Genomic DNA, 42,909 nt, shown 5'->3' on the forward strand with positions numbered 1-42,909 from the left:
TAGGTAAACGCGAAAGAAGTGATGTTTACAATCTGGCAAGCGATCGAATGAGATAAACAAACCGATATAAAAGGAATATGCAAATGGAAATAAATAACAATCAAGCTGGATGTAACCCTAAAAATCTTAAAGTTATTAAAGATGCTAACGGCACTGTTGTAATTATCCAATCCGAGTTGATTTCAGCTATAGGCACGGTTGATCCAAGTAGTTCCAACTCAGGTAAAAAAACTTATCTTAGATTGAATACCATCAGTCCATCTATTTTTAATTTTTATTTATCCCCAGAAGAAATTTTGGCGCAGCTTAGTTCGCAACAAGGCGACTAATTAAAAACCCAGATAAATAACAACTTAATTCTTCGGGAGGGGTATTATGAAGCACGCAGGAATTAATACGGCACGCATCAACGGTGAAATAATACATATCACCGACCTGGACCCTTTAACTCTATGCGACGAATGGTCAAAACTAAAAAAGGAAAATGATGACCTTTATAGCTATAACCGTAAGGTTAATCAGAGCTGGAAAGGCTTCATTCTGCGTCTGATAGGTATTCATCTGACTGATAAAAATCGGATAACTATTGATGATAGTTATTCAAGGAAGGTGAATCATGATAGATAATAATTTTTTAATTTATGCATCTATTTGTATAGGTGTAGGTATAATTTCCTATTATCTGTTTATAAAAAACGGCTAAGAGGACTCGCTATGTCGTTACGCCACTCAAAACTAAAGCTTAAAATGCTGGTTCCCGCGCTGGTGTTTGCCGTGCTATTTGGTATCAGTGCCGGGGTGATGATTCTCATGTTTCAGGATACGCAGTGTGAAAAACCGCACAGAGAAGGTTCGTTACCCGCGCTGCTTTGTCCCTCTCCTTCAGATAGTTCGTCACTTCGATGATAAATGCCGCTTCAGCGGCCTTTTTTTCACCTCTCGTTTAATTCCCCGCGCCGGCCTGGACACAACCATCATTCTGACCAGTTCCGCTGGCTGGTCGTGATCTGTCCTGATATTATTGAGTGAAGAAAACAGGAGGCTGGGATGACTACAATTTTTATCACATTTATTGCCTTATTCGGCGGCATAATTCTTAGTTATAAAATCCATTCTCAGAAAAAACGCCGCTATTAATACAATAATCAAAAAAATGAAAAGTGGTAATTGTTTAAATAACAATGAAGATATTCACTGGCAAAAGGTTCGCAATAAGTTCATGAAGAATCAATACAAGAAGTTTCACAACATGGCTACTAAGCAAGGATGCGCTGAAAGTTATGAAACTATAGTTCGCAGAAAAAATTGCTCTGAACCCTACGACTACGAAATGGCTTATGAGGAAACGCTTTCAAACAAAAAGGGCCACTGAAGCTGTGCCTGCAGTTTTCCCTGCTCACCTGGACATCCCGGTTATTCTGTCCAGTTCTACTGGTAGCCTGAGAGCTGGCCTGGTAATATGAAAATAAAAGCCACGAGAGAGGATTATTTATGCAGGGTGAAGTGTACTCATATCAGATGATTACCGACGTTACTGAACGAACCCTCAATAAGTACGTTGCCGAGGCTATTGCCTGTCCTGAAAAGACCAAAATGCTACACACGGCTTTTAATGCCGCATTTTGGTTATGGTTTGAATTGACAAGAGAGTCTAAGGATTCTAACAGAGATGCAGACGGAACCCGATTTATGGATCTGATTCTGATGTTTTCTGAACAATAGGCCGCGCCAGCGGCCTTTTTTATGCACCTCATTTAATTCCCCGCGCGGTTAGACATTCAGGTGATTCTGTCCAGCTCACTTACTTGATGCGACTTCACCTCAGGATGTCTTTGCAACGAACAATAACTGCTTTTTGCATTGGACATTCCGGCATTATCGGAAAAAGTGTCCAGAAAATATGTACGATGGTCGTATTTATTTTTGTTGATCCATAACAGAAACCGTGAATCTTCCCGGAAGCTAATTCCGGGTGGATGAAGGGTTGGACAAACCCGTATGGGTGCGTCAGCGAATCAGTATGCCGTCTGCAGTATCAACGTCCAGGCATCAGACTCTTCAGCATGCTTACCGCCTCATTTTCAGGCATCTGGAACTGTACTCTGTGGCGCGCCGCAACATCGAGCGCAAACACCTTGGTATACACCTCCGTCGAGCTGATGCTCTTATGTCCCATCAGGCTCTGCAGCACTTTGAGCGGAATCCCGGCGTACAGCATGTGCATCGCGTAACTGTGGCGGAAAGTATGCGGCGTTACCGATACCGTAAACGTCACTCCATCGGCAGCAGCTGCATTTACCGCTTCGCTTATCCACGTCCTGACCGTGCGGTCAGTGATTTCCCAGATACGTGCCTTCTCCGTTCTGCCGCTGCGTTTATTTTTTCTCTCAAGCGGAATTTTCAGCGTGGCCACCATCATCTCCAGCTGGCTGACGTACTGGTTGTCCGATAGCGGCACCAGTCGATGAGGCTGACTTCCGGTCGGAATACGCCCTGCTGTTCTGGCCGCTTTTTCCGCACGCTGCTTGAGAGTTGCCAGCTGTATGAACGGGTAGGGTGGGACCAGCGAAAAATCGCTGCGGGTAAGTGCCAGCGCTTCATTAATGCGCGCTCCGGTGTTCCACAGCGTAGCCAGCAGCATTTTACGGTGCAGATCGGGCACATAGTGAAGCAGGGCACTCACCTCCGGTGCCAGCAGATATTTCGGCAGTTCGTCCTGAACCATCGCCATCTGACGCAGAGCCAGTGCGGTCGGGTAATCGATGGCCACCGGCAGCTGTGCGGCAGAAAACGAAACGCCCGGGCTTGGTACTGCCGGCATCATTGTTTGTTGTCCTTAGTGGACAGGTATTGTTCTTGGGGATGTTGGGCCTTCAGGCTCTCGGGCAGGTCATTTTTCATGGGTTGTCTCACGGCTTTGCTTCAGCTTGGTGTAGAGCCAGCAGGGAATAAAAATGGGGGAGAAAATAATGAAGGATAGGGATTTTATCAGTAAAACGTCCCACTGGCGTTCAGTCAGATACCGGATTTGCTTTGCCTGATATGACTGACCGGATTTAAGTCTATCAATCTCCAGCTTCTGGCTCTCGCACAGACGGTGTAGCTCATCAACGCCCTTATGCAAAGGCACTGCAGAAAGGGGGCAATGGAGGCCTTTAGGGTACTGAAGCTCGCCGACAGATAATGGGAGAGATAGTCTTCCCCCTGGCTTGAATCTGAATCCGATACCGTTCCAGAAACGATCCCGACGAAACATATTTTCCTTGTCATCTTCATCGACAGGAGACGTCCTTATAGGTTTTACGGGTGTATCAGTGGGAAGTGTTTTCGCCCAGGAAATCAGCTGATTCATGATCCAGGAACCAAGCCCGCGTCCCCGCAAATTATAGTCCAGCATAAAATCCGAGTTTGTAAGATCCAGCTCCGTCGTACCATCCCATATATTAACTTTAAACTCCGCTTTATATTCAGGCTCCTGATGCCAGCCTCCTCCGTTCCAGTAAAGGGAAAGAGTACATGTGCGGCCTGCCAGCTTTCTTTTCACGTCAAGACTGCCACTGGCAGGAGAGTAGATTTCCTTCAGGGTTCTGATGACGACCACCCTGCATACTGGCTGATATCGACCACCTGTACGGCTCTCAGGCAGGGTCAGAAGCCAGGCATTACTGGCTTCATCAAATGTCGGTACATCCACCGTATATTCCTTTTAGAGTGATTCCCTTCAGCCCTGGTCCGGCATAAACCGTGCAGGATCGAACGGCCAGCGTTTATCCCCCTGCGAGTACACTTCAATCCATACCAGAGTCCCCCGCTCAAAGTACAGGCAATACCCTTCATTGGCGGTCATGGTAAACGCCCCCTCAAAATTCGTATCCGCATACCCACCGACATCAGACTGCCATTTCAGCAGTCGCCCTTCGGCTGAGATCTCATAAAATTCACACTCACAGTCCAGTGATTTGGTCTGGTATTCAGATTCTGTTTCGCCGTCCGGCATGCGGTAGCGAAAGGTGACCGTGTCAAACATTCCCATGTTTTTGCTTCCTTAGATCGTTGATAAATCCCGCCGTCTGCTCGTATCAACGTTCAGCAACCCGCTCTTCAGCCAGTTTAACAAACCCTTTGTGTTCACTCTGGAGATCTTCAAAGAGGTCCCGGTCATCGATGGCCTCTTTCGCTCTCCGCCGGCGTTCAATCTGCCATACTTCCTTCATTACATACTGTGCGGACAAGTGAGTTCTCGCGAGAGGGGTTTCCGGAAAGCCTGCCATCCGGCGAAGGCGTCTGGCCTGAATGATAGCTTTCAGACCAAGGCCGGCGTACCGGTACCAGCGTTCGCGGAAGTAATCCCTGCGTGAGCCGTAATTGTCACCTTCCCCGATGTTTGCAATAGCCTTGTTTGCTTGCATTTGCAGAACCGGCAATTCCCGGATACGGTACATGAGACGTGTATCGAGAACCCGCCAGTCTCCGCTAACGTCAGAGAAGTTGAGCTCAGGGTAATTGACGATCGGTTCGCGAGTGGGCTGGGGATCGGTATTATCTTCCCCGGAGTCAGAGGCAACATAGGAGCAGGACTCAGCGAAGCGCTCCAGCAGAAAGACCAGCTCGGTAGCGATAAAATGTCGCTCACGATCAATTTTTTCCTGTTTAATTTCGTTCTCTTGGCGAAGACGATCAGCCATTGCTTTCTCTTCTCGTTCTCTGGCGAACTTATGGTTAAGCAAGCTCACGCCTATCGCCACAGATCCGGCCAACACGCCACCGGCAATGGTTGATATCACCGGCATCCATGCAGAAAACCCCTGCACCATTGCTTTAACCTGTTCAGTATCGGTTATGACTTCTGACATGATTGTTCCTTTACTGAGAAATCCCGCCGACCGTCATTTGACCCTGGCAATCAAATTGAACCGCCATTCGTCTTCCATAAATTCCGCATCGTAAGGTGCCGCTGCGCCGGATCGGCAATGGGTGTTTTTCCAGTCACCGGAAAGCAGCCAGCCATTAGGACGTTTTTCCCTGTGAGCCACTGTTCGTCCATCGCGGGTGATGATGTTCGGCAGGTACCATTGACTCTGATCGAGAGGATGAACCTCAAAACAAGTTTTACCTCGTGGAGATGCCATCCACAGTTCTGTATGACCGGCATTTTCCAGCTCAACGAGGACATCATGTAATGGCTTTAGATTGCTCATAACTTTCCTTTTGCTGTAAATATTAAAAAACTAATTATCCAATCCCGTAATCACTCATCACCACCGATAACCCGCCTGACTATCACACACTGTATTTTTCCTGCCGTGATGTTTTCTGAATCTGATAATTAGTAGGATTATAACCACGCCGTTAAATTACCGGAGACCGGTTTCCGGGTGATCCGATTTTCTGCGTATTAACAACTTTTCGGAAGTGTACCACGGTCAGGGAATAAGCGAAGCGGTCTTTTCTGCCGCTGCGCGCCGGGTCACGGGGTAAGGCCGAAACACAACATATAGCGCCATCAGCAGCAGTCTGCACCGCTACATCTTGTGTCTGTGGGCCGCGGCGCGGCGGGGAAGGGGAAGAAGATCCTAAACTGGTATTTTTCGGATCTCCGATAAAAAGAGAGGGCTTAGCATATGGCAGGTATCTGCATATGCCTGGCATCTGTATATGGCTGGCATACGCATATCCTTATCATCTGCATATGCTGAAGATATACATATGCCAGTCATCTGCCTATACTGGGCATATGTACGTAATGCGTATCACGGCCATCAGGCCAGGAGAAAGAACATGAGAACCGTATCCATTTTTAAAAATGGCAATAACCGCGCCATCCGTCTGCCGCGCGATCTGGATTTTGACGGTGTCAGCGAGCTCGAAATCGTGCGCGAGGGTGACAGCATCATCCTGCGTCCGGTCCGCCCGACCTGGAGCTCGTTCTTCCGGGAAGAAAAGGCCGACGCGGACTTTATGACTGAGCGCGAGGATATTGTCAGCGACGAAGGACGCTTTACGCTATGAAACAGCCGCGAACGAAGACCTACATGCTCGACACCAATATCTGCTCATTCATCATGCGCGAGCAGCCGGAAAAAGTGCTGAAACGCCTGGAGCAGGCTGTGCTGCGCAACCACCGGATCGTGGTGTCGGCCATCACCTATGCGGAAATGCGCTTTGGCGCCATTGGCAAGAAGGCTTCACCGCGTCACGCGCAGCTGGTAGACGCGTTCTGCGTAAGGCTCGATGCCATTCTGCCGTGGGATAAAGCCGCGGTGGATGCCACCACAGAAATCAAGGCCGCGCTCGCCGCCGCCGGTACGCCTATCGGGCCAAACGACACGGCCATCGCCGGGCATGCCATTGCAGCCAGCGCGGTGCTGGTGACCAATAATGTGAGAGAGTTTGAGCGGGTACCGGGCCTGAAACTGGAAGACTGGGTAAAATAAGCGAAAAAAGGGAAAGGGCTTTAAGAGATGAGTGAACTGAAAATTGATAATCCGGCTCAGAGGTTGCTGGATTTACTTGAGCAAGGAAACAAATATCAAAGGACTGAAAATTGTCGCAAGGTCTGGCAAAACATATTACAGACTGAAGGTATGGGAGAGGGGCTCCTTCTCACCCGTCTGGGACACGCCATGGCCCTGCCGGGGCGCATTATCCAGGTCAGGGAAGACAATTTTTCCACCCTTCGTGGTAAGTCAGGACACTGGAAAAGCTGTGTTGATTCAGCCTTTATCTCACAAAGCTTAAATGAAACTTGGCATACATTCCGGGATAAGATTGATGATCGAACACTCACAGAACTTGGCATGCTGTCCGATCTATTTGAAACCCGCGGAGCACATGCAGGTATAGCTGCGGATGAAATTGATGCTTTGCTGGAAAGGATAACGCATCTGCGTAATGAAATCCGGGAGAGTGAGCTTTCTGCTGCGATGAAAACCCTGCTACTGAAACAACTGGCGCAGATTCAGGAAGCGCTGGAGTCATACAGTATTTCCGGTGTAGAGCCGGTAATGGACGCTGTTCAGTCCACACTGGGTCTGGCTGTTCTGCATCCCGAATATCGTAATGAGATCAGTAAAGGCACAGGAAGCCCGTTCGGAGAGAAAATTTCTGCTTTGCTGACAGATACTGCCAGTGTTGTCACCATCGCAGGCGCCATGCCCATGATAGCCGGTGCAGTGCATACAGCTCTGACCTATCTGAGCAAATAACCCTCACAGGCACCCGTGTTGAGGGTGCTATTCTGCTCCTGCTGCAATCTTCTTTTGTTCTCCCATCATTTCCCTCCTTTTACCCACTTCCGGCTTCTGGGTTTTCAGATCTCCAGAAAAAAGAAGGGTAAGACGGTGAAATGTTAAGCACCATGATTTACGTAAATCAAAAAGGCAGCAACATCAAAATACTTTCATGTAAAGCAGATTGCTATACAGTTAAATCATAACCTGCACGCTAACGGAAAAGTAAAGTGGCCCAGCTCAATACGCGCGTCAAAGATGAATCCAAAGAAAAGGCAGAGCCGATCCTGGAGGCTGCCGGTCATACTTTCAGTAGCTACATTTCTGGTCTTGTCGATTACATCGCCGAAACCGGGAGTTTGCCGTTCCAGATCCGCTACAAACCGGCGGCGGTCAATCCACAGGAAGTTTTCTCCGAAGCCCTGCAGAGATTTAAAACCGTCTGGGGACGGCTGAAGCATTTCACCCAGTCGGCGCAGCCGGGTCAGTCCCTGCCGGATAAAGCCGTCGCCATGGCCATGAAAGATATCGAGGAAGCCTACGGGTTCTATCGTAACCACGAAGCACTGATCCTGTCAGCCCCGGGGCAGCGCACGGGCTCACCGGCCGGGGGATTCCATCATTACCCGGCAAGCCTCGACGGCGTGAACCGCCTGTCGGAAGTATTGCGACTGGCAGCGGGTAATCTGACGAGTCTGGCCGTTCTGACACCCGAACATCTGCAGATCACCCGGGGTTTTATTGATGAGGCTGCCGGTTATATTAACGCCCTGCAGAAATTTGGTGGCGGGCCCGTATCCGGAAACACCCTGAATCAGATGATCATCCGGGACAGCCGTGAAGCCATTGTCTGTGCCAGAGAGGCGCTGGCGCAGAATGACAAACGGGAAGGTATTCCGCTTTATACCTTTACCATGTGGTTTGAACGCTTCAGAAAACATCTCGCCAGCATCCGGAGCATGCAACTCCGGGTCGGGGCATCGGACTCAACCGCCGCGCTGACGGACCTGTGTGAGCAACTGACAGTGATCGACGTGTACCTGGAGCGGGATGAGGCGCTGCGCCACGGTAAAATTAGCGGTTATACACCGAATGATGAGCTCATCGTGCTGGCTGAAGCGGTGCTGGAAACCTTCAGGACACGTGCCGGAGATCAGCCGGAGTTTATCGCGGGGAGCACCGAATCGCCCGGTAAACCGGTCTCGCGCATACCTGCTGATTAAGTGGCCGCACTGCCGGAAAAAAGAGCCGCAGGAGCGGCTTTTTTCCATGAATGAGAGCAATCTCAGGCCGGAAATATTCAGACCGGAACCGTTGATGATAAATCAGAAATGCACAAGACGGTTAAGTATAAAATAATGGCGTCCCCCCTTATCGGATCTCAGAAAAACAGAACACCAGGATCCACGCTGCCGACACCAGGATAAATATCAACGCGGCAATCCCATCTTTTAACTCCCGGGATCTGTACAATGTCAGCAGTGCGGCGACATTAAGCACCATACTCAGGATGAACCCTGCCGTTACCAGGTCCGGAATGCTCAACAAAATGACGGTGATCATTTCCACGGCAGCGGTGACATAATAAAACTTAGCCGGGTACCCCCACCGCCTGTAGTTATCCCTGATTTTTTCACCCGGAAATGCATTAACAAAAAAACCAATAAGATAGATTGCCGCCATAATATAGGGCAGACAGTCAGTGAATAATTTCATGGAATTTATATCTCATATCCAAATGCTCTTCATTAAATGAATCAGAGTCACGCCTGAGCTGCAACCTATGAATATTTTAAAGATTTCATTTCAACCGGAATTCAGTTGTAAAAGCATACTGAGGTCACCAGGGTACGACACCCTTTCTGCTGTAAAATCCTTCAGTAGGACAATCTTCTCCCATCAGCGCATATTTAACCGCCGCTTCAGCGCCAAGAGAAACCGGCTGGGCATCAGGATGCTGAACATAGCGGGTCGCCGTCAGGCTGGGATCAACCGCATTAACACTGATACCGGAAGATTTTAATTCCCGGGACAAATGAATGGTAAACACATTCAGTGCCGCTTTACTTGCAGCATACACAGGTAAAGCAATATCGTAGAACTGGCTTTCTTCATCCGTCATATTCGTAAGGGAGGCAAGCCCGCTTGATACGTTAACAATGCGCCCATGCCCGTGTGGCGATTTCTTCAACAGAGGAATAAACTGTTGAGTGACATCGATGGTACCAATGATGTTTGTTGCAAATGTCATTTTTACATCACTCATCAGCATATTGCTGACAGGCCCCCGATCTAATGCAACGCCGGCATTATTAACAAGTGCATCAATATAACCGAATTTATCCTTCACTTGTTGTGCCGTAACCTTGACAGTCATCGGTATTGTCACATCCAGCCTGAAGACTGATACCTCATCTGAAACGGCCCGAAGTTCTTTCGCGACGAGATGACCTTTTTTCATGTCCCTCACCCCAAGAATAACGTGGTGATGCTGGGCCAGCAGCTGCCGGGCTATTTCTTTTCCGATGCCATCAGATGCACCGGTAACCAGTATGATTTGTTTGTCTTTCATTTGCATGCTCCTTACACCTTGTCAGTGCAACGTTGATGTTGTCAGTTCAGATCTGCACAGTACGACACGCACATTCCGAACCAGACTCACGGTCGGTAAAATACTAGACTCTCGGTCGGTTTTGTCAAGGTTAAGTTTCGCCGTACCCGGAAATGGCATATGATCCGGCAACATACGTTCGCACCGGGCCTGAATAAACGTGAAGACAGGCCATGCAACACTCCGGTTTTTCATCGATGGTCATAACGGTTCAGGAGGTTACGTTGTCATTCGTTAATAACAACAGGTTCACTGCAGGGGCGCCTGACACAAAAAAACAGGCCCGTGGCAACGAAAGCGCGACCCGATTGCTCAGGGCTGCTGAAACGCTGTTCAGGGAGAAGGGGGTTGAGTCGACGACCGTGAATGACATCATTCAGCTCGCTGGTATCGCTAAAGGAACCTTCTATCACCATTTTCCGTCACGCGCCGCATTACTTATGGCCCTGCGTGAGCATGTTATTGCCAGTTTTAACGCGCAGATCATTGACGCCGTTAATGCTCACCCTGCCCACGCGCTGTGGCCAAGACTCGAAGCCTGGATCCTGGCCTGTGTTGAGGGGTCACTGAAGATGGAGGAGGTTCACGATGTGGTCTTCGGGAATGATCCTTTACGCTGGAACGCCGAAGGCTGGCCGTTTATGGCAGAGCTTATTTCGCTTATTGATACGGGCAAAGCAACCGGAATATTTTCCGCAGAACAGCCCAGAATAACGGCCACATTCATTTTTCGGGGGATTATTGGGGTTATTGATGATTACATTCTTTCCGGTAAACCCGCATATCCCCTGGCTGAAACGTTGTATGATCTGGCCCGCAATTTACTCATAAAAAAATGAGCTCAATATCCTCTTCATGCGGGATAAAGTTGCCCGCAGGAACATTAACGTCAGGCCGGGTACGCAGGCCTGACTGCAGTGGCTGCGTACTCAACCGGGAGCCGGAAGAGTACGCGATAAGGGTATAAACAGGCTCCCGGACTTATTCCGGTACGCATACCTGTACCGGCATGAATATATTATTTAATAAAAACACATTATTCAGCTTTGTCAGATAAAGCTCTGTTGACTGGCTGGCTGTATCAAAAACAGACCGGTTAAACACCTCATCGGGCACGTTATCGGCCGTGCCGCGTGACGTGTTAAAGTGGGCAAGGATCAAACGAGAGTCACCGGGTGATGAATATTCAAAAGTGACCTGTCGCTCCAGGTTAAGCTTTCCTGTTTTTTTTCCCACGAGTGTGCCTTTAAAAAAGAAGCTTCCCTTCGACGATTCGGACAGCGTCAGGACAGAGGAAAGATACACAGCCTGCTCCGGCAGGGCTTTATGTATCATGGACAGACATTTTAAGGATTTTTTCTCGGCTTTATAAAAAACCAGTATGCAGAACGTCATCAGGAGCAGCAGGATTATAATACCGCTCCAGAGGACATGTTTATTTCTCAGTAAGCTGTTCATAGTCAGAGTTACATCCCCGGATCGTCTCTGCGTTGAATGGATCCCTGCCACAGCGGGCAATGAATATCTGCCCGCCTTCACCGGTCTGCATCAGTTCTCTTCCATAGACAAGGTAGAAGGTGTCGGTAACACACGCCTGCTTTTTATGACCGGCAAAGAGACGCACGTATCGCATCATGACCGTACCGGCATAGGCAGAGAAAGGCGCGGTGGAATACACAGGACAACTTTCAATTTTTCCGGCGAAATAAAGCGGCTGGGGCCGGGCATATTGCCTCCAGTCATTCCCCGAGAATGCGGGCAAACGCATCAGTAACGCTCCCGCGACGAGGGCTCCCATGGCGACGAAAGCGACAACGGCTTTTGCCCGTGCAGGGTTTCGTTTTATCGGTGGCGGCGTCGTTTTTTCCGCCGGTATCACCATCACGGGAAAGACAGGATTTCTGTTTTCCAGGCGCTGGACATAAGCACTGTCAAGCAGGAAGCCCGCCCGGGGGATCGTTCTGATAACATCGGCCGGACAGCCAAACTCCTGTAAGACTTTTCTCAGGACCGCAATGTTCTGATTGAGGGAATGCCCTGAGGCCAGCAATCCGTACTGCTCCCAGACCGCATTGAGCAGTACCTCACGACTGTGCACCTGATCGCGATGGGCAATCAGAAAAAGGAGCAATCGGGATGGCAACATTCGAAGTACAACGACGTCGCCCTCACCATCGTTCCCGCGCAGAGATTGATCGAGCGGGCGGAATATCACCCGTTCACCTATAAGAAAATCGTCTTTTTCAATTTCCTGGAACATTTTTCTCCACTACACAGCGGTATGCGGCCGCCATGCGCTGTACATTCTGGTTGATGATTCAGGCGGAGGCAAACAGCTCAGACGGCCTGCACCGAGTACAAGGGACCGTGTTCCACCACTGTGTGATCACTATAGGGGCACTGCAGCTACCTTCGCGCAAATTATCGGATCGTTGGCCGTCCTCTCATGAGGGTAGTATACGGCCAGACGGACGCACGTTGTCTCATCGAAAGTCGGTGGTATTGATCAGGGACATTGCAGTGTCGCAGAAAGGTGGAGCTGCCCGCCCCTGGTTCCGCCTCCATGCCCACGGTGACGCATCTTCACTTGCTCTCCATCCCCAATCAACAGGTTCCATCCCCGGGCTGGTCCCTACGTTCGCTGTCAGTCCCGCGTCACTCTCCCCTCATTCCAGACTCAGTTCCCCGCCCGGGGGGTTAGGCTTCGTTTCTACTCTGTCACCGTACCGGGCTGCCCCTGCCCTTTCGGCCACGAGTTCCCCACCGGGCCTCGCCAGGACTTGCGTTCCTGTCGTAATTGTCGACCGTTCCGCCCGTCGCTACTGCTTTTCTATCATTCCTGGGCGACCCTCTTAACTTCCGCGTTTGGGCGGGCCCTGCGTCCCCCCCCTATGGGCACGTCACGGTCAGCGTCCCCGTCGCGTGGTAAGTACCAGCCGTGGTCGCTCGCTGTGTACTGGCACTCACTCTGTTCACCTGGTCGGTCATGATTGCTGTGGCACCAGTTACCGGAATTCCGTTCACATTGTACTCCACGCTCTCCCCTCCACCGTCGATGGTAATAATGCCCGGCAGTCGGTCCCCAGCCGTCGTTAGGGGCACCGCCTCTGTCTCCTCACCGGCCGCACCCTTGAGATACAGCGCCGGCTCGTATATGACACTACGGCGCGCCATGGTCTGCTGCTGTAGATAGTCCCAGTTGACCTCCACCCATGCGCCGCCGTCTTTCTTCTTCAGCAGTATGAACTTTCCTCCGGGGAGCCCGTGTTTGATCGAATGGTATATAGATACGATGAATGGCTCTTTAGGCACTCCGATCTGCTTCAGGGCCCTGTACCCGTCCGTCTCCCACTGGAATGCATAGCATTTGCCTCCGTATAGAAATTCGCCAACTGGACAACCGCCGGTGGATATCCCCCATTCGGATTGGCGCAGCGCCCCGGATGTTAGGGTCCCGTCGGCGTCCTTGAACCCGATCGAGTATGACCAGTGCGCGTCGCCACCACCTACAAGGGTGGAAGGGAAAATGGTATTCTGTTGGTCTATCCCCGTCCAGCCTTCGCATACTAGCGTCGCCCCCCACCCTGTCAGGGGGATGAATGAGAGGATTGTTAAAATGTTATTGGATATTTTCATAAGGCATCCTGCCCCCTCCGCGATGTGGCGGTGGAGGTCGTTATCCATTAATTACCGGGCAGACATAACATCAGAGTTCTGTCTGCCCATCTCTGCCACCGGGAGACATACGCCTGCACCCGAACCCGGGCCTCTTCGTCTGAAGCCCCCTGTCTTCGGGCCTGCTCATAAAGCCGCAGGCATTGCTCCCGGTGGTTTTCCCGCGCACGTGGCGCTATGGCGGGCCCGTTTGCATCAAACCAGACGCCCAGCCAGTCAAAACCCCGGCCCAGTCGGCCCGTCTGTGTCTTATCCGGGTGACGCTCAAATCCGCTGAGTTCAAAATACTCTGCCAGTTGAGATATCGCCCGTCTGAGCTGCCAGCGCGTGCGGGTAAACAGCAAAAAATCATCCATATACCTGACATAGAAATAGTTCTCCTGGTCAAGACTGCTAAAACAGCCGTCAATGTGACGCAACAGACTGCCGCCAATCAGAGGACTGAGGGCGCAGCTCCGGGGTATCCCGTGCTCAGGGGTATGAAACTCGCCACCGTTTTCCACACTGTAATGAACGTACTGCGACACCAGCGACATCAGCGCCGGCTCCGGTACATACCGTGCCACCTGCGCCATCACCTGACATTTGCGGATGTGGCGGTAGTATCCCCGGATGTCGGTACAGTGAACAAACCGGTAGCCACCGTGGTAATACGCCTCGCTGACCTTCAGAAGACTGGCCTGCATTCCGCCCTGCAGGTGCATACAGGCTTCATGCTGCGGCAGTCGTGACCTGAGCCGCAGCGAGAGCCATTTCAGCACCAGAGCATCCTGTGCACACCATACGGCCCGGCCGTCGTGACCCGACCCAAAGACCTGTAAAGGTGACAGCCGGTACCGGGAGGTCATGACCCGTTGATACAACGTTGCCCGGACGTCAGGCCAAATCCAGCGCAGGTGCCACACATCTGCATTTGGGGGCGCATGACGCCGCTGCTGGCAAAGCCAGCGGAAGGCCCGGTCCCAGATGACATCTGGCTGCAATACCGGGATATCAGTCGTAGGCAAAACGTAACGTCACCGCGGCAGAGAATCCGCCCGCACTTACTTTTCCCGGCTGGGTGGCTACATAGCCAACCCTGAAGCGGTAGGCGCCCACCCCGTCTTCCGGGGTGACGGTCACGGAGGAATTACCGTCCGGCGTCAGAACGTTACCTTCCGCATTCTGCAGACGCAGGGCCACGTTCGCGGCATCCCCCTGATTTTTAAAAGCCGTGGCATCTCCGGTATCATCCGCAGGGCCTGAGGGTACGATTTTCACGCTGCTGACGCCGTTGTCGCAGTGAATATTGACGTCAAAGGTCTGGGGCTTTTTCATTGACTGATCGCTGAATTCCCTCGTTTCGACGTTCTCCAGTGCAACGGTCTGGGTTTCATTGTCAAACGTACAGGTTCTGCTGAGTATCGTGGTGGTGATGGTAAATTGCCCGGTCGGATTGGCGGCCATCGTCTGCGCGGTGGCGGATACCGCGAGCAGGGCGACCGCTGTCCATAAAGCTGGAGTGTTCATTCTGTTTTCTTCCTGTTAAGCAAAGGACTTACTGACAGCTGGCTGTCAGGCGGACAACCGGAGCACTGATATCCGTCTGGCTGAGCGAATACCGTGCCGTGCAGCGCTGCTGGCTTCCCCAGTTCGCGTTGACTACGCCACTGTCCGCCATGCCGGAAAGGAATACCTGTCCCTCATCACCGACGATGCTGCTGCTGTGTCCACTGGTCACCATCGTGCCAAACGGCAGCGGCTTACCGTCATGGTTCAGGGTGAGCAGTACCCGGTGTCCCCGCTGTACACTAAAGTCTGCCCGGACAATCGCACCCTGAGTGGGCACCACCCGGGTGGCTCCGTTTTCCACTTCGGTCTGATCATCCAGAGTACGGGAGTCAATACTCACCCGGTTTTCGCGATAGGAAGAGGCATAAGGTTTAATGGCATAGCCGCGCCAGTCAGTCCGGACACCCGGTTCGTTCTGAATACTGAGTCCGGGAGCGCCGTTGGCGGCGATCAGCATGCTGGTTTCCCCCAGCGGCTGGCCGAGGGTCAACCCGTTGCGGTGCAGAAGCGCCCCGCCAGAGAAGCCATAGTTCACGTTCTGCCAGTCTTTGTTGTAGCTGTAGCCGAGGTTCGCATTACCGTAGGTGCCACGGTAGTTGGCACTGGCGTTGCCTGACATCTGTTGCTGACGGGCATACCCTTGCGACAGGTTCCAGCTCAGCTGATTGTCATCCATGGCGGAGCCACTGAGACCCGCCTGCTGGGCGGTTTCGCCCTGGCTGCTGCGGTTAGCATAGAAGGTGGCATACACCGGGTGACGTGAGGCTTCACCGGAAGAGAACAACCTATCCAGCGGCACAGACAGCGAGAGACTGACCGTGCGGTCTGAATAAGAAGGCGCATTTTCATTTTTCTGGCGCGTATAACCCACATTCAGGGAATAACTCACAGGACCCAGCGTGTTGCTGTACCCGGCCTGAAATGAATCGCTGCTGGACTGTGTGTTCCAGTAAGTCTGGCGATACGCGCCCAGCCAGACTGAGCCGAAATCGCCCAGTGACTGGGAAACGTCGGCCTCCAGTCGGGCCCGTTTACTGTTGTAAAGGTCATAAAAGTCGACGAAGGTATCCCTGACGGGCTCACCATTTTCATCCAGCAGATCAGGGTCGCTAAGTCGCCCGCGCATATTCTTCAGCGCCGTTTCATCCAGGGTATGAAATCCCCGGGTGGAGTAGCGATACCCCGTCAGACGCACGGAAGTGCCGGTGAGGGTAAAGGCGTGCGCGTACAGGAAGCGCAGGGACTGGCCGATATGGCGACTGTCGTCAGCAAGCTGGCTTCTGGCATGGGTGATGTCGGCGGAGAGGGCGCCCAGGCGGCCAAGATTCACCCCGACACCGGACTGGAGTGCCAGGTACCGGGAGGAATACTGGGTTCCCCCGTACAGGGTCACATCATGTGGCAGCCCCCACATCAGGGCTCCCTGAGAAAATACAGGGTCGTCATAGCGATCGCTGCCGCCACGAAAGCGACCGGCAGCCAGACTGTATTTCAGATGCCCCTGGCGCTGCAGGGCAGGGACAGAAGCATAGGGCACAGTGAAAATTCGGGTATAGCCACCGGCTTCTTTTACGCTCACCTGTAGATCGCCGCTGGAATACATCGGATTCAGATCGGTGATTTCGAAAGGTCCGGCAGACACTGCCGTCCGGTAAATGGTATAGCCGTTCTGACGCACGGTCACTTCCGCATTGCCATTGGCAACGCCACGAACCACCGGCGCAAAGCCACGCATCGAATCCGGATACATATTGTCGTCGGTTGCCAGCTGTACGCCGGTAATCCCCACAGAATCAAAGATATTGCTGTCGGTCGTGGTTTCACCCGCAGTCAGACTGCTGCGCAGCGGGATAACCGTTCGTTCCACATACGTGCGCTGATGCTGCCAGGCCTGCTTATGGCCATAGCGACTGTCATAATAGCTCCAGGTCCGGGCATCGCGCAGACGCCATGGACCAACGTTAACGCCCCCGTCCAGGCTGAGAAAGTAGCTGCTGCTGTTGCTGCTTCCGGCAAAACGGTTGCTCCCGCTAAAGCTGTAATTCATCAGTGCGGCATTGATCCCCTCATCCCAGCGCTCCGTCGGGATCTCACCCCTTGCCGCATTTCTGACGGAGGCCTGAGGAATACTCAGGTCCAGACGCAGTTTCTGAACATCGAACGCAGAATATGACCCGGGAATAAAAGTCATGGGGAATACACACTGCCCCTCCTCAAGACCAGCCAGGGCGGGATAAAGCTCGGTTTTTATTCCGGCCAGTTCAGTCATTTTGCGGCTGAGACAGGGCACCAGCGTCGTGTCATCTTTCGTTGTTCCCGCTTTGAGACTACGGGTGTCTGCTGCCTCAAAGCGGATCTTCTCATTGTAAACAAACTGTTGATTGACATAGACGTCTACCTGATACTCACCGGGAACCTGGGAGCCATCAGCACTGAAATGGGAAAGATCAGCCATCCCGCCTCCGTCAGAGGAAACCATCTCCGGCGGGAAATAGAGTTCAGCATACGATGCCGGGATAAATAAACCAGACAGAATAATTGCAAGCGGCGTCTTAATGAGAATATTCATAATAATTTAATTATTTTATCGTAGGCGAAAATAGCTGATCAGAATTAAAGAGTGGTACTGATAGTTTTCGACATGCCACCATAATCATTCATGGTTTCAAATGAAAATGCACCACCTTTTGCCTCCGGGAGTGTAAAAGACTCCTGGCCGAATGGTGGCACCATCGGTGATTCCCGTAACGCTATTCCCGACACTTTCATTTGAACTAATGTGATGTAATAGGGTGTTGGATTATTCACCACAACATTTTTACCCTGACGGGTGAAGGTTAATTTCGAAGGCGCCGCTTCCACCTGCAGGGGAAGATTTTTGGGGCGGTAAAATACTTTAATCCGCGTTGCGGCCGCGAGCAACAATGTATTTTTTCCGTCGGTTTTATTTTTCTCTACGGCCGGAACCGCTTTAGCGGTCAGGTAATATAACGTTTCCCTGTCTTCAGCCAGAGACGGGCCGCTGAACATCAGTCTCAGGGTGTTTTCATTACCCGGATTGCTGACATACAGGGGGGGCGTAAGAATAAAATCATTTGTTTTTTTCCCGCCAGCGTCTTCGATCCAGGACTGAACCAGGTAACGACTCTGGTTGCTGGTATTACGCACGGAAATACTGGTCTGTTTCTGACCTGCCGGATAAACAATTCGCGTCCCGCCCAGTACAATTCCATCAGCATGAACCAGACTGGGGGCAGCAAATAATATCAGGAAGAAACCAGGGATAAGCATTTTTGACAGTGGAAGCATGAATAAGCTCTTCATAAACGAACGGGGTGATACCCGGACACAGCGTGTCCGGGCGGCATTAAATTACTGGTAATTCACGGTAAAGTTAGCCACACCCCCGGCGTCACCGGCTGCAACGGCTTCATCCAGCGCCACATAGCGCGCAGAGAATTTGAAGCTGGTTGCACCTTCTTCAACCAGATCCTGTGTACCTGATGGCTGAGAACCATCCAGTTTCATTGGCTGACCATTTTCCAGGATCTGAATACCGACCTTCGTGGTGTCCACGGCTGTGGTTTTCAGCGCCGTGTCATTCGCCGTATCGCCTTTGAATGTTACCGTTGCGGTCTTGAGAGTTTTAATGCTGCAGTTCTCGAGATCGATATTGATGTCGCCCGCTGATGCGGTGGAACCCGCACCACTGAAAGCGGTTGTCTGAACATCACCCAGGGGAACTGTCTGATCTTTAGACGCGTCAGACAAAGTACAGGTAGGTTCCGAAATAGAGCCTGTGAATTTCACGGTACTGCTCTCACCTTGAGAGGCTGCCATGGCGGAGGACGTTACAATTAGTGCCGAAATGGCAACGGCCAGGTATTTAGCTTTCACGTTCATTCTATGTTCTCTTATCATCAATTATATATGTCAGCCATGACAGATATATATGTCAGCCATGACAGAACTGACTCCTCAGCCATGGTGGTGGTCATGGCTGCATTCAGAATTGCTCGTTCTGAAGTGCGGGATGATTCTGACCTCATGATAAGATAATTTGTACTTTATAACGAAAAAATGTATTTTTACGAAACAATACTCTATTTACTTAAGTAATATGTCAATAATACTCCAGATAAACTTATCTGTACCGCCGGGGCTGGCACGATAACGGAAAGGTAAGATGAGAGGTTATGCCGAAGATAAATGAACAATTACGGAGATATCTGGTGCATTCATTCGTTAAAAATCAAAAGTGCGATTAATGTCGATAAAATTAATATTCCGGCATACTTTATGAATACAGAAATAGCTTGTTTCTGCCTGTAGCTTCAGACATGGCAAATCCTACAGTGGATGAAGATATTGGCATAAATCACTAAGTGACATACCGGTCAGGAATATGCAAATACAAATCATTTCGTCAAATAACTATATTTCCCAGGGGCTTCATTTCATCAGACACAAAATCCGGCTTCCGGCGGATGAGAGATTAAAGCTCCTGGACATTGATTTATACCCAACGGAAAAGCTCTCTACGTCAGGTTTAACATATAAAGTTATTTTACTTGTGCCTTTCTCCCTGAGGGATGAAGAGGTTGTTGCAAGGCACTTAAACGTAGCAGGGATCGTAAATATTAACCTCAAGGTCCATAAAATTCTCGATCAAATAAATGACATAACCGGCAGGATTAATGCCCCTGGGTATGGTAGGGATCCACTGACCAAGATGCAGTGGGAGATCGGAGCCTGTTTATACAGTGGTTTAAATTATCAGTTATGCAGCAGGATCCAGGGCATAACAAAAAAAAGTATTAGCCGAAATAAACGAGAGGCCATGGTCAAACTGGGGCTTAAAGTAGATTACCATTTTTTAATGCTGGCGGGACTCAAACAGAGAATTGAGTTAAAACGGTTAAGTAATTTTCTTCTTTACCAACGTTTATCCATCACGTCTGAGAAATGAAAGTCTGGCGGTAATTACTCTATACAGGTTCACTTGCTTTCAGACAAAGATTTAGATGGCCGCAGCTTTCTCTGCAACGCCCACAGGTATGCCGTGCACCTTCATCCCCGGTGGTTTCTGATGCTGAAAAACCAGTTCTGTCTGGCTGAAGAGGAAGGCCCGCTGAAAATGAGGCCAAAACTCTGTAGTTCGGGCCTATGCCTGGAATTTTATAGGCCATTTCCGAAACCGGGACTTTTCGGATCTGACCGTGAAAAGAGAAAGAGTGTATGTATGTATGTTCTGTACTGTATGTATGATATGTATTAAGTGTATTGTATATTGTGTATTTTTCACGCGGGAGTACAATGACGGCATCCCTGACCAGATCGGAGCCCTTTTCATGAGTACACTCTCCCCGGACACCGTCCGCCGTATTGAAGACGCCGCGGCCGCACTCATCGCCGCCGGCACCCCCAACCCGACCAACGAACAGGTTCGCCAGCACCTCGGCGGCGGCTCGCTCTCCCACATCTCTCCGGTGATGCGGGATTTTCGGGCCCGTCAGCGCGCGCTGGCCGCTGAACAGACCCCGGCGCTGCCGGCGGAGCTTATGCAGCTGCTGACCGGCCAGCTGGGACTGCTGTGGCAGGCGGCGGTCAGGCAGGCAGATGCAGAGACCCTGGCGGCGCGCGAGCAGGCCGACGCCGACACTGAGCAGGCCGACCGGGAACGGGATGAGGCCCTGGCGAAAGTGGCCGCCCTTGAAAGCGAGCTGGCGGTGCTGCGCGAGGTGGTGGCCGAGCGTGACCGCCTGCTGCAGGAGGTCCGGGAGCTGAGGGATGAGGCGCTGCCGCTGCGTGAGCAGGTGGCCCGCCTGACCGCCACCGGCGAACACCAGGCGGCACAGCTGAAGGAAACGAAGGCGGAGCTGAAGGGGGCCCGGGAAGAAAACCGCGCCCTGCAGGCCGAGCTGCTGACCCTGGCACGCCAGGACGGAAAGGTGAAAAAATGACACCCGAAATCAGACGCCGTATCCACGCCTTTCGCAACGCCCTGGTCCTTGCGGCCGACACCCGTTCGCATGAATGTTTTGAGATGGCCCGCTGGCAGGAGCTGAACGTATTTCCGCACGGCTGCTGCGACCTGGCCAGCAATTTTCTGGCGCAGTACCTGCGGGACAGTAACCCGGACCTGAAGCCGGTGATTATCCGTATGCAGACGACAGAGGAATTTCGGCATGAGTACCGGTCAGCTATTCAGTCGCATGTGATCGTGGAGCTGACAGGCTGGTTCATTGACCTCACGCTCAACCAGTTTGCGGACTATGAAGAGCGGGTGGTGATTGAACGGAATAATGGCACTCTGGGCAGCCTTATACGGGGCATCAAGAAGCATGCTGGCACAGTAAATAATACAGATATCCAGCTGGACGCGAACGACCTGAACGGCAGCATGCTCTATAGCTGGCTGCGCGAGACAGCAGATCATCTGCTGGCGTCATCGCCAGCCGGCGACCACTGAGGAGAAATCAATGGGACTGTTCAGCTTTCTGCGGGGCCGCAAAAATACCTTTACGGGCACGGTTCAACGCACCGCTTCTGTGATGACCGCCAGCGCCAACGGGAATGCGTTTTTTGGCATCCTCCTCGGGGAGGAGTGGCTGCGGGTGTATACCAACACGCTCTCGCTGGCTGAAGCGGTTGCGTTTCTGCAACCGGGTGACGTCGTGAGTATCGAGGTACAGGGGAGCTTTAAGGAAGACCAGCGGACCTGGTACCGGCTTGTGAGCGTAAAAGCAGAACAATGAAACGGAAATTTTATGGCCAAAAATCGTATTCTTTTTACAGCACCACTGATGTTATGCCTGCTCACAGCCTGTGACGATGGCGGAAAGGCGCAGTTTGAGGCCGCTCGCACAGCAGCGCTGAGCGCAGACGATCCATTTCAGGCGCTTGCCACATTTGAACAGAATGCCGGAGACTACGGGACTAATTGTCACACAGGTTTTTTTAGCACCATTAGTCAGGCATGTGATGAAAGAAGCGGGACGGGAGCTGAAATCGTTATGGCCGCCGGGCGGCTTATCAGCCTGGCTGAGAAGGCACCCGCTGATAAGACCAGTCAGGCTCTTTTCATGAGCGCAGCTGGCGTACTGCAGAGTGGCAAATATGCCCTGCAGGATTCTCAAAAGGCTATCAGCCTTTACGTCAAAGCATGGCTGTCAGGCAACCAGAAAGCTGCTGACGAACTGGTCGATGTTTACCGGTTTCTGAAGGATTACCGGCATGCCTACTTCTGGGAAATTCGGAGCCGGAATTTATCCCGGGACACCCGGAGCCAGCTAACGAACGAAGAAATTAATGACATTCAGCGAGCAGCATCAGATACCCAGCGCCCGAATCTTTAAAAGAGGAACGGCAATGAGACGGTTTGCTTCCTTACGGCGGATCTATAGCTCCCTGCTGATCCTCGGTTTTCTGACCATGATGGCCGGCACGGCCGAATGGCTTATCTGGGTGAATGCCGATCGTTATCCGCACTGGCTGGCTCACGGGTATCCGGGCTGTTGAACGAGATCTGAGGAAAGGGCGTGATGCGCTGAGAAACCCTGACCAGCTGACGATCGTCACCTCAAAAGGCTATCAGGGCTCATTGGCCAGTAGCGTCGAACTTGCCGATGCGGGAATGATGAAGTTCCTGAATACAAATATGACGGGGCTGAATATCTGTTATGCCCTGCAAATACTGGAAACCTTCTGATAAACCTCTCCAGCGCTACACTGATTTTTCAAGTTATCCACCGGATAGATTAATAATAAAGCTCAATACAGGAGTAAGTAACAGATCAACAAAGAATAAGGATCCGCTCAGCCCTTTAATTACGGTGCTTTCAGGGATACCGGATACACTGTAGAGGGTAGAAAATCCATTATAGAGGGTTAGCGCTCCACTATACCGGGTGGATATGATCCATTGTACAGGGTAGGATCCTTTTACTGTCCACAAACCTCGTTTGGTGAATATGTCTAATAATAATAATGAATTAGCATTATTTATTGAAGAAGAACACAAGGAAAGCGGTGAGGTTATCCACCTGCTGCCAACCCTTCGTCAGACTATCCAGCCCAAGGTTCTTCTGCGATTAGGTGTGTTTGTTCCGACATTGAAATCCACTGAGAAGGGCGGCAGGAAGAGTCACAGCATTGATGCCACAGAGTCACTGTCCCGCTTATCCATTGTAGAGGGCGAGGGCTACAATCAGATCCAGATTTACGGCCCCCGACTTGATATGGATACGGACTTCAAAGTCTGGGTTGGTATTGTGTATGCGCTGTCCAACAAGAAGCTGAACCTGGACGGGCAACTGGAGCTGAACTTCCCGGAGTTTGCTAAATACTGTGGTATCGACAGCAAACGCATAGACCGACAGCTGAAGGAACGCTTCGATGCTTCGCTAACACGTATCGCACGAACGAACATTAGCTTTATCAAGAAAATACCCGGTACAGACGATCAGATTACTATCAACATGCATCTGTTTGAATCCACGTATTACGACAGTTCTACGGGTAAGATCATCCTCAAACCCAACTCCAAACTGAATACACTGTACCGGGTAGATGGCAAAACCAGGCTCTATCTGAAATCACTCCAGAAGTTATCACGCAAAGAATCCGCTCAGGCGCTGTACCTTTACCTTGCTGAACTGCCGAGTACATTCTACAGGATAGGCTTTGACAGACTGCGTGAGCGCCTCCAGTTGACCTCTCATCTTGGAAACCAGAACGCCACGGTGAAAAAAGCCCTGCAGCAGCTGAAGGACATTGGCTTTCTGGAGTATTCCGTTGAAAAAGAGAACGGTGATTATGTTCTTAATATTCTGAAGCGGAATCCAAAATTGTAAGTCACCCGGTACAGTGGACATCCACTCTACCGGGCATTGGCCTTTCCCCATCACCAGAAGATCTACTTCGCTAATAATAGATGTAGCGGCTCGCAATCAGCCTGATGGACTCGCATTCCATTTTGGGCGGCTCACAATAACTGCAAATGAGAAAAACGTCTCATTTGGCTCTAGATGTCGAATGCTGATCGTCTCGTAAATCTGGTTCAAACCCTTATGAGGCGGCGTTACTGTCTCATCGGCCTTTCTGTTTTGGGTAGACCCAAACTGGACGGACAACATGGTGGAAAGGGGAGATTTTCATTTTCACTTAGCGTGAGTCCAGAAATTTTGATTGCGAGCCAGCGGCGATAAATGCGAGTCCATTTGCAGTTATTGTGAGTCCACGCCCGATTTCAGTTGCAGTTATTGTGAGCCAAAATTTGCGCTGATTGCGAGTCCGACTGTTTTCGATTGCGAGCCGCTACAAATAGATTACGAAAAATCAGTTAAAAAAATAACCATTCACGCTGTACACTTTACCCACAAAGCTAAGAGGGATTACTGTATGGCGTTAAATGGAAAAATGCTGTTGAACGGTGCTGACATTGCGCCGCTTTCCTTTCCCGGTGTAGGCACCTTTATGGCGTTCTCCGGCAACGGGGCTTATAAAAATCGGGGCGGCTGCGGAAAATATTCAGGGAAAAAATCCGGTGATGGCCCCCTTCCTGAAGGTCGTTACTGGATTGTGAGTCGTGGTAGTGGCGGTAAAATATCAAAGGCCATTGCCTGGGTAAAAGATACCTATAACCAACACGCCAGCGGCGCGGAGTTCCGCCGTGATGAATGGTTTGCACTGTACCCAAACGACTGGAATATTGACGACACGCTCTGGGTAGAAGGCGTTAGGCGCGAACCACCTTCACGTTCTCCAGGATGATTTTGTAATAACACTCTTCCTGGCCCGCATGGTTAATCCGGTAGAAACGAAACTCAGCGCTCTGAAGTGCCTGACCAGTCGCCACGGCGCGATTAAAGTAGGGAGACGAGCTGTCGCTCTCCTTCTCGATCATCATCGCTGAATGCTGGCGTGTACCGGTGATTTTCCCGCTGGCGCTGTCAACCGGCAGATTGAGTCCGTGGGACAGGCCGATAATCTCACTACTCCCATCACGATCCTGAACGTCCACCGAACCTTTGATATCCGCACCACCGTCATCCTTGAGCCATAAATATGCTGGGATTGGCATTTTTCCTTTTTCCTCATGTTGTTAGTAAATCCATACTTAAAGTGTAGGCTTTCTTGATTGGCGGGAAAATGTACAATTTTTTTGTAGGAAATTTCAGCGTCTGATGATACGGGTTTAATGCGCCTTCGGCGCATGGAGGCGCCTGCTTATGCTGAATATAGCCAGATATTGATGGCGCCGTGACCCGGCGTAGCCGGTAACCGTTTTAATAGGTTTCACCTATCCTGTCCTTCACCCTGAAGAGCTATACCCGCTTAAAGCGACTCAGGTGCCTCTGTGCGCGATCGGAGTGGTCACGGCGAGGCATAGCCGAAGTCGGGGCTTATCTCCGCGTTATGCGGTCCAGAGGACCGCTTACGAGCGTGTGACGAAAATCTTCAAGCAATATTACCAGAAGCGGTTTTAATTCTAGTTACAACATCCATTTTAACAGCGGTGTCTTTCCGGGCCTTTGGCCCGGTGGGCGGCGCTGTTCAGAGTGGGCCGGAGGAGTGACATTGTGGTCACGATCAAGGAGCCCGTCGTAAAGCGACGGGAGGTACCTTTGTTTTTCCGAACCGGCGCGAGCAAAGCTCGCTGCAAGGGCGGACATTTTTCCACTTATCCACAGAGTTTCAGAAGATAAAGAATTTCCCTGCAAGCTTGCTACGCAGGGGACTAAATAAGGGGTTTAAGAATGTATTGCAGGTTTCACGTTATACGTTTGCTGTTTCTTCCACTTATTTCTTTGCGGGTTTGTGTGGATAACATAGTTGTACGGATAAAAAAAAGCGACCAAGTGGCCGCCGGAACGTTAAAAAGTGCAAAAGAAGAGTCTGTCAGGGTCCGGGACGCGGGAAATGGCCACACGGAGCCAGCGCCAAAAGCCCCGTCAGGGGCTGGCTATTTTAACTACTTAGGTCCTGGGCTGGAACTAGTGAGGCGGTGGAGCCGCCAGCGACAGCTCCAGCTGATACAGATGTGTTCTTGCCAGCTGGTTCAGCTGGTCGTCTGAATAGTAGTAAACTTCATTCGCCGGCAGTGTCTTCTTCAGAAAACGGGCCATCTCGTGAATCTGCTGGTCTTCCGGCAGTCTGGCCAGACGGTTAGCACGTTTGCGGGCGGCACCTTTTGCCCGACGCTGCTTCAGCGTCTCCTGGCTGCGATGCAGGTACCAGCGTTTGCGTGCTGCATGCGCGGAAATATCCTCATCCTCACCGAGAATTCCTTCCTCAATGAGCCTGCGACGCTCCTCGCTTTCACGCAGACGCTTCTGCTGTTGCTCCTGCAGCTTCATCAGATCCACGCCGAGCATCTGCCAGCCCTGGATTGTTACCCAGACGTATTTGGGCAGTCGCTTACGCGACTCCTGATCCCATTGAGTTTCTTCTGATACTCCGAGCACGCCATAGCGGACCTGCTCTGCAATCAGGTTAGACACGCGAGACACGGTGACTTCCGTTCCCGGGATCACATTTCCTTTTGCATCTTTCGGACTGAGCTTTTCGGCAAGCTTTGTTATGTACATCCCGACCGTGTGTTTCCCGGCATCGCAGAAGCTGATTAGGACAGGCCACATAGCATCAAGCAGGCGTTGCTTTTCTGGACGGAAGGAATAGGTCCGCCCGGCCTTTAGCCGGTGCTGGATGTAGTAAGGGTGAAGAGACATTCGCATACGCAGGCTGAGCATGCCCGTTTCCGGGTCTTTTTTCACCAGACGATTATAGGCATGACCAAGCTGCCCGCCGAGCTTCTTATAGTTCTCTGGACGGAACCAGGAAGGGTTCTCACATTTAGGTCTGGTAGAGTGCTCACCGCGACGACGACGGGTACGTTTTCTTTCCGGGGCCACCAGGAAAGAATCGACATGACCATCTTCTACGCCCTGCCAGAAACGGATCTGTTCTTCCGTGTCCAGCTGACTCCAGTGCTGTGGACTGTACTTATCGGGCATCCCTTCCTGTACTTACAATACACGGAAGGAGCAGATAGCACAGAAAGAGGTGTTGAAATTTTCTGAGCATAAAACTATACTCCCTGCATAGCCTGATTGATAGCTATACAGTTTAAGTAGGCCCCGTTAATCTTCTCCTCGTCGCCAAACTAGATGAAGATTATCGGGGTTTTTGCTTTTCTGGCTCCGGGTAGACACCTCAACAGAACCAGTTCCCTGCCACCTTGCGGCGTGGCCAACCAAAAATCTCTAAACGATCAGTAATCTAGCACTCACCGGGTGAAGGATCAAGAAAGTAACTTAGTTACTATCTACTCAGCATTATGTCTTGCTGCCTTTTCCTTCCGAATCCAGTGCTCAATCATTTCTGTTTGAGTTAAACCTGAATCTTCGCAAAGTTGCGTCAGTTCATGCTTGAGTTCGCTCTGAATGAAGACGTTGATCGCTTTATGCGTGTCTTTTTTCCGGGAAACAGACATGCGCTGTTTCTCAGCCCCAGTTAGCGGATTACCTTTTCTATAAACACGTTTCGATGAGGAAGTTACTGCATTTTCAACCTGCGACATCTCTGCCTCCTCAAGGATCAAACAAGGATCGTTTCGCAGAGGATACTACAGATTACTGAAATCAGCGACTTACTTTATGAATGTAACCTGTGTTGGCGCACAGTTTACATTTGAGGATCAATACGGATGGTCAGTACTTTAGTTTCCAGTCAACTCCCTGCTCCCAGCGTGACTGCCAGTGCTGCAGGTACGTTGCGGCTAGTTCTGGCACTTCCCGTATAACCACAACGTTCTCGGAATTCTTGCGCGCGCCCGCGCGGGTATAATTAAAACTTCCGGTCTCAACGGTCTGTTCGTCCACAATCAGGACTTTGTCGTGCATGATCGCGTAGCGATCGTTTGTCCGTAATGGGATACCTGCGGAGACGGCAGTGTTTATGGCTGCCTGGCTGACCTTATTCCTGTTCCCCTTGTCGTCCAGCACTATCCTGACGTCCACACCACGTCGGTGTGCACGGACAAGCGCACTCGTTACTTCAGGTGACGTGAAGGAGTACCCCATCATCCGGATACTGTGCTGCGAGGATTCGATGACATTCAGGATCAGCTGCAGGGCACCACGCTCCGGTGAGAAGGCAGCCTGAACGGACGGTGCAGCTGCTGCGGGCCCGCACAGGGCAAAGCAGGCCATGCCGGACAGCGCCAGCTGGCGATAAGAAAAGTAACGCATGGATTAACCTCAGAATGGGTTTATTTCAGAAACGCCGGAAGAGGAAAAACTGGCTTTATCCTCTTCCGGGGTTGGACTACGACGCGATGCGGCGGCGTCAGGCCGTTTCAGTGTCAGTGCGATGTTTCAGTTCATACTCGGCCTGGCGGGCAAGCCGGACATGTTCCTGCGCTCTGCGGTCAGTGGCAAAGGACGCTTCATCTGCGGTGATTCTGGCCACTGGCTGACCTTCAATGTCGGTTCGCCACGCGCCTTCCGTCATGGCCTCGAGATAAACATCGGAGCGGGTGATCGCACACAGGCACCGCTTCAGCTTTTTGACCGAAATATTCAGGCCCCGCTGGCGTATATCGTCAATCATCGCCTGGCGTATATTTATTGCCAGTAATACGGGCCTGCCGTCCTGCACCAGCACAGGCCAGCATTGTGCCAGCAGCGCGATGGCCTCCTCCAGGGGCATCAGGCTCCGATACTTTGGCTCCGGCTGCGGCTTACGCTTCGCGGCCTGCTTTGCCTCACGCTCCTGCGCCTGGCGTTCAGCCCACAGACGCGCCTTTTCCTGCCGTCGGGCTTCTTTCGCGGCGGCGCGTTCTGCCTGTTCTTTTTCTTCCTGGGCCTGCTTTCTGGCTTTCCATGCCGGTGGCTGGCTCACCACCACCTTTTTCTTTCCCGGAACGTGACGTTTCTCTTCACTATCAGCGGCGCTGTTGTCACGCACATCCGTCGCGAGCTTTCGCCGGAGCGTCAGCGTGGGCCGTTTTTCTTCAGACATCTCAGACTCCTGCATTTCCCTGTATTACGCCTGATTACATCGCAACAAGCCCCAGCACAGCAAGATGCACCGCATAGAAGAGCGGAAAGAATTCCCGTGGCCAGAAGCGGGGTACCAGGCGACAGGTCCGGCTCAGCACCGTCAGGGTGAGCCCCGGAATAATCAGTCCCGCAACGGCAAAGGCTGTGCCGTCTGCAACATTCAGGGCCAGTACTGTCAGTGCAAGACAGCCCGCCAGACCTGTGCGGGTCGTGCGTCTGGCCGACATAAACACCCCATATGCCAGCAACAGCATCATCACCCCCGCAAGGCCGTAGCTGCCGTCAGAGAACGGCAGCCAGCCCAGCACCAGTGCCAGGGAGAGTGGCCACACAGACGGGCCGTGTGTCTGTATCAGTTTCACCGCCTGGCCTGTGACGGCAAAAGCAAACAGAATGTTTCCCATGTCCGGCCGCAGCCCTGCGAGTATCCACCCCCCCTGGGCCACAACAGCCCAGCCCCACAGTCGATTCAGCGAACGCTGGCGGATACAGGGGTACCGTGCCAGGTTCATCGCCCACACAAGACCAAACAAAGGGAACGCCCCGCGCCCGGCAAGTCGCAGCCCGGCACAGTCCAGGCCGGACACCAGACTGATGTGGTCGGCCACCATCAGTAACAGCGCCACTGTCTTGATGAGATCCGTCTGTCCCGGTGTCCAGATAAGCAGGCGCTGTAACCAGCAGTCAGCCACCACCACCAGAGGAAAGAGAGTACGATCTTCAGCACGCATATCAGTCGCCTCCCAGTGTCTTTTCACGCTCAAGGACACGCACTGTGTCCCGTTCAATCTGCTGTAGCCTGTCGCGCTGCACGTTCTCGTGCGCGACTCTGGCCACCGCCTCGTCACGAGCCCGAACGTCCGGGCTTTCAGGCAACGTGACCGAAGAAGAACGTTCACTGGCCTTCTCATTATTCAGATCACGGACGAGTCCGTGGACAGCCTCAGCGTCTTCAGGAACCTGGTCGCCGCCGCGAGACAACGCGCGTACCGCCTCTTCTGCACGTTTCTCCATCTCCTGTCTCTGCAGGGCCTCAAGCGCCTGCTGTGCCAGGATCTCAGGCGGAATTTTTTCTCCCTGCTGCGTACCCACCCCTTCCGGCATGCTATCTGCCCAGACGCGTCCGCCGGTAATAGTCCCCGGATTCCAGGGGCGGCCCTCAGCATCATTGAGTCGCACCACCACGCCGCTTTGCGGGTTCTCCCGCGCCAGACGAACTGCCTCATCCATATCACGCGCCAGCAATGACTCGCCATTGCGACTTGCCTGCAGCCCGGCGAACGCCGCCGCCTCACTCCCCATGATGCGTCCTTCACCACCCAGCCCCTGAAGCTGCCCGTCACCGGAGGTCAGGGTACTGAGCCAGACACCCGCCGCCCTGCCGTTGTGGTCGAATGCGGGCAGCGCCACATGCGGCTGCGGATATTTACGGCCCGGGGAAATGAATTTCGCCAGAGTACTGTCAGCGGACAGCCCGGCCTGGCGCAGCGCTGCTCGTCCGGCCGGAACCTCGCTGAGTGCCTTCGCGGAACCGGCAAGGCGTCCGGCATTAGCCACTGCGCGATCGTTACGCGGCTCAAGGATGTCGTGTGCCGTGCTTTTGGCCTGTGATCTTTCCATTCTGGCCACCCATTTATCCCGGTTATCGGTATAGACCTGCGCGTGCTGTTTCATTCGGCTCAGGGCCACATAGGCCGACTCAAAGCTGACCATCTGCTCCCGTCCGCCCTCTGTGCCCTGCAGGGAGATGGAAAAGGGTTCACTGGCCCCCTGCGAACCGTGTACGGTGATGGCGTACGCCAGGTCGATATGCTGCTCAGCACGCTCCTGCGTGGGTGCGATCGTGCGGGTCTGTTTTCCGTCCGTCAGAGTGACACTGTCACCTTTAATATCACTTACCGTCCAGACGCTTTTGGCGACAAAGCCCCGCTCGTTGTCACTTTTGGAAAACCGCATCCGGTCACCGGTGGCTACCGCAATGGATTCCTGGCGATACAGGGTGACACCTTCGGTTGCAGCCTGTGCAGGCGACAGACTACGGGAACGGCCCTCTGCATCCTTCAGCGTTACCAGATGAGCATCCTTATCGAGCGCAACGACTTTGTAATAGGTACTGTCCAGCAGGACCATGTTACCGGCATGGTCCTCCCAGGTTTCCATCCGACGCAGCTCTCCGTCGCGAATGTTTGCAGGGGTCAGCACAGGCAGGGTAACCTCCTTTTCCCCCAGCTCACCTGCGTCTTTTCGCGCCTCATGGATCATGGTATTGAGTGCCCGGCGGTCATCGTTCAGGGCGGTGATGACAATGGTCTGTGATCGGGCCGCTGGTGTACGTCCGGTATAGTCTTTCACAATCGCTTCCAGCAACGTGGCGGGCTGATTACCCGGTGTTAATTCGCCCTTCTCAACCGCTTCTGCGATGGCCTTCTCCTGCTTGGGGGTAAACTCCATCACAGATCCTTCCGGCAGCCAGGCGCCAGGGCTGCGCGGTACCTGTTGCGGTGTGACGCTCTCTATCGTGGTCAGGGCACTGCCGATATTCCGCTCAATCAGGCTGTACACCGCGGGCCTCAGTGCCGGTGTCTGGCGGACAATCTCCTGCATCACGGCGGCGTCAATGGCGCTGCGTTTCTGCAGCAGGCGAAAGGGTTGTCCAGGCGCGATGGACTGCAGCTGATCGGTATCACCACTGGATACAGCGCGGCCGCCGCCGCCCGCGATCAGGCTGTAAGCTTTGGCCATATCGGTGTTCCCCACCATTGAGCTTTCATCTACCAGGAACAGCACGTTACTGAAATCAGGTTTGTCACCACCACGCAGCTGCTGCTGAGTGTCATGGATGAAGGCCGCAAGCGTCTGAGATTCCGGCACGCCTGCATCACGCATCTCACTCACCGCCCTGTGTGTGGGCGCCACGCCAATTACGCGCGGCCGAACACCCTCCGGCAGGCTACCAATGGCAGACATGACGGCGCGGAACTGCGTCGTTTTCCCCACGCCCGCATAACCCTGTACCAGGGTGAAGCGGTCAGCTGACGCCAGTATCATGTGCGTGGCATTTTTTTGCCCGTCCGTCAGACCATTCAGATGGTTATCCGGAACATGCGGCATAAGCGGTGTCACGGCACCTTTGCCCTCCAGTACGTGGCGGAGGATACTTTTCTCCGCGTTATACGCCTGGCGGGAAACAAGCAGCTGAACTCCGTTCCCTTTTGAAACGGGTACAGAGAGGAGCTCTCCGCTGCGCACCTGCCGATCCGCCTCAGTTTCAATCGCCTGCAGGCTGAGGGTTTCCTGTGCAAAGTCGTGCGCTGCCGCCATCAGCTGCGGCTTAGTAAACGCCAGCCCGTTGCTCTCGAGTGACGGTATGGCCAGATGAATGGCCTGCTGTTCCGGCGTGTGCAGGGCGACCTTCTGGTGTGCCAGCGCTTCGTCCAGATTGTCGCGCCCGGCCGCATCCTTCACCTGTGCGGTCACCACGCTCCAGCCTGGCTGACGGGACAGCTTCTCCTGTGTTTTCTGCTCAGACTGCGCGGAGTAGAGCCGCACCTGCGGACCGCTACGGGCCAGGTTGTTGAGCGTCGTGTTATCGAGCTCCCGTTGGGTCAGGGAGGCATAGACGGTGGCGCTGTCGCTCACTGAGCGCCCCGGCGATTCCACCCAGCCCTGTCCAACCTTTGGTGCCGAGAACAGGCTGTCTCCTGCAGGCAGCACAGTCTGCGTCTTCCTGCCCGGAAGGCTGACGCTGATGCCTTCCTCACCGATCGCCATTACAGTCACGGTATCACCGCCTTTCAGGTGCGAGCCCTGCGCCTGGCCGAGCACGGCCAGACGGTCGCCTTCTGCGACCTGCAGTGTGCCTGGACGATACAGCGACCAGCTGCTGTTCAGCTCCGCCAGGCGGGTCACCTGTGTCTCGCCCTGCACATTACGCAGGGTCAGGCTGTTATTGCGGGCCGTTACGCGGTCAATCACAAAGCGCTCCCGACTGCGTGTCTGTGCATCCCAGTGCTCCATCACCATTCCCTCACGATAATGGTCACGTACCTGCTGATGACGGCTGTCGAGCCAGACCGGTTCGACCGTGGTGATGCTGACCTCGCGCTCGCCCAGCACTTTTTCACTCTTAAGCGCCTCCCGGACGGTAGCGGTAAGCGCCGCCTGCTCACGCTGGCCGCTGATTTGCACCACGCTCTGGCCACCTGAACGCACATCCTGAGCAAAGTCGGCCGCCAGGCGATCGTAGCGCTGCCGACGGTCTGGCTCACTGATAACCGACACCTGTGTTTTCTCTCCGCCCTGCCAAGCATAGGTGTTCACGCCCGCTTCCTTCATAACAGTCAGTGCGCTACCCGTACCGGTCCGCTGGCCACTGTCAGTTACCAGCAGCTGGACGTTATGGCGCAGCGCGCCGTCGAGCAGCGTCAGCGTTTCTTTGAGCGTGAGTTTCTCTCCCTGATCGACAATCAGCGTGCTGCCGGGCATAAAGGTCATACCCTCCATCAGTCCGCGCTTGTCGGTAATGCGTTCGTTACTGAGACGCTCATCTGCGGTAAGGTTTGACGCTGAGCGTCGGTCCGCGGCAAGTATCTGAACCTCACGCCCCTGCTCGCGGGCCATCATGGCAAGTTCAGCCACCCTGTCACGCTGTCCGGCCGCGCCACCCTGTCCTGAAATGATGGCAACCGGAGAGCGATCCTGCATCAGAACGGTGACCGCATCACCGAAGGGCTGAGTGCGGGGAACACTTTTCCCTGCAAAGACATCTACACGCCCCTGTTGCTGCAAATCGCGCGCCAGTGCCGAGACCGACAGCTCATCGAGCACATGAATGTTGGACGTAAACAGCCCTTTTTCTTTATCGAGCGGAATAAGATGTTCGTTTTTAATGGCAGCATCGATACCGTTGCGCGCCAGCTCAACCATTCCATCTCGTGCAGGCAGTTGGCCAAGTGTGGTGCTCAGCAGTTCAGAATAGGTGAACCGGGCCCGGCGATCGCTCAGCAGGGCAATAGACTGACCAACGGTGGCATCAATATCCACCGGCCCGGAGTCCGTCACCTGAATGTTCCCCTGCAGCACACGCTGGTCTGCGGCCTCACGGTAGGCTTTGATATCAAACCCTGTCTCCTTCAGGGTTGCCATCCACTCGGTAAGACGCTGCTCCGGGTCAACCTTCTGCTTTGACCGACGGGTATCGAGCGCCGCCACATCGCGGGACTTCAGGGAGGCATCGTCCCCGACAGCCTCACGGATAGCCTTGCTGCGGCTGGAGTACGGTTCGGTCGGGACATCCTTCAGCTCCCACATACCGTGTTTGCCGACCGTCTGCGTCTCGTAACCCATCGCCGTAACGTCATCCTTCAACGCGGCACGATAACGTACACAACAGAACGGCAGGGCATCCCCTGCCGCCCGGCGTCAGTTGCTGAATACGTAACCCTCGAGCAATACATATTCACTGCTGAACAGGTCACGCGCGTAAGCTTCAAAATCGAAGTAGCTGCGCAGCAGCTCCGGCACCTCATTCAACAGGCCATTATCTTCCACCATATCCATAGCATAGTCCTCTTCACTCTCTGCTTCGCCCCGGTAGGCGTCCTCAAACGCGTCATAGTCACACTCGCCGGTATACTCCGCCCAGGCGATAAAAGCGGCTTCCCTGCCCTCTTCTTCGGCGCGTTTGTAAGCGGCGATAAAATCCCAGTCAATGGAGCATTCAGAGGCAAACTGTGACGGAATGCCCTCCCAGTCCTGAAACATAAATTCGGCATCCCATTCATCGGCATGCAACGCCTGGCAGGCTTCGTAAAAATCTTCACGGCCATCAAATTCCGTCAGGTCAAACCATTTACCGAAAATGCTGCCGCAGTTGTATTTATGGTATGTGCCGACGTAGACAGCGGGTGTGGTGGTTGATGTGCTCATAAATAATCCTCCGTGGTTAATGTCGTGTGCGTTCCGGCTTACGCCGTGCCGACACGACAGCCGGGCGAAAAGCGGAGGATGCAAGGGCGTCACCGAAGCCGCAGCGCAGTAAAAAAGCAGGAGCAGGCTGGACGGTTTGACGGCGAAAAATGAGCCGGAAAACGACGGGAAGACGGCGGATAATGCCTTTGAAATAAACTGCGACCGGGTGAAGGTGACGGCGTTTACGCTTCCCTTGCATCAGCCGCGGCCCGGCTACAGTAGAGGCACGGCGTTTGCCGCAGGCTGCACGGAACCTCTGTCAACGCGAAACCGGAACAACGTGGAGGGTGAGCCAGTAAAGTGGAGCGCCAGGGCGCGACATACTCATCCGCTCTTACCCGGCATAGCCCGGAGGGTGGCGCCGGCAAAACAACGGAGGCACCGACATCCTGATGCAAAGCAAAAGGCCGGAAGTTTCCCTCCCGGCCGTGTATCAGGCTGACAGCAATTTCTTCAGCAATTCGACATCTTCACGCCCCTGATTAATTCGCGCAGACGCCGGTTTCCCTACCTCCCATGCCAGCCCTTCCTGGTGATACAGCTCCCGTTCTGCATCGAGGACAAGGCGCGCGAGAACCGTCGCCGGCACAGTCACTTTGCGATTAATCGCCTCCCGGTGGCGTACCAGCAAATCACGCACCGACGCGCTGGTGACGCCTTCGTTGCGGTAGGTGCCCATTGCCGTATTACCAATGACTTCCTGTATGGCCGTGATTTCTTCGTCTGTGGGTGACAGCTCCCGGCACGCCACATGAACGCCCTCTTCTGTCCAGATTAGAATTGCCAGGGGTTCATCGTGGGTAAACATCCGCTGCAGCTCTTTACACAGTGATTCGCGTGTTCCAAACATATTCATTCTCCTTAAACCGGGCGGCCATCCGCCCGGCGGTAATCGATATCAGTCGCGGAAGCAGTCGCAGAACGCCAGCGCACGGATGTAGACACTTAAAAACTGCTCGTTAAGGCTGCGCAGAAAGTCTGCTGCCAGCGCATCGACCAGGCCCGGACAACCATCATGATACCTTTTCTCCAGCTCACGGATTTGCATCCTGAGTGAGTCCATGCTGTTCACCAGCTCCGACAGATCGGCGTGTAGCGGTTCATGCCCTGAATAATTCATCATGCAGCCTCCGGCAGTTCGTCATTCGCGGCAGGGGCCAGCATGGCACGACGAACCTGAGCCAGACGTCGCTGGCCCGCAGCGTGATATTCCGGCAACAGTTCGATCCCGACATACCGACGACCAGATAACGCAGCGGCAACACAGGTTGATGCAGAGCCCGCGAAGGGGTCCAGCACAATCCCGGCAGGCGAAGTAAACGACTCAATCAGCGGCTGGAGGCAGGAAACAGGTTTCTCCGTCGGGTGATGGCGGTTGCCGGTGTACTTCCAGTTCATTACATCCGGCAGCGGAGACGCCGGGAGCGGTGGGCGCCCTTTCGCCAGTACATAGGCGCTTTCATGGGCATAACCCACAAAGGCCGATTTCGAGGCATAAGGCTTGGCAAACACGATATGACCGACAATCCGGAACCCGGCGGCTTTCCAGGCGCCCACGAACTTATCGGCGGCATTCCAGCCATAAAAGCTGACCATCAGTGAATCGCGCTTCAGTACGCGGAACATCTGATCGCAGGCAGGTTGCAGCCATTCATCTGTTTTATCGCCAGCAATGCTGCGACCGGAACGATCGCGGTAGTTCACCAGGTAAGGCGGGTCAGTGAGGATAAAATCGACAGCCTCACCCGGGAAGCGGCTCATAATTTCCACGCAGTCACCCTGCATCAGTCGGGACATGGTATTTCTCCTTTCTCAAATGCGGCGCCAGTTACGCCGTGCCGATACGACAGCCGGGCGAAAAGTGGAGAATGCAGGGGCGGTGCCGCAAGCCGCAGCGCAGTGAAAAAGCCAACGCGGGCTGGACGGTTTGACGGCGAAAATTGAGCCGGAGAACGACGGGAAGACAGCGGATAAAGCCTTTAAACAAAACTGCGACCGGGTGAGGACACCGGCGTAGCGAACCCTTGCAGTCGAAGCGGCCCGGCTACAGTAGCGGCACGGCGTTCCCCACGATGGCAGGAACCGGGAAAGCAACCTATGTTCAGAACAGAGAACAGCGTACTTATCGGGATTTCGCATGCGAAATCTGCCACAGGAGAAACAGCATGTGCGGACGATTTACGCAGTACAACACACGCGGGGAGTATCTGGCCTTTATCGGCGAAGAAGCAGACCGGGACATTCCGTATGATCCGGAGCCCATTGGCCGCTATAACGTTGCGCCAGGCTCCCGGGTGTTACTGCTGAGTGAACGCAGCGCGCAGCTGCACCTCGATCCGGTTCACTGGGGCTATGCACCGGAATGGTGGAATAAGCCGGCACTCATCAACGCCCGATCGGAAACGGCCGCCAGCAGCCGGATGTTCAGACCACTCTGGGAGCACGGGCGGGCCATCGTATTTGCCGACGGCTGGTATGAATGGGTGCAGCAAAACGGCGTGAAACAGCCGTTTTTCATTTTCCGCCGCGATGGTAAACCACTCCTGTTTGCCGCCATCGGGAAGCGCCCTTTTGAGAACGGCAACGGTCAGGAGGGATTCCTCATCGTAACAGCAGCTGCAGATGAAGGATTGCTGGACATTCACGACCGACGCCCGGTTGTGTTCTCTCCGACGGCTGCACGCAGCTGGCTCACTGAAAGCCTCACCGGCAAGGAGGCGGAGGATATTGTCCGTGATGGAAGTCTTTCTGCTGACGACTTCATATGGCATTCCGTCAGTCGCGCTGTCGGCAATCCGAAAAATCAGGGACCAGAGCTCATCGTGCCACAGCCTCAGTGATCCGGGATTTATCGGTATCCACACACAGGGTTATGCACCATTTCTGTGGATAACTACAACTCTTTTTGGCTGCCTTTCAGGCTGTTACTGGAAACCTCATTCCAGGATCTTGCAATTCATCAACCTGATAATTAATACTGTATATATAATCAGTGTTAATTATGAAAGGTTACCTATGCTGCAGTTCATACAGGCCGCATCATCCCCGGATTTACTCGCATTTCCGCTCTACCTTGAGCGCTGCCCGGCAGGTTTCCCAAGCCCGGCCCAGGATTATGTCGAGGCTGAGCTGGATCTCAACGAGTACTGTATTCAACGGCGTAGCTCGACCTATTTTGTTCGCGCACTGGGTGACTCGATGACCGACATTGGCCTCTGTTCGGGGGATTTGATGATCGTGGATAAAGCCGAGAAAGCGCAACATGGCGATATTGTCATTGCTGAAGTTGATGGTGAGTTCACGGTCAAGCGCCTGCTCCTGACGCCTCGTCCTGCGCTGCAGCCGATGAACCCGGCCTACCCAACCCTCTGGCCCGATCCGGAATCGTTACAGGTTTTCGGCGTTGTCACGGCCTTCATCCACAAAACCCGGGGCAGCAGTTAATGTTTGCCCTGGCGGATGTGAACAGCTTCTATGCCAGCTGTGAAAAGCTCTTCCGGCCGGACCTGCGCCACACGGCTGTCGTCTCGTTGTCCAATAACGACGGCTGCGTTATTGCCCGCAGCGCTGAAGCGAAACGGCTGGGGATTAAGATGGGCATTCCGTGGTTCCAGCTGAAGGCTATGCAGTTTCCTGAAAGGGTCGTAGCCTTCTCCAGCAATTACGCGTTGTATGGAGACATGTCAGCGAGAGTGATGGCGCATCTGGAGGAACTGTCACCGCGGGTCGAGCAATACAGCATCGACGAGATGTTTCTGGATATCGGCGGTATCGACAGCTGTATCAGTTTTGAGGACTTCGGGCGCCAGTTGCGCGAGCACGTAAAATCAGGGACAGGGTTGACGATCGGCGTGGGGATGGGACCTACAAAAACGCTGGCCAAAAGCTGTCAGTGGGCAAGCAAGGAGTGGCCACAATTCGGAGGGGTGCTGGCGATTTCGCATGCGAAATCTGAGCGGGGAAGGAAGCTCCTGTCACTGCAGCCGGTAGAAGAAGTCTGGGGGGTAGGCCGACGGATAGCGAAGAAGCTGAACGCTATGGGTATTAAAACTGCGCTCCAGCTGGCCCAGACGAATCCCACATTCATCCGTAAAAACTTCAGCGTGGTACTGGAGCGGACTGTTCGGGAGCTGAACGGAGAGAGCTGCATCAGCCTGGAAGAAGCTCCGCCGCCGAAACAACAAATCGTGTGTAGCCGGTCATTTGGGGAGAGAGTTACCGCGCTTTAGGGGATGCGTCAGGCAGTATGCCAGTACGCAGAGCGAGCTGCAGAAAAACTTCGCGGAGAACGTCAGTACTGTCGACATATCTCGGTATTTGTTAAAACCTCACCCTTCGCGCTCAGTGAACCTTATTACAGCAACCTGGCCAGCGAAGCACTTATCACCCCTACGCGGGATACCCGGGACATTGTGGCTGCGGCGATGAAGTGTCTGGAGCGCATCTGGCTAAATGGCCATCGATATGCAAAAGCGGGCATCATGCTAAATGATTTTACCCCCACAGGTGTATCGCAGCTGAACCTGTTTGATGAGGTCCAGCCACGCCCGGACAGCGATGCGTTAATGAAGGTGCTCGACGGTATTAATCATTCGGGGTTGGGGAAAGTGTGGTTTGCAGGGCGCGGTGTTGCGCCGGAATGGCAGATGAAACGGGAGATGCTTTCACCTGCATATACGACACGCTGGTCAGATATTCCTGCTGCGAAACTGGCGTGAAATTTTGGCGATTTCACCTTGAAATTCTCAACCTAGACCTTCTAATTACAATAACTTAGGTACGAAATCGCCATGGCGAAATTATTGACTCAAATTTCTGTCAAGGACCTCATTGATAGCCTTGTCCAGCTCATCCTGAACCACTTTTGACATACGACTAAACTCATAAGTCAGCGTGCGTCCTTTCACACGCTTGCGCGCGAACTTGTCCTTTTCTTCAAAGGACCAGAGTGGTGAAATCACTGACTTTTCCTTGGGTGGTGGCGCTATCAAGGTCTGAGATGCCTGAGAAATCAGCTTCAGTATACTGGCTTTCTGTTCGTCCTCTGGTCGCTCGTAATCACTCAAAATTGCATCGTGCTGATCTGATACAGACTGAATGAGCTCTTCAGACGTTAAGCCTTTTTCACTGAGTTTTTCATTAACCTCTAAAAGAATTTTGTAGTCACTAAATGACAGCTCCGACTGAACAGGGAACAGTGAAATCAATACTTGTGGTACTGCCGCCGCCTGCAGCGCCCTTGTGACCTTAGCCTGGGATAACCCCTCCAGTTCAGCAATTTCCTTTTGATTGAATCCGGACTCTTTCAGAGCTAACAATCTCAGGCCAATCTCCCGAAGGTTATGCTCTTTGGCTGTCTGGATATCTTTAGCCAGTTGGCGAGCTTCATCAGCAGATAAATGTTCATCGGTAACCATTACATCAAGGCCGGTACGGATATAAATCGCAGAGGCTCGCCGCCTTGAACCATCCAGTATCTCAATCCTTTCACCTTGCTGAATACCAATACAGGGGAAGAACTGCTGAAACTTAATCGTCTGGATAATGGATTTAAGGGACTCCCTGGTCAGAGCAAGTTGATCTCTTCCGTTGTTTTCCTGGTTTACGAAGGTCTTACTTTCAACGTCAGGTGCAGGTACCCGAACAAACCTGAACGTTACCTTCCTGCCGGTTTTTAAGGTAAAAACCTGGCTTCTCCCGGTGTCAGTCATCTCGACCATTGACGCCTGAGTATTTAACTGTCTGCCGATGGTTTTTCTTTTCTCATTCGACATCACATACCTCCGTTAGTACGAATGAACTCAATGCGGTCAAATACTGCCTTCGCAAAGTCTTCCGCTGCTGATTTTGCGCTTTTGAGCGCCTCTGTGCTTCCATCATAGGTCGCTGGGTTTGCAGAAATAACTGTGTCAAAAGTTTCCCCACAGCGTTCGAAACCATCCAGCCTCGGCAGAACCATGTCGAGCATATCGGCACCGAATACCTCTTTGGCCTGACTATGGCAAATTTTGTGATCAGACTTGTTCAGGATTTTGGACATGAAACCGACATTACCGATGAGATTGCAGGTATGCCCATCCAGTTCGATCGAATCAATGAGGGCAGGGAGGCTGGCCACAAACTTCAGGGAAGAATGAAAATCAACCGTCGCCGGTGGAAGTGGGGTCAACATCAGATCTGCCGCTCCAATGCAGTTTTTCAGGAACGCATCAAGGTGAGGACCGCTATCAAGGAAAATAAAGTCGTAGTCATGCTGGAGCTTGTCGATAATGTTCTCTTTAAGCACTGCATGAATATTTTTCCCCGGCAGATGTTCTTCGCACAATCCCTTCCAGCCTTCAGCAAGGAATGCATCGTCAATGGAAGCGGGAATTACATCAACGCCCGGGATAATTGACGGCACTATAAAATCGGAAAGTAATTCTTCACGAGACACGTTCTGGAGCATAGCCTGAGCAGCCGTATTTTCAACCAGGCCCACTGAATTCTCATGGCTCAGGAACATGGTCAGAGATGCCTGCGGATCGAAATCGATGGCCAGAATACGCAGGTCCTCGAACAGAAGCTGAGGATGAGCCCGGAAAGCATGTGATAATGAAGCGGTAGAAACTGTCTTGGAACCACCACCTTTAAGATTACATACAAAAATCGTGAAGGCTTTATCGAAGCGATCCCTGTACTTAGGTACTTTTCGATGGAAATACAGATCGATGACATTTTGAATCGTCATTGCGTACTTCATCGTATTGCCGGAAGGTTTCTTTTTGAAAATGTAGCCACCGGCCTCCATTTCGGCCACAGCATACTCCACACTGCCTTTGCTGAGCTTAGGCAGCTTATACAGGGCGGCTTTGCTGTATTCCTGATAGAACTCGGTAAGCTTCAATTCTTCTTTTTGCTGGCGGATACTTTCGCTCAGAGATGTCAGAAGTTTACCTGCACGTGTGGCGACTTTCCGTAACTGCTCAATATTTTCCATTTATCACCTCATGATATTTTTTGTCATTTTGAACAAAAAGAATCATGTTGCAAGAAAAAAATCATATTGTTTTGATTTCGATCTCAACGAGGAGGAGTGCTCAGCGTAGCTCAGCTCAGTGCGCTGGTATGGCTGTAGAATTGCTTGCAAGCGTTCCTTGTTACGTAAAATCCGCACCAGCCAAAACGAAAAGGTTGCTCTGACCATCTGCACAAAAAATGACAAAGAGCCTTGTTAACAGGTCTTTTCTGAGGCACTATTAAGACCTGTTAAATAGTCTTTAAAGGTACCGTATGCCAAACATCATTCTGACAGACACAAGCGCCAGTGTTAGCGAATTGAAGAAAAATCCCATGGCTACAGTCAGTGCCGGTGATGGTTACCCCGTCGCTATTCTTAATCGCAACCAGCCAGCCTTCTACTGTGTTCCCGCAGAACTGTACGAGAAGATGCTCGATGCGCTGGATGATCAGGAACTGGTGAAACTGGTAGCCGAACGCAACAACCAGCCACTACTCGATGTAGATCTGGATAGATATCTATGACTTATACGGTCAAATTCAGGGAAGATGCGCTGAAAGAGTGGCAAAAACTGGATAAAGTCATTCAGCAACAGTTTGCTAAAAAGTTAAAGAAGTGCAGTGAAAATCCTCATATTCCCTCTGCAAAGCTGCGTGGAATAAAGGACTGCTACAAGATAAAATTACGTGCGTCTGGTTTTCGCCTGGTCTATCAGGTTATAGACGATCAATTAATTATCGCTGTTGTTGCCGTAGGTAAACGCGAAAGAAGTGATGTTTACAATCTGGCAAGCGATCGAATGAGATA

48 protein-coding genes and 3 pseudogenes are annotated in these 42,909 nt (G+C 52.6%); 22 read left to right on the forward strand and 29 right to left on the reverse strand.

Annotated elements, in window-relative coordinates; translation table 11 throughout:
* Positions 1 to 83 precede the first annotated feature (83 nt).
* From RTU33_RS19385 to RTU33_RS19395, 3 genes are all read left to right on the forward strand, one after another.
* Positions 84 to 329: a hypothetical protein gene (locus RTU33_RS19385; protein WP_312629537.1), complete on the forward strand. Its 246-nt coding sequence runs from the start codon at positions 84 to 86 to the stop codon at positions 327 to 329.
* A gap of 46 nt (positions 330 to 375) precedes the next feature.
* Positions 376 to 627, forward strand: a complete 252-nt coding sequence (locus RTU33_RS19390) for a hypothetical protein (protein WP_312629539.1) — start codon at positions 376 to 378, stop codon at positions 625 to 627.
* 864 nt (positions 628 to 1,491) lie between these two features.
* A complete protein-coding gene (locus RTU33_RS19395) occupies positions 1,492 to 1,722 on the forward strand; it encodes a hypothetical protein (protein WP_312629540.1) in 231 nt (76 codons plus the stop codon).
* A gap of 313 nt (positions 1,723 to 2,035) precedes the next feature.
* On the opposite strand, the gene RTU33_RS19400 is transcribed toward RTU33_RS19395, so the two are convergent.
* The 5 genes from RTU33_RS19400 to RTU33_RS19420 form a co-directional block, all read right to left on the reverse strand.
* A complete protein-coding gene (locus tag RTU33_RS19400; protein WP_312629541.1) occupies positions 2,036 to 2,824 on the reverse strand; it encodes a site-specific integrase in 789 nt (262 codons plus the stop codon).
* A 66-nt stretch (positions 2,825 to 2,890) separates the two neighbouring features.
* Entirely contained in the window at positions 2,891 to 3,694 is an 804-nt protein-coding gene (locus tag RTU33_RS19405) for a hypothetical protein (RefSeq protein WP_312629542.1), read from the reverse strand.
* 27 nt (positions 3,695 to 3,721) lie between these two features.
* A complete protein-coding gene (locus RTU33_RS21915) occupies positions 3,722 to 4,033 on the reverse strand; it encodes a hypothetical protein (RefSeq protein WP_409438264.1) in 312 nt (103 codons plus the stop codon).
* Between the two features lie 46 nt (positions 4,034 to 4,079).
* The gene (locus tag RTU33_RS19415) at positions 4,080 to 4,853 is read right to left on the reverse strand and encodes a hypothetical protein (protein WP_312629543.1); all 774 of its coding nucleotides are present in this window, start codon (positions 4,851 to 4,853) and stop codon (positions 4,080 to 4,082) included.
* Positions 4,854 to 4,886: 33 nt separating this feature from the next.
* Positions 4,887 to 5,198: a hypothetical protein gene (locus RTU33_RS19420; RefSeq protein ID WP_312629545.1), complete on the reverse strand. Its 312-nt coding sequence runs from the start codon at positions 5,196 to 5,198 to the stop codon at positions 4,887 to 4,889.
* A 580-nt stretch (positions 5,199 to 5,778) separates the two neighbouring features.
* Here RTU33_RS19420 and vapB point away from each other — a divergent pair.
* From vapB to RTU33_RS19440, 4 genes are all read left to right on the forward strand, one after another.
* Positions 5,779 to 6,009, forward strand: coding sequence for a type II toxin-antitoxin system VapB family antitoxin (gene vapB / locus RTU33_RS19425; RefSeq protein WP_312629546.1), 231 nt, complete (start codon positions 5,779 to 5,781; stop codon positions 6,007 to 6,009).
* A complete protein-coding gene (locus RTU33_RS19430) occupies positions 6,006 to 6,434 on the forward strand; it encodes a type II toxin-antitoxin system VapC family toxin (RefSeq protein WP_312629547.1) in 429 nt (142 codons plus the stop codon). Before vapB ends, RTU33_RS19430 begins: the two co-directional genes overlap by 4 nt.
* A gap of 27 nt (positions 6,435 to 6,461) precedes the next feature.
* Complete coding sequence (locus RTU33_RS19435; RefSeq protein ID WP_312629548.1) at positions 6,462 to 7,205, forward strand: hypothetical protein; 744 nt, start codon at positions 6,462 to 6,464, stop codon at positions 7,203 to 7,205.
* A 254-nt stretch (positions 7,206 to 7,459) separates the two neighbouring features.
* Positions 7,460 to 8,452: a type II toxin-antitoxin system RelB/DinJ family antitoxin gene (locus tag RTU33_RS19440; RefSeq protein WP_312629549.1), complete on the forward strand. Its 993-nt coding sequence runs from the start codon at positions 7,460 to 7,462 to the stop codon at positions 8,450 to 8,452.
* Between the two features lie 148 nt (positions 8,453 to 8,600).
* Here RTU33_RS19440 and RTU33_RS19445 read toward each other — a convergent pair whose 3' ends face one another.
* Complete coding sequence (locus RTU33_RS19445) at positions 8,601 to 8,945, reverse strand: DoxX family protein (protein WP_312629551.1); 345 nt, start codon at positions 8,943 to 8,945, stop codon at positions 8,601 to 8,603.
* A gap of 124 nt (positions 8,946 to 9,069) precedes the next feature.
* Entirely contained in the window at positions 9,070 to 9,801 is a 732-nt protein-coding gene (locus RTU33_RS19450; RefSeq protein WP_312629553.1) for an SDR family NAD(P)-dependent oxidoreductase, read from the reverse strand.
* Between the two features lie 212 nt (positions 9,802 to 10,013).
* On the opposite strand from RTU33_RS19450, the gene RTU33_RS19455 reads away from it, so the two are divergent.
* A complete protein-coding gene (locus RTU33_RS19455; RefSeq protein ID WP_312629555.1) occupies positions 10,014 to 10,679 on the forward strand; it encodes a TetR/AcrR family transcriptional regulator in 666 nt (221 codons plus the stop codon).
* A 142-nt stretch (positions 10,680 to 10,821) separates the two neighbouring features.
* On the opposite strand, the gene RTU33_RS19460 is transcribed toward RTU33_RS19455, so the two are convergent.
* From RTU33_RS19460 to RTU33_RS19495, 8 genes are all read right to left on the reverse strand, one after another.
* The gene (locus RTU33_RS19460) at positions 10,822 to 11,298 is read right to left on the reverse strand and encodes a hypothetical protein (protein WP_312629556.1); all 477 of its coding nucleotides are present in this window, start codon (positions 11,296 to 11,298) and stop codon (positions 10,822 to 10,824) included.
* Entirely contained in the window at positions 11,276 to 12,100 is an 825-nt protein-coding gene (locus RTU33_RS19465) for a winged helix-turn-helix domain-containing protein (RefSeq protein WP_312629558.1), read from the reverse strand. Before RTU33_RS19465 ends, RTU33_RS19460 begins: the two co-directional genes overlap by 23 nt.
* Before the next feature lie 629 nt (positions 12,101 to 12,729).
* Positions 12,730 to 13,476, reverse strand: coding sequence for a hypothetical protein (locus tag RTU33_RS19470; RefSeq protein WP_312629559.1), 747 nt, complete (start codon positions 13,474 to 13,476; stop codon positions 12,730 to 12,732).
* A gap of 47 nt (positions 13,477 to 13,523) precedes the next feature.
* Complete coding sequence (locus RTU33_RS19475) at positions 13,524 to 14,276, reverse strand: reverse transcriptase domain-containing protein (protein WP_312629561.1); 753 nt, start codon at positions 14,274 to 14,276, stop codon at positions 13,524 to 13,526.
* Positions 14,277 to 14,508: 232 nt separating this feature from the next.
* Positions 14,509 to 15,024, reverse strand: a complete 516-nt coding sequence (locus RTU33_RS19480) for a fimbrial protein (RefSeq protein WP_312629563.1) — start codon at positions 15,022 to 15,024, stop codon at positions 14,509 to 14,511.
* 28 nt (positions 15,025 to 15,052) lie between these two features.
* On the reverse strand, positions 15,053 to 17,635 hold the full coding sequence (locus RTU33_RS19485; RefSeq protein WP_312629565.1) for a fimbria/pilus outer membrane usher protein: 2,583 nt from the start codon (positions 17,633 to 17,635) through the stop codon (positions 15,053 to 15,055).
* A 44-nt stretch (positions 17,636 to 17,679) separates the two neighbouring features.
* Complete coding sequence (locus tag RTU33_RS19490) at positions 17,680 to 18,375, reverse strand: fimbria/pilus periplasmic chaperone (protein WP_312629567.1); 696 nt, start codon at positions 18,373 to 18,375, stop codon at positions 17,680 to 17,682.
* 63 nt (positions 18,376 to 18,438) lie between these two features.
* On the reverse strand, positions 18,439 to 18,969 hold the full coding sequence (locus RTU33_RS19495; protein ID WP_312629569.1) for a fimbrial protein: 531 nt from the start codon (positions 18,967 to 18,969) through the stop codon (positions 18,439 to 18,441).
* A gap of 502 nt (positions 18,970 to 19,471) precedes the next feature.
* On the opposite strand from RTU33_RS19495, the gene RTU33_RS19500 reads away from it, so the two are divergent.
* From RTU33_RS19500 to RTU33_RS19540, 9 genes are all read left to right on the forward strand, one after another.
* Positions 19,472 to 20,035: a hypothetical protein gene (locus RTU33_RS19500; protein ID WP_312629571.1), complete on the forward strand. Its 564-nt coding sequence runs from the start codon at positions 19,472 to 19,474 to the stop codon at positions 20,033 to 20,035.
* A gap of 382 nt (positions 20,036 to 20,417) precedes the next feature.
* The gene (locus tag RTU33_RS19505) at positions 20,418 to 21,029 is read left to right on the forward strand and encodes a DNA-binding protein (RefSeq protein WP_312629572.1); all 612 of its coding nucleotides are present in this window, start codon (positions 20,418 to 20,420) and stop codon (positions 21,027 to 21,029) included.
* Positions 21,026 to 21,538: a hypothetical protein gene (locus RTU33_RS19510; RefSeq protein ID WP_312629573.1), complete on the forward strand. Its 513-nt coding sequence runs from the start codon at positions 21,026 to 21,028 to the stop codon at positions 21,536 to 21,538. Before RTU33_RS19505 ends, RTU33_RS19510 begins: the two co-directional genes overlap by 4 nt.
* A gap of 10 nt (positions 21,539 to 21,548) precedes the next feature.
* Positions 21,549 to 21,824 carry a phage tail protein gene (locus tag RTU33_RS19515; RefSeq protein ID WP_312629575.1) on the forward strand — a complete coding sequence of 92 codons (276 nt, stop codon included), beginning with the start codon at positions 21,549 to 21,551 and terminating at the stop codon, positions 21,822 to 21,824.
* 12 nt (positions 21,825 to 21,836) lie between these two features.
* The gene (locus RTU33_RS19520; RefSeq protein WP_312629576.1) at positions 21,837 to 22,424 is read left to right on the forward strand and encodes a hypothetical protein; all 588 of its coding nucleotides are present in this window, start codon (positions 21,837 to 21,839) and stop codon (positions 22,422 to 22,424) included.
* Between the two features lie 13 nt (positions 22,425 to 22,437).
* Positions 22,438 to 22,587, forward strand: a complete 150-nt coding sequence (locus RTU33_RS19525) for a hypothetical protein (RefSeq protein ID WP_312629577.1) — start codon at positions 22,438 to 22,440, stop codon at positions 22,585 to 22,587.
* The gene (locus RTU33_RS19530) at positions 22,538 to 22,777 is read left to right on the forward strand and encodes a hypothetical protein (protein WP_312629579.1); all 240 of its coding nucleotides are present in this window, start codon (positions 22,538 to 22,540) and stop codon (positions 22,775 to 22,777) included. Before RTU33_RS19525 ends, RTU33_RS19530 begins: the two co-directional genes overlap by 50 nt.
* Positions 22,778 to 23,039: 262 nt before the next feature.
* The gene (locus RTU33_RS19535) at positions 23,040 to 23,921 is read left to right on the forward strand and encodes a RepB family plasmid replication initiator protein (RefSeq protein ID WP_312629580.1); all 882 of its coding nucleotides are present in this window, start codon (positions 23,040 to 23,042) and stop codon (positions 23,919 to 23,921) included.
* A 622-nt stretch (positions 23,922 to 24,543) separates the two neighbouring features.
* Positions 24,544 to 24,840, forward strand: a complete 297-nt coding sequence (locus RTU33_RS19540; protein ID WP_312629604.1) for a tlde1 domain-containing protein — start codon at positions 24,544 to 24,546, stop codon at positions 24,838 to 24,840.
* Here the strand turns inward: RTU33_RS19540 and RTU33_RS19545 are convergent.
* The 12 genes and pseudogenes from RTU33_RS19545 to RTU33_RS19600 form a co-directional block, all read right to left on the reverse strand.
* A pseudogene (locus tag RTU33_RS19545) lies at positions 24,818 to 25,150 on the reverse strand (Hcp family type VI secretion system effector); the annotation flags it as partial. The gene RTU33_RS19540 and the pseudogene RTU33_RS19545 sit on opposite strands and share 23 nt — an antisense overlap.
* A gap of 913 nt (positions 25,151 to 26,063) precedes the next feature.
* A complete protein-coding gene (gene repA, locus RTU33_RS19550) occupies positions 26,064 to 27,083 on the reverse strand; it encodes a plasmid replication initiator RepA (RefSeq protein WP_312629581.1) in 1,020 nt (339 codons plus the stop codon).
* Positions 27,073 to 27,153, reverse strand: a complete 81-nt coding sequence (gene tap / locus RTU33_RS19555; RefSeq protein ID WP_312629605.1) for a RepA leader peptide Tap — start codon at positions 27,151 to 27,153, stop codon at positions 27,073 to 27,075. The genes repA and tap overlap by 11 nt, the downstream gene beginning before the upstream one ends.
* 241 nt (positions 27,154 to 27,394) lie before the next feature.
* Positions 27,395 to 27,649 carry a replication regulatory protein RepA gene (locus tag RTU33_RS19560; protein ID WP_312629582.1) on the reverse strand — a complete coding sequence of 85 codons (255 nt, stop codon included), beginning with the start codon at positions 27,647 to 27,649 and terminating at the stop codon, positions 27,395 to 27,397.
* A gap of 130 nt (positions 27,650 to 27,779) precedes the next feature.
* The gene (locus RTU33_RS19565) at positions 27,780 to 28,319 is read right to left on the reverse strand and encodes a phospholipase D family protein (RefSeq protein WP_312629583.1); all 540 of its coding nucleotides are present in this window, start codon (positions 28,317 to 28,319) and stop codon (positions 27,780 to 27,782) included.
* A gap of 97 nt (positions 28,320 to 28,416) precedes the next feature.
* A complete protein-coding gene (gene finO / locus RTU33_RS19570; RefSeq protein WP_312629584.1) occupies positions 28,417 to 29,091 on the reverse strand; it encodes a fertility inhibition protein FinO in 675 nt (224 codons plus the stop codon).
* 34 nt (positions 29,092 to 29,125) lie between these two features.
* Positions 29,126 to 29,863 (reverse strand): type-F conjugative transfer system pilin acetylase TraX, encoded by a 738-nt coding sequence (gene traX / locus RTU33_RS19575; RefSeq protein ID WP_312629586.1) that lies wholly within the window; start codon positions 29,861 to 29,863, stop codon positions 29,126 to 29,128.
* Position 29,864: 1 nt separating this feature from the next.
* Positions 29,865 to 34,511, reverse strand: a pseudogene (gene traI, locus RTU33_RS19580) (conjugative transfer relaxase/helicase TraI); the annotation flags it as partial.
* 42 nt (positions 34,512 to 34,553) lie between these two features.
* On the reverse strand, positions 34,554 to 35,060 hold the full coding sequence (locus RTU33_RS19585) for an antirestriction protein ArdA (protein ID WP_312629587.1): 507 nt from the start codon (positions 35,058 to 35,060) through the stop codon (positions 34,554 to 34,556).
* Positions 35,061 to 35,535: 475 nt separating this feature from the next.
* Complete coding sequence (locus tag RTU33_RS19590; protein ID WP_312629589.1) at positions 35,536 to 35,952, reverse strand: DUF1380 family protein; 417 nt, start codon at positions 35,950 to 35,952, stop codon at positions 35,536 to 35,538.
* 48 nt (positions 35,953 to 36,000) lie between these two features.
* Positions 36,001 to 36,225 (reverse strand): hypothetical protein, encoded by a 225-nt coding sequence (locus RTU33_RS19595; protein WP_312629591.1) that lies wholly within the window; start codon positions 36,223 to 36,225, stop codon positions 36,001 to 36,003.
* The gene (locus tag RTU33_RS19600) at positions 36,222 to 36,899 is read right to left on the reverse strand and encodes a DNA methyltransferase (RefSeq protein WP_312629593.1); all 678 of its coding nucleotides are present in this window, start codon (positions 36,897 to 36,899) and stop codon (positions 36,222 to 36,224) included. Before RTU33_RS19600 ends, RTU33_RS19595 begins: the two co-directional genes overlap by 4 nt.
* Before the next feature lie 368 nt (positions 36,900 to 37,267).
* Here RTU33_RS19600 and RTU33_RS19605 point away from each other — a divergent pair, with 368 nt between their 5' ends.
* The 3 genes and pseudogenes from RTU33_RS19605 (at position 37,268) to RTU33_RS19615 (ending at position 39,820) form a co-directional block, all read left to right on the forward strand.
* On the forward strand, positions 37,268 to 37,942 hold the full coding sequence (locus RTU33_RS19605; protein WP_312629595.1) for an SOS response-associated peptidase family protein: 675 nt from the start codon (positions 37,268 to 37,270) through the stop codon (positions 37,940 to 37,942).
* Between the two features lie 178 nt (positions 37,943 to 38,120).
* A complete protein-coding gene (umuD, locus tag RTU33_RS19610) occupies positions 38,121 to 38,546 on the forward strand; it encodes a translesion error-prone DNA polymerase V autoproteolytic subunit (RefSeq protein WP_409438265.1) in 426 nt (141 codons plus the stop codon).
* Positions 38,546 to 39,820: pseudogene (locus RTU33_RS19615) on the forward strand (Y-family DNA polymerase). The gene umuD and the pseudogene RTU33_RS19615 overlap by 1 nt, the downstream one beginning before the upstream one ends.
* An 81-nt stretch (positions 39,821 to 39,901) precedes the next feature.
* Here the strand turns inward: RTU33_RS19615 and RTU33_RS19620 are convergent.
* The gene (locus RTU33_RS19620; RefSeq protein WP_312629599.1) at positions 39,902 to 40,876 is read right to left on the reverse strand and encodes a ParB family protein; all 975 of its coding nucleotides are present in this window, start codon (positions 40,874 to 40,876) and stop codon (positions 39,902 to 39,904) included.
* Positions 40,876 to 42,081: an AAA family ATPase gene (locus RTU33_RS19625; protein ID WP_312629601.1), complete on the reverse strand. Its 1,206-nt coding sequence runs from the start codon at positions 42,079 to 42,081 to the stop codon at positions 40,876 to 40,878. Before RTU33_RS19625 ends, RTU33_RS19620 begins: the two co-directional genes overlap by 1 nt.
* 293 nt (positions 42,082 to 42,374) lie before the next feature.
* Between RTU33_RS19625 and RTU33_RS19630 the strand changes: the two genes are divergently transcribed.
* The gene (locus RTU33_RS19630; protein WP_312629602.1) at positions 42,375 to 42,626 is read left to right on the forward strand and encodes a type II toxin-antitoxin system Phd/YefM family antitoxin; all 252 of its coding nucleotides are present in this window, start codon (positions 42,375 to 42,377) and stop codon (positions 42,624 to 42,626) included.
* Positions 42,623 to 42,909, forward strand: a 287-nt coding sequence (locus RTU33_RS19635) for a type II toxin-antitoxin system RelE/ParE family toxin (RefSeq protein ID WP_312629603.1), incomplete at its 3' end; no start/stop codon positions are given. The genes RTU33_RS19630 and RTU33_RS19635, both read left to right, overlap by 4 nt.

It is taken from the genome of Scandinavium sp. (assembly GCF_032012665.1).
In the GTDB taxonomy this organism is placed as follows: domain Bacteria; phylum Pseudomonadota; class Gammaproteobacteria; order Enterobacterales; family Enterobacteriaceae; genus Scandinavium.

What these genes read in the sequence shown, in the direction of transcription:
- vapB (WP_312629546.1), top strand. Translation starts at nt 5,779, where the DNA reads ATGAGAACCGTATCCATTTTTAAAAATGGCAATAACCGCGCCATCCGT.
- RTU33_RS19520 (WP_312629576.1), top strand. Translation starts at nt 21,837, where the DNA reads ATGGCCAAAAATCGTATTCTTTTTACAGCACCACTGATGTTATGCCTG.
- RTU33_RS19495 (WP_312629569.1), bottom strand. Translation starts at nt 18,969, where the DNA reads ATGAACGTGAAAGCTAAATACCTGGCCGTTGCCATTTCGGCACTAATT.
- RTU33_RS19535 (WP_312629580.1), top strand. Translation starts at nt 23,040, where the DNA reads ATGTCTAATAATAATAATGAATTAGCATTATTTATTGAAGAAGAACAC.
- repA (WP_312629581.1), bottom strand. Translation starts at nt 27,083, where the DNA reads ATGCCCGATAAGTACAGTCCACAGCACTGGAGTCAGCTGGACACGGAA.
- RTU33_RS19525 (WP_312629577.1), top strand. Translation starts at nt 22,438, where the DNA reads ATGAGACGGTTTGCTTCCTTACGGCGGATCTATAGCTCCCTGCTGATC.
- RTU33_RS19485 (WP_312629565.1), bottom strand. Translation starts at nt 17,635, where the DNA reads ATGAATATTCTCATTAAGACGCCGCTTGCAATTATTCTGTCTGGTTTA.
- RTU33_RS19565 (WP_312629583.1), bottom strand. Translation starts at nt 28,319, where the DNA reads ATGCGTTACTTTTCTTATCGCCAGCTGGCGCTGTCCGGCATGGCCTGC.
- finO (WP_312629584.1), bottom strand. Translation starts at nt 29,091, where the DNA reads ATGTCTGAAGAAAAACGGCCCACGCTGACGCTCCGGCGAAAGCTCGCG.
- RTU33_RS19515 (WP_312629575.1), top strand. Translation starts at nt 21,549, where the DNA reads ATGGGACTGTTCAGCTTTCTGCGGGGCCGCAAAAATACCTTTACGGGC.
- traX (WP_312629586.1), bottom strand. Translation starts at nt 29,863, where the DNA reads ATGCGTGCTGAAGATCGTACTCTCTTTCCTCTGGTGGTGGTGGCTGAC.
- RTU33_RS19490 (WP_312629567.1), bottom strand. Translation starts at nt 18,375, where the DNA reads ATGCTTCCACTGTCAAAAATGCTTATCCCTGGTTTCTTCCTGATATTA.
- RTU33_RS19505 (WP_312629572.1), top strand. Translation starts at nt 20,418, where the DNA reads ATGAGTACACTCTCCCCGGACACCGTCCGCCGTATTGAAGACGCCGCG.
- RTU33_RS19590 (WP_312629589.1), bottom strand. Translation starts at nt 35,952, where the DNA reads ATGTTTGGAACACGCGAATCACTGTGTAAAGAGCTGCAGCGGATGTTT.
- RTU33_RS19470 (WP_312629559.1), bottom strand. Translation starts at nt 13,476, where the DNA reads ATGAAAATATCCAATAACATTTTAACAATCCTCTCATTCATCCCCCTG.
- RTU33_RS19445 (WP_312629551.1), bottom strand. Translation starts at nt 8,945, where the DNA reads ATGAAATTATTCACTGACTGTCTGCCCTATATTATGGCGGCAATCTAT.
- RTU33_RS19430 (WP_312629547.1), top strand. Translation starts at nt 6,006, where the DNA reads ATGAAACAGCCGCGAACGAAGACCTACATGCTCGACACCAATATCTGC.
- RTU33_RS19560 (WP_312629582.1), bottom strand. Translation starts at nt 27,649, where the DNA reads ATGTCGCAGGTTGAAAATGCAGTAACTTCCTCATCGAAACGTGTTTAT.
- RTU33_RS19530 (WP_312629579.1), top strand. Translation starts at nt 22,538, where the DNA reads ATGCCGATCGTTATCCGCACTGGCTGGCTCACGGGTATCCGGGCTGTT.
- RTU33_RS21915 (WP_409438264.1), bottom strand. Translation starts at nt 4,033, where the DNA reads ATGGGAATGTTTGACACGGTCACCTTTCGCTACCGCATGCCGGACGGC.
- RTU33_RS19625 (WP_312629601.1), bottom strand. Translation starts at nt 42,081, where the DNA reads ATGGAAAATATTGAGCAGTTACGGAAAGTCGCCACACGTGCAGGTAAA.
- RTU33_RS19400 (WP_312629541.1), bottom strand. Translation starts at nt 2,824, where the DNA reads ATGATGCCGGCAGTACCAAGCCCGGGCGTTTCGTTTTCTGCCGCACAG.
- RTU33_RS19390 (WP_312629539.1), top strand. Translation starts at nt 376, where the DNA reads ATGAAGCACGCAGGAATTAATACGGCACGCATCAACGGTGAAATAATA.
- RTU33_RS19605 (WP_312629595.1), top strand. Translation starts at nt 37,268, where the DNA reads ATGTGCGGACGATTTACGCAGTACAACACACGCGGGGAGTATCTGGCC.
- RTU33_RS19500 (WP_312629571.1), top strand. Translation starts at nt 19,472, where the DNA reads ATGCAAATACAAATCATTTCGTCAAATAACTATATTTCCCAGGGGCTT.
- RTU33_RS19450 (WP_312629553.1), bottom strand. Translation starts at nt 9,801, where the DNA reads ATGAAAGACAAACAAATCATACTGGTTACCGGTGCATCTGATGGCATC.
- RTU33_RS19540 (WP_312629604.1), top strand. Translation starts at nt 24,544, where the DNA reads ATGGCGTTCTCCGGCAACGGGGCTTATAAAAATCGGGGCGGCTGCGGA.
- RTU33_RS19460 (WP_312629556.1), bottom strand. Translation starts at nt 11,298, where the DNA reads ATGAACAGCTTACTGAGAAATAAACATGTCCTCTGGAGCGGTATTATA.
- RTU33_RS19595 (WP_312629591.1), bottom strand. Translation starts at nt 36,225, where the DNA reads ATGATGAATTATTCAGGGCATGAACCGCTACACGCCGATCTGTCGGAG.
- RTU33_RS19420 (WP_312629545.1), bottom strand. Translation starts at nt 5,198, where the DNA reads ATGAGCAATCTAAAGCCATTACATGATGTCCTCGTTGAGCTGGAAAAT.
- RTU33_RS19455 (WP_312629555.1), top strand. Translation starts at nt 10,014, where the DNA reads ATGCAACACTCCGGTTTTTCATCGATGGTCATAACGGTTCAGGAGGTT.
- RTU33_RS19415 (WP_312629543.1), bottom strand. Translation starts at nt 4,853, where the DNA reads ATGTCAGAAGTCATAACCGATACTGAACAGGTTAAAGCAATGGTGCAG.
- RTU33_RS19600 (WP_312629593.1), bottom strand. Translation starts at nt 36,899, where the DNA reads ATGTCCCGACTGATGCAGGGTGACTGCGTGGAAATTATGAGCCGCTTC.
- RTU33_RS19395 (WP_312629540.1), top strand. Translation starts at nt 1,492, where the DNA reads ATGCAGGGTGAAGTGTACTCATATCAGATGATTACCGACGTTACTGAA.
- RTU33_RS19480 (WP_312629563.1), bottom strand. Translation starts at nt 15,024, where the DNA reads ATGAACACTCCAGCTTTATGGACAGCGGTCGCCCTGCTCGCGGTATCC.
- tap (WP_312629605.1), bottom strand. Translation starts at nt 27,153, where the DNA reads ATGCTCAGAAAATTTCAACACCTCTTTCTGTGCTATCTGCTCCTTCCG.
- RTU33_RS19585 (WP_312629587.1), bottom strand. Translation starts at nt 35,060, where the DNA reads ATGAGCACATCAACCACCACACCCGCTGTCTACGTCGGCACATACCAT.
- RTU33_RS19510 (WP_312629573.1), top strand. Translation starts at nt 21,026, where the DNA reads ATGACACCCGAAATCAGACGCCGTATCCACGCCTTTCGCAACGCCCTG.
- RTU33_RS19465 (WP_312629558.1), bottom strand. Translation starts at nt 12,100, where the DNA reads ATGTTCCAGGAAATTGAAAAAGACGATTTTCTTATAGGTGAACGGGTG.
- RTU33_RS19435 (WP_312629548.1), top strand. Translation starts at nt 6,462, where the DNA reads ATGAGTGAACTGAAAATTGATAATCCGGCTCAGAGGTTGCTGGATTTA.
- RTU33_RS19385 (WP_312629537.1), top strand. Translation starts at nt 84, where the DNA reads ATGGAAATAAATAACAATCAAGCTGGATGTAACCCTAAAAATCTTAAA.
- RTU33_RS19620 (WP_312629599.1), bottom strand. Translation starts at nt 40,876, where the DNA reads ATGTCGAATGAGAAAAGAAAAACCATCGGCAGACAGTTAAATACTCAG.
- RTU33_RS19630 (WP_312629602.1), top strand. Translation starts at nt 42,375, where the DNA reads ATGCCAAACATCATTCTGACAGACACAAGCGCCAGTGTTAGCGAATTG.